A 57671-nucleotide genomic window follows, 5' to 3' on the forward strand; every position below is an offset into this window, starting at 1 on the left:
GGGTTTCTCCTCATAATCCAGATAAAATTTATGTGATGGGAGTGCCAATCTTGAAATCTGAAGACGGCGGCAAAACTTTTAAATCTATTTGGAAGGAAAATGTTCACGCAGATCACCACGCTTTGTGGGTTAGTCCTAAAAAAGATGGTCATTTAATAAATGGCAACGATGGTGGAATAAATATTACATATGATGACGGTGAGACATGGATAAACGCTAATACGCCTGCAGTAGGACAATTTTATTCTGTTACGTATGACATGGATAAGCCTTTCAATGTTTATGGGGGTTTGCAAGATAATGGTGTTTGGACAGGACCGAGTAACAATAAAGAAAATTATAATTGGATGCAAACAGGTCATTACTCTTTCAAATCAATTTTAGGCGGTGACGGAATGCAGGTACAAGTCGATACACGAGATAACAACACAGTTTACGCTGGCTTTCAGTTTGGAAATTACTTTAGAATCAACAAGCAAACAAAAGAATCAAAAAAAATAACACCCACACATAAACTTGGTGAAAACCCTTATCGTTTTAACTGGGAGGCACCTATCAAGCTTTCTTCTCACAATCAAGATATCTTATATCTCGGTTCAAATAAACTTCATCGTTCTATGGATAAAGGTGAAACATGGATAACTATTTCCGGGGATTTAACTAACGGCGGCAAAAAAGGCGACGTACCTTACGGCACTTTAACTACAATTGACGAGTCGCCAATTAAATTTGGATTAATTTATACCGGCAGCGATGACGGTTTAATTTATGTTACCAAAGATGCCGGCACATCATGGGAGAAAATTTCTGATTCTCTGCCTCAAAATTATTGGGTAAGCAGAGTCTCTGCTTCAAATTTCGATGAAGGAACTGTGTATGTCTCACTAAATGGTTATAGATGGGATAACTTTGAAGCTCTCGTTTATAAATCCACTGACTATGGCAAGCACTGGGAACGCATTGGAACAGACTTACCATTAGAACCTGTAAATGTAGTTAAAGAAGATCCTGTAAATAAAAATATAATTTATGCTGGGACTGATAATGGGCTTTATGTTTCTATTAACGGTGGAAAAAACTTTATGGCATTATTTAAAGGGATGCCGGCTGTAGCAGTACACGATCTTGCTATTCATCCGCGAGATAAAAAACTTGTAGTTGCAACTCACGGCAGGTCACTCTATACTGCAGATGTGAATTATATAGAGAAATTAACAGACTCTGTTCTGCAGAAAAATTTGGTCTTCTTTCCTATTGAAGAAAGCTTAATATACAGTCAACGCTGGGGTAAGAAAAATTTTGTATGGAGTAAACCCGACACCCCTCAAATACAATTTGTCTACTATTTAAGCAACGATGGACATGTAAACATTAATATTAAAACTGAAAAAGGTGCGGTTATTAAGCACTTTACAGATGCAGCCGAAAGAGGATTAAATTTTGTAAAGTATAACTTATCTATCGACACCACTCAAAAGACAGTTTATGAAAATGAACTTACTAAACTAGAAAACAAAAAAGTTTCACTTGAAAAGTCTGACGATGGTAATATCTATTTGCGACCAGGTAAATATAAAGTCGAAATTGAAATAGACAACATAAAACAATCACAGAACTTAGAAATAAAAGAGCCAAAAGAGAACTTACGCGAACAGCATACTGAAAGTGAAGAAGAAAATGAATCAATATAATTTTTACAATAATAAATTCTTTTAATAATCAAGTAATTTGTTCTTATGTCTATAAAAGAAAAACAAGAAGCATTAGTTAAAGAGTTCGAACAATTGATGGATTGGGAAGATAAGTACCAATACATAATTAAATTAGGTAGAGAACTTCCGCCTTTACCCGAAGAATTTCGTTCGGATAAGTATAAAATTGAAGGCTGCCAATCTCAACTTTGGATAATTGCTAAATTGGAAAATGGAAAGTTAGTTTTTTATGCTGACAGTGATGCAATGATAGTAAAAGGATTAATTGCTATACTAATTAAAATTTACTCTGGCGAAACCCCCGAAGAAATTTTAAGTAATCCTCCAGATTTTTTAAAAAAGATGGGAATTGAAAATCACTTATCGCCGACCAGAAAAAATGGACTCAGTTCTATGATTAAGCAAATTCAAATGTATGCGGTAGCATTTAATGCGCTTAAAAAGAAATAGTTTGCAGTTAAAGCTTTCATCCCAAATTTTCCATTATGTAAATTTAGGTTTAACAAATTTCTAGTTAAAAACATCCTACTACTTTTCTTTATGTTTGTAGTGAACCTCAGGAAGCTGGCGTAAGATATCCGCACAGAACTCTGGTGTTAAATCTCTTTGAGGCTCTGCAAGCATTTCGTAACCAACCATAAATTTTTTAATTGTTGCTGAACGTAGCAGTGGGGGATAAAAGTGCATGTGAAAATGCCATTCTTGATGTTTTTTACCATCTGTCGGCGCTTGATGTAATCCAGCCGAATATGGAAATGATGTTTGAAAAAGATTGTCATATTTAGTTGTTATAGTTTTTAAAGCTACAGCAAACATTTTCTTCTCATGATCAGAAAAAGAAAGGATATTTGGAATTTTTCTTTTAGAAATAACAATTGTTTCATATGGCCATACTGCCCAGAAAGGAATTAGAATTATAAAATGCTCATTTTCATAAACAATTCTCTCGTTCATTTTTTGTTCTATTTTTATGTAGTCACTTAAAAGACTGCGTTTATTCTTTTGGAAATATTTTTTAAAATTTTTTAATTCAAGTGCTGGTTCCATAGGAATACTTTCTTGTGCCCAAATTTGACAGTGGGGATGCGGGTTACTGTTACCCATCATAGAACCTTTGTTCTCAAAAATTGTTACGTAATTTATCTTAGGACAAGAGCTAAGAGAATAAAATTCATCTTGCCATGTTTCAATAACTTTCTCAATCTCATTTACGCTCATTTCGGCAAGCGTTAAATCGTGACGTGGAGAGAAGTTTACAACCCTACAAATTCCCTTTTCACTTTTAGCTACCAAAAGATCTTTTATGTTCATTTTTATATTTGGAACATCTTGAATCAAAGCCGGGAAATCATTTGTAAATACAAAAGTATCTTTATAATATGGATTTATATCCCCATTTGCACGTTTGTTATTTGGGCACAAGTAACAATTTGGGTCATACTGAGGTCGTTCTTCCAAATCTGTACCGGAAATTTCTCCCTGCCAAGGCCTTTTAGTCCGCTGTGGAGAAACCAAAACCCATTGACCAGTCAATATATTTTTTCTTCTATGTGTATAGAGACTATAATTTAATTGTTGCATAATTTTTTTCGCTTACTATTCTTGTACCACCACTTATTTTAGTTATGTATGCTTTCATTTTTAAGTTAAACTCTTTTTGGTAAGCATCTGCTACAAGTCTAATAATTTCATCTACTTTTTCTTTTTTTATTAGATTAATAGTACATCCGCCGAATCCACCTCCCATCATTCTTGAGCCGTAAATAAAAGGATTGTCTTTAGCCAAATCAACCAGGAAATCGAGTTCCTTACAACTAACTTCATACTCTTTGCTTAGACCTTCGTGTGTTTGGAACATTAAATAACCAAGCTGTTTCAAATTCCCATTTTCCAAAGCCGAACAAGCATCTATTACCCTTTGATTTTCTTCAATAACATACTTACATCTTTTAAATACTATCTCGTTCATTTTCATTTTTACTTCACTTAGCATTTCAATTGAAACATCTCTAAGACTTTGAACTTGCGGAAAATTTTCTTTAATGATAGCAACTCCTTGGTCACACTCTACTCTTCTTTGATTATATTCAGACGAAGCCAAAGAATGAGACACTTGAGTATCGAATAGAACAATCAGCACATCACCGAAATTAAATGGGAAATATTCATAATCAAGCGAACGGCAATCGATTTTAAGAGCTTTATTTTCCTTGCCAAAAATATTTATGTATTGATCCATAATACCGCATTTTACGCCGACAAATTCATTTTCGGCTTTTTGAGCTAATTTCACCAACGAAAGCTTATCTAAGTTTAAGTCAAAAATGTAATTAAGTGCAAAAGCAAGGCCCGCTTCAATAGCAGCTGAAGAAGAAAGTCCTGCACCAATAGGAATATTACCACCGAAAACACAATCAAACCCTTTAATAGCTTTATTAATTTTTAATAATTGGTCAACCACACCTAACAAATAATTAGCCCATCTTTTTTCTGAAGGATTAACATCACCCAAAGTGAATGTATAAGAGTCATTCATATCGAGTGCGAACAAATTACAGCTATCATCCCCGCGTGGTGAAATTGCGAAGTAAATTACTTTATCAATTGCTGCTGGAAGTACAAATCCCAAATTATAATCTGTATGTTCACCGATTAAATTTACGCGGCCGGGTGAACAAACAAGCACAGGTTTCTTTCCAAAAAGTTCTATAAATTTTTTTTCTACTGATTGAATATAATCCATATTTGTATCACTTAGATTGTTTTGTTTCGTGTTTTTAAGTACATGAGTCCTCCAAATAAAATCATAATTGTTCCCCACCATATATCAGGATGAATTTCATAGAGGACTGTTTTATGAACTGGGGGATAAATTAACTGATAGATACCGGTAATAGTTATAATTAGTCCCATTACCAATAAAATTAATCCAACAAAAAACCATATAGGTTTCATACCACTGCTCCTTATCACTTAAATTAATTTAGTTATTGAGCAAGAAAAAGAATTGAACATAATCTTACCAAAACAAGATGTTAAGAATTACAAGTACAATCAGTGAAATTATCGCAACAAACTCAGGACGTTTAACAAAAGGCAAATGTGAATCCAGTTTTTCCTTGGTAAGGCCTTTAACCAAGCCAACTAATTCTTCTTTTGGTTTTTTCTTGGTAAAGGTGCTAACTAAAATTGTTACCAGAAAACAAATAAGCCAGGCCCACCATGCCCGCCAGAAATTAGCTGCCATATCACTTTGAACGCTTGACATAGTTATAATACTTTCACTAAACCAGTGAAATTTAACACCCATCCACATAAGAAATGAAGAAAGCATTCCGGTAACAAGTCCCCAAAAAGCACCGTCCGGAGTTATCCACCATACAAACATTCCAAGCAGCATTGTTGCAAACAAAGGTGCATTAACCCACGAAAAGATTGCCTGCATGTAATCCATTATGCTAGGAAAACTTTTTGCCCAGTAAGCAGTACCTAAAGAAATTATCACACCAACAATTGTTGAAGCTCTGCCCATCCAGAGTAAATGATTATCGGAAGCATTCTTGTTTAATACTGATTTATAAATATCGTATGTCCATACAGTATTAAAAGCACTAATATTACCAGCTTGACCAGCCATAAAGCCTGCCAAAAGAGCAGTTACTCCTAAACCTACTAAACCCGAAGGATAATACCGTGCAATTAATAAAGGAAGCGCTGAATCATAGTTAACTTGCCCGCCATCTTGTAAAAGTTTAAACCCACTATTAGGGTCACCAGAAAGTGCAATAGCAATTAGGCCTGCAAGTATAACAATAAAAGGAAGAGCCATTTTAAAAAAAGATGCAAGTATAGGAGTCATTCTAGCAGAACGAAGGTCTTTTGCAGAAAAAGCACGTTGCACTACAAGAAAATCTGTTGTCCAATAACCGAAGGACAAAACAAAACCAAGACCTAAAACAATACCAGCCCAATGAATCATCATTCCATTTTTAGTGGGGTCAGCAGAAGTAGACCATAAAGTGTTCATAGTTTCAGGTAATCGATTTAAAATTTGGTCAAGACTTCCTATTTCAATAATTCCCAGAATTGAAACAAGGAACAGCCCAAACCAAATTAGAAAGAACTGAATAATTTCTGTAAAAATCGCCGACATTAATCCACTCAAACCAACGTATGCGGCAACAGTAATAGCCGAAACCCACATGCTAATATCCCAATGCCAGCCCAAGAAAGTGTGAAGTACCAAAGCCATTGCATAAAGATTAATTCCAGATACAAGCAGAGTCATAATAGCAAAAGCTATTCCGTTTAGCACACGAGTTTTTTCATCATATCTTAATTTAAGATAACCTGGAATTGATTTTATTTTACTGCTATAATAAAAAGGCATCATATAAATACCAAGGAAAAGCATGGCTGGTATTGCACCAATCCAATAAAAATGTGCTACATACATACCATACTTAAAAGTGTTGCCTGTCATTCCAAGTAATTCAAGTGCACCGAGATTAGCTGAAAGGAATGCAAGTCCAGCTACCCAAGATGAGTTTTTTCGACCGGCAAGAAAGAAATCTTCTTCGTTTGTTGTATACTTACGAAGGTAGAAACCAATTCCAAGAACAAAAGCGAAATAGATTGCAATTATAAGCCAGTCTATAAATGAAAGCCCAATGGCAATGTTGCTTTCCATAATACTATCCTTAACTATTGAAAAATAATTTGTAGTTCTGCATTGTCTAATAATTTGATTGACAAAACTAAAACTTTAACCTAAAAAAATCATAAAAATTACGATATTAATGCTGAACGGCATAAGCCAATTTGTTTATCAGAATAAGCATAAGCACAAACATCAACATTATTTGTTTGCCCAATCAGGCTTGTTAGGTCTTTTGTATGTTAATAGAAAACACTTGAACATGATATTCAAAGTTTCATCACTTTATTTATTAGAAAAAAGACTTATAGCTTAACTTTTTTAATTGGTTGACTAACAATTTCTCCTGTCTTAGGGTCTCTAATCAGAATATCTGGCTGAGGATAGACCTTACCATTTAATTCTACATTAATCATAGGCCAGTCTTTAGCTTTAGTTAAAACTTCCACACTGTCTTTGTGCACCAGAATAGTTTCTTCAACTTTAGCGCCTGTTATTGTTGGGTTCCAAGCAAAAGCTTGATTTTCGTGAACTACTTCTTTTATATCAGGATAAATAATATACTCTCTATCATTATAACCAATTGCTCCGCCTTGATGATGTTTTTTCCATTCATCTTTAAAACCGACTTCTTCGTACCACTTTTTCATTTCTTCAAAAATAGAAGCGCATGAAACACCTGGCTTCGTAGCTTCTTCGTAATGAGCATGAACAATTGCAGTTTTTTCGATTTTATTTTGAAGATCAGCAGGCAATGGACCAAAATGAACAAATCTTGTTACAGCAACCGGCATTCCCCATTTTTCGGCAACAACATTAATCATTGCATATTTTTTTAACTTAGCTCCATAAGGCAATGCATGTCGATAGCCATAAATTCGCTGGTCCACTCCAATAAGAAGTACGGTTGGCATAATTCCTCTAGATCGAATTTCTGCTGCTGTCATTGCTTCAATTTCATATTCATCCATACCAGGCATTAGACTTTTACAAACTTCAGCTACTGCTTCAGTAGTTTGCTCTGAAAGCCATCTATACCTTTTTATTTCTGTTGGGGTTAGTTCATATCTCAGCGGCTGAAATTTTTCATCCATTAAAATTGTATTAGGATAAGGTATGTCACTTCCAATTTTACGATTTCCAGCTATTTCAGCAATTAATTTTCCTCTTACATCTTTAATTGGATTTGTTTCGTACCACGGATAAAATTTTAATTCATATCCAAGTCCTTTAAGTCCTTCATTCAATAATCTTGGTGCTTCGCTTCCATTAGCAATTAAATATTTGTTGCCGTTTTCCATAATTAACAAAGAGGCTGCACCCACATCTTTATTAAGTACAATTTGAGTATTAGCTTTTCCAGCAGTAATCCAATTCACATTTCTTACTTGAGTGAAAAGCATACCGGCCAAGTTATTTTCTTTCAGCCATTTTTTCAGTTTTACAATTTTAGCATTAATTTCATCATTAATTTCTTTATCTGTTAAAAGTTGTGAAGGCAGTCCTTTCCAGATTGCCTTACTAATTTTTTCGTTATTTTTCTGGTTATTGCAAGCCATTAATAAGAAGACGAACAAACTAATCAACAATAAATTTAAATTTTTCACTTTTACCTCCTTAGCTGTAAATAATTAATAAAATATTTAACATAAATTTTTCACCAGCATTGTAACTAAAGTGGATTAAACAAGTCACATGATGAGAATTCACCACTTCGTGGATTATAATATTAACCATGACGACATACCACAACGTGGTGAATTCTCATGAATTTTTTGGGTTTAATATTAATAGTTTAGAAACTGTTTTACAGCTCTTTCTAATAACTCCTAATTTTTAATTCCTAATTCCCAATTCCTAATTCCTAATTTATATTTACATCCGCATGAATTTCGTATTACTAATTCAGTTTTAACCACTATATTTTCCACTTTTTCTTTTTTATTATGGATATGAGCTATCAATTTTTGCGCAGCAAGTTTACCTACTTCATAAGCATTTTGTTTAACGGTAGTTAAGGGGCTCCACATCAGTTCGGCTCTAATATCATCAGAGAAGCCAACTATGGCAATATCTTGAGGGATATTCAATCCTTTTTCTTTAACAGCTTTCATTGCGCCAAAAGCTGCTGGGTCGTTTACAGCTACAACGGCTCGCGGCCAATTTTTTCTAGGTAATTCAAAAAGTTTATTCATGGCTTTATAGCCGCCGTCTTCATGGAATCCCGATTCAACAATCCAACTTTCGTTGTATTTTATTTTATATTTCTGCAAAGCTCTTTTAAATCCTTCCAGTCTTTCTCGTGCAATTGAAATTGATAATGGTCCGCGAAGGTGAGCAATTTTTTTATACTTATGTTTAATTAAATGTTCAGTTATTTTAAAGGCGCTTTCTTCATCGTTTACACTAACACAACTTGCACCAATATTATAAACGCAGCGGTCAAAGAAAACCACATGAAGTCCCATATCAATTATTTGTTTATATATTTGATATTCAGTATCAGATTCTGCAACTGAGGCAAGAATTCCATCAACTCTTCGAGATGCAAGTGTTTCAATAGCTGAGATTTCCCGCTTTGTGTCTTCAGCTGAATGAGTAAGTATAATATTATAACCCGCTTTGTAAACTACCTCTTCAATTCCTTTAATTGCATCGGGGAAAAATGAGTGGGTTATCTCAGGCACTACCACACCAATCGTTTGTGTTTTTGCAATTACGAGACTTTTTGCTATTTGATTTGGGAAATACCCCAATTGACGAGCTGTTTTAATTACTCTTTCTTTTGTTTCTTCGTCAACATTAGGCTGATTGTTTAATGCTCTTGAGACAGTCATCATTGAAATGTTCAATGTGTCTGCTATATTCTTTAGTGTTACTCTCTTTGCCATTTTTATTTCTTAATTGTCAGAACAATTTTCTTTCTAATGAATTCATTCACATTCCCGTTCTTAAAACTAACTCTAATAAAATCATTTTGTAATTCGCCGCCTATTACACTGTTCACAAGATTAGCGTTTTTCAAACCCAATAAATAATCGTTACCAGATTTGCCTTCTACATAAGTAATTATGCTGTCAGCTTTCAATTCTTGATAAAGAATATTAAGTGAATTATTAGTCCCACCATAGTCAGTTTTCAAAGGAAGTAAATAAATTTCTGGGGAAGGATTTATAGTAATATCCAAGACAGAGGATTTTTCCAGTTCGAAAGCAGTTTTAACTAAAAATGCTTGCTCTGAAATAGGGAACTTATAATCAATAGATTTACCATTTAGAGTAACAGATTTAACAATAGTCCCAAGTCCTAATGCTGGAGTGAAAACAAAGTTAATTTTATTATTGCCTTTATTTTCTAGAAATAATTTTACGCTGTTCTTATTCTTCAGTAATTTAAGATTAATGACGTCGTTTCCAATTTTAACATTGTTTATCAAAAGGCTATCCCAGTCAGCAGGCAAATTAGGTGAGAAATAAATTGTTTTCTTTGGTGCGTTTACATCTAAACCAATAAGTCCTCTAACAAAAGGCTCTGTAAATCCTGCTGCCGAAAAGCCTTGATCGTGATAACCTTCTGCCAGTTTAGAATTAAAATTGCCGGAAAAGACTTCAGCAACCACACCCAATCCATTATCAAAAAAATGGTTTGCAATTGCCTGAATTAATTTATAAGCAGAAAGACTAAAATTATAATTGTATAAAGCACGAGTCATTAATGTAGATATGAATGGCCAAACAGCTCCGTAATTGTAATTAGCAGGGTCATAAAGTTCGGACTTATTAGAGAGACTTCTAACGCCCCAATCTGTAATTAATTCAGAAGTAGTCATTTTTTTAAGAGCTTCAATTGAGTGTTTATCATCCAGCACTTTAAATTTCATTCCAGTTGATGTCCATGGAGTATTCTCATCGACTTGCTCACCCTTTTCAGTTGCACCATAGCTATAGATTCCTTTTTTTGGCATCCAAAATTTTTCTTCCATTGCTTTTAGTGCTTTTTTCAATTCCAATTCTGCATCTGCCTTTAATTTTAAATCTCCAACTGCATCAGACATTTCAATTACTGCTTCAATCCCTTTTGTCCAAATTGCAGAAGTGTAAAAGTCGGCATAAATATTTACATATTTTCCAAATTCAAGCACACCCAAGCCGGCGCCTTTCAAATCCATTAACCCATCGCCGTCGCTATCTTTTGATAAGCACCATTTATATGCCTGTTTTATTGAGTTCCAACTTTGTCTAATAAAATCGAGGTCACCACTTTGATGGTAATAATCGCCTATAGCTACTAAGTACCATGGAGTTGTATCAGCGTGATTATAACCAAAATGGTAATCGTTCCACCAATCAATTAATCCTTCACTTTGAGAAAGCTCATGTGCCATTTTACCAATATCTTTGTTTACTTCATTCGGCTTATTTTTTCTAATAGGAAAATTATCTTGCCGCTGCCATTTTTGTGTGAATTTTAACGCATCTCTAACTGTATTAAAATCTTGTATGCTGTTAAAAGATAAAGAATTAATAAAACAGTCACCGCCAAAGAACCATGCAAAACCAGGGCGGCCACCTCCTCCGGACAATCCATAACCTGCAACCATGCCATATCCAAGATTAGGATTATTTACCATTAAATTGTGAAGCGCAACTTTACTCCATTCGTATGCTAAATTTAATTTCTTTTTCGGCGTTATAATATTTACCGTGTTATCTCTTAGATTCTTATAATAATCGAAGTTAATTTGATAATACTTTTCTGCATTTTGCCAAAGATTATCATATAGAGATTTAACTTCAGAATATTTGGCATTTATACCTCCGGCAATTATAATCGGAACAAAAAAATTCTTCACTTCATTTGGTTTAATCTCAATTTTAAATTGAAGTGGATTATCAGCAAACATATGTGCTGGTGGTGCAGTCATCTGTTTGCCAAGCGGTGAACCGCAAATGAACAAAGCTCTTTGCCGACCTTCCGAGATAATATAACCCTTTACATTATCATCCCAATAACTGTACTGACCACCGATACCTGCGGGCCACTGAGGTTGCATTACCGGCAAAAAGCCGGGAACAATAGTTAAAGGTACAGTTGTGTTAACATCGAGAAGAATAATTGCTCCTTTTTCATTAACAGGAACCATTATTATTTCTTTAATAGTAAACGACTCGTATGAAAATGTTAGAGTTGCTACTTCTGGAGTTACTGAAATTGTCTTCAAAATATCTTTCGGTTGAATTGGTGTAGTTGAAGATTCCACAAAAAACTGAAGCTGAAAATTTCTGAGCGGTTTCCATGGCCATACCCACATTTCAAAAGTGCCGTCTTCATAACCCATTAAAGCGGCTTTCCTTCCAATTCTATCGAAATACTGAGTTGGCTGAGCAATTCTGCTTAACTCAATCTCATTTTTCTTTAATTCAAATTTTGGGACAAAGTCTTTTTGGTTTTCTTGAGCAGACAAGTTCAAAATGAAAATAAATAAAAGAAAGATTGATAGTCTTGTTTTCATAATTTTATAATTGTTAGTTGTTGAAAAAATTATTTTAATGTGGTTATCTCAACTTAATGTTCTTCACTTAGCTTCTTTATTATATTTATCAATTAAAACTCTCGCTATAATTGAATCCCATATATAATTTGACGGACTGTTTAACACATCATTATCTGCACTGTAAGATTCCCAAAAGTTGTGATTTTTTTTCAATTGGGTTATCACTGCCAATAACATTTTTTCTGATATTTCATCTGCAATTTTTTTGTAGCCGTATTTTTTTAATCCATCAATTACCATGTAGTCCCAGAGCAGCCAAACAGGTCCATTCCATTTACAGCAATAATCAACATAAGGACTGTAGAATGGGTCATCTGCAGATAAAGTAGGAATGCCATACTTTCGCCAGAATTCATTTGGATTGGTTAAGTGCTGAACAAGTTTTTCTGCTCTACCTTTTGTCGCTGTACCAGACCAAAGTGCAAGGAAACCTATTATTTCCTTATGTTTTAAGTCACGTGTTAAATATTTAAAATAATGATTTTTCTTATCGACATGATAATAAAAACCGGTAGAGTCATCCCACATAAACTTATTAATCAAATTAGAAATATGATTAGCTTTTTCCATCCACTTTTCTTTTTCTTTTTGATAACCTAAAGCCTCAGCCATTTTTGCAAGCGATTTCATTTCATTTACTACCATTAAAGAAAGGTCAAGGTCTTCCAGTTCATCGGAAATGTCTTCCTTATCAACATCAAGGTGCCTTTCTTTAGAGACTTGAAATACCACATTATACCAGTCGCGCACATTTTCAATTATTCCATAGGGACCCCATTCAAATAAACCGTCGTGATCAGTATCTCTATTTTCTTCTAACCAATTGACATACTTTGAACCGGATTTATAAGCATCTTCCAAAAATTTTTTATCTTTGCTTACTTTGTAAACTTCCCAGTTGATCCACGAAAAAAACGGAGCTGAGGTAGTAGACATTTCTTTTCCAAGTTCCTTACTATAATGTGGGTAATCTTGCAGACCTCGCGGTCCATGTCGATAAGCAATTAATCCATCCTTTCTTTGCTGGTCTATATAAATTCTTTGAGAGCCCTCTGCAGAAAGCGGGTCCATATACGCATAAGCTAACATACTTAATGATTCATGAAGAACTTGATGACCATGTCCCCATCCCCATAACGGCTGTCGCGAAAAAACATAAAAATTATGCTTAGCTGAATCTGTTGGAGGAAGCATACAGCCTCGTACAAGATTAAAAGCACCAATGTAGACAAGCTTTTCATCCTCAGTTTTAAAATTTATTCTCGGAACCTTAGAAAAGAGTTCTACATTCTCATCAACATATTTTTGAAGAGGTTCAGTTTTTAATTTGTTTATTTGGCCAATAAGAGAATCGAGATTTTCCTTTTGATCTTGCCACCCTCTAAAGTATCTTATATTTTTTTGTTCACCAGACTTTAACGTAAACTTATTGTGCAGTGCGATAAAATTTACATATCCGTCGTTTTTAAGATTTAACGTATCACTTCTATTATTAGAATAGTAGTCCGTTTTTATTTTTATGTAAAATTCGTTTATACTTTCCGAATAACCCCCATAAGAATAAGGTTTAAAATTGCCACAGAAAAAATCTCTCGTTTGTGTTGGGTAAGGTGCATTTTTATATAAACTGCTAATTAACCTATATTTTGATTCGTAATGATTTGTCACATACCCAAAATTCTTATTATCGAAATACTTGATTAGCAAAGAATCGTTGCCAAGTTCAAGTATTGGATAAATTTCAATCTCATGGGGTACATTATCATAATTTTTAATTTGCATGCTTACCATTGCAATAGATGAGCTGTAAACAAAAAAAGTTTCCTGCACATGAATTCCCTTAAAAGGCTCGTATTCAAGAATTGCCATATCTGGGAAAGAAGCTGTAACGACAGGTTTTTTGTGGTAATCTTCAATATTCATTACTACTACTTGGTTTACTTTCCAAATACAATAAAACTTGCCTGCTTGGTCACCAGAATAATTAATTGGATAGCAGTCTGAATAATAATCCATTTTATAACCTTTATCGCCGTACAAACGCGAACGTTGCATTGCTGCCGTGTAAGTTGTAAAAAGGGGATCATCTGCTGCAGCATTTATCATTAAAAACTTATCGTTTACATGCAGAGTTTGTGAAGAAAGGTTCACTGTAAGTATAAGAATTATTATTGTTGTTAACTTCATATCAAAATTCCTTTTTTCTATTAAGCAAAAATCATTTAGTGATATTTTGTAAGTCAATCATAAATCTAGAAATGATGCCTGCCCAGATATAAGTTTTGTTCCAACCTGCTTGGTGCTCGTCTGGACTATAGAATTCCCAGAACCAGTGATCAGTCTTCAATTGATGAATCATATTGGTCATTATTTTTTCAGCTAATTCTTTTGCTTCTTTTTTATATCCATAGTTAAGCAGCCCTCTAAAAATTAGGTAATCCCATTGAACCCACACTGGTCCATTCCAATAGCCAATTGGGTTGTAATATTTATCATCTGCCGATAAAGTAGGTACTCCGTATTTTCTCCAAAATTCCTTTGGATTTAGTAAGTGTTTCATTAACGCATTAGCTTGGTTTTTATTTGCAATCTCTGCCCAAAGTGCGAGAAATGCAATTATCTCTTTTCTTTTAAGATCATTTTTTGTTTTGAAGGTAAAGCTATGGTCTTTTTTATTGACATTATAATAAAATCCAGTTTCTGTGTCCCACATATATTTATTTATTAACTCTGTTCTGCGCTCTGCGTCTTTCGCCCAATTATCTGCTTCTTCTTTTAACCCAAGTTCATTTGCCATTGATGCAAGTGATTTGGCTTCTTTAACAAGCATAATATTGCAATCGACTGCCTCAAAATTTGAAGGGTCTCCTACTTCATCCCAAACTGCAACTCTTGCATCGCGGACAGACTCTAAAACTGCATTTGCACCCCACTCACACAAACCATCATTATCGGAATCGCGATTGTTGATATAATAATTATAGAATTTTTTCCCGGACTCGTACGCCTGCTTCAAAAAATTTTTATCTTTTGTAACCTTATAAATTTCCCAATTTTCCCAATTAAACCAAGGTGCGGAAGTTGTAAGCTGTCCATTTTCTGGAATTGTCTCGTTCAAGTATGGACCCGTTCGATAATTTATATAACCATCAGGGTGTTGTCTTTCCATAAAAACTCTTTGAGAATTCATCGCACTCTCAGGGTCCATAAAAACATAAGCAAGCATTGTAAGACTTTCATGGAAAACTTGTCCGCCATAACCCCATCCCCATTTAGGTTCACGCGAGAAAACATAATAATTATAATGGCACTCTCCTTCAGGGGGAAGCATACACTGCCTAATTAAAGAAAACGCATTCCAATAAAGTAATTCTTTATCTTTGTCGTTAAATTTCAGAAGAGGTATTTTTTTATAAATTTTTTCATTTTCAAGAACATATTTGTTCAAATCTTCTTTCATTAAAGATTTACCTTGTGTAATCAATTCATTAACATTTTTTTCTGGTTCAATTACACCACGAACAAGCTTAAGCTCTACTGTTTGCCCTGCAGAGATGTTTAATCTTTTTTTCAAAGAAATAATTTTAGCCTTGTCAATAGGTATATTTTTATTAAGATAGTTTAGATTAACAGAATTCATAAAAATGGTCTTGCTAGTATCTCCTTTCTTTTCATATAGGAGATAAGACCCCATATCATCAGGCTTTAGATTAAGAAGTAAGATATTTTTCAAGTTTTTTTGGAATGGTATGTTGTGCTCTTTCATCCAGCCATCAGGGTATTCCTCATGATTAAATTCAATACCGGTACTGTCATTAATTAAATTTACGTTAGAATAAAATCTATTAATGTTTTGAATGAATGGATAAATATCTATTACTTTATCAAATGAACTTTCGTTTGTAATTTTTATTTGTCTAACAGCAATTCTAGAACTATAGACTAAAAAACATTCCTCAACTTTTACATCTTTAAAGGGATAGTAATTAAACTTCACCAAATCGCTATACGATGTAGTAATAACTGGCTTTTGATAGTATTGTTGAAGCTGTTCTTTTACAATTCCATCTTTCTTAAAAACTAATCCAATATTTCCAGCTTGATTTGTTTCGAAGTTCATACCTTTTTGAGGGTCGTACCAAACAAATTGATAGCCTTCATTCACGATGTATTCTGATCTACTTAAAGCGGAATTGTAAGTAGTGTAAATTGGATCGTTTTCAGTAGCTGAAAGATTACTTAAAAAACTTTGTGCAAATAAACTTGTCTCAAATAAAATTCCTTCTATAAAACAGAGAAGAAAAATTATTTTCAATTTACTGAACTGAACAAGAATCATATAGCTCCATTAATTTTTAAAGACTTCATAAATATTCGTATTATTATTACCGTATAAATCTACCTGTCGGCAGACAGGCGAGAATCTGTTAATTTTTTTTTAGATTCCCACTTTCGTGGGAATGACTATAAATGTATAAATAATTTTTCAGTAATCACTTTTAGTGAATAGTCACTGACTTTAATTTTATTTTTACTTCTTTATCGACATATCTGCTTTGTTTTTCGTCGAACACAACTTTTACGTTATAAATATTTTTTTTGACTGAAACTAAATTTCCGTTTATGATTGAACTAATATTATTAGCGGGACAAAATATTTCTAATGTCCCTTCACTTTTTGGTTTGCCTTCAACTTTTATTGAGTAATAGTTGCCAGAATAATTAGTTGAAATAATTCTAAAGCCTTCTGAGTAGTCGCCAACTTTCGGATTAGTTATTATCGGCAGAGCGGAGATTCCCTCCGAATAAAAAATTTCCACATACAAATTTTTATTGACATTCAAAAAAAGTTTTACAAAATCTTCTTGTCGTCCAAAGTATTTTTTAACTGAAATTTCCTTACCGCCAATTAAAATTTTTTCGATTTGAGTTCCTTTTGGCAAATATGGAATAAATTCTATCTCAAGGTTATTATTTCCAAAATGCTCGAAGGAATAAATAATTTTATCTGAGGTTTTCTCCATTTTAAAGTTAAGTGAATGATTACCTAACTTAATATTTTTTACATTTATGAAATCCCAGTTGGCTGGGAGTTTTGGTGACAAAATTAATTTATTGTTCAGAGCATTAGCATTTAGACCGAGCATTCCTTCAAGAATTGGTTGGAGCACCATTGTTTCGGACCAGCATTGATGAGAACAAACTCCAGAAGGAAGATACTGTTCACCATTTAGGACTTCTTCAACAAAACCGAGGTTCCAATTTTTATAAACATTTAGATTATTCATTATATGATTAAATCCTTGAAGAAAATTCCCATACTTATATTCTGCTAGAGAAGTCCATCCTGTAAACAATGGCCAAATGCTGCCATAATGATAACCACGCGGGTTGAATAATGGATTATCTTGGCCAATTATGCGCACTCCCCAGTCGGCAGTAAAATTATTTCCAGCATAGGTATCAATAACTTTATAGGCTTTTGAGCTATCGATACCTTCAAAATAAATTGGCACGGAAGGCATGGCAGTTTCTTGCGTGTTGTAAGTATTGTTTTGCAATAAGCCGTAATTGAAGAAATTTGTTTCTGTATTCCAAAAGCTATTATTAATAATCTGTTGAACTATTTGATGCTCTTGTTCATACTTTTCAGCTTCTTCTGAGTATCCAAGAGTTGCGGCTATATATCGAGCAGCATCAAGAGCTGCTGACCAGCACCCGGCCAAATAGAAAGTGGTTTTAGCGCCGTAAAGTTCCCCGCCTTCAACCCATCCATGACCAACATTTGTATTTTCAATTAAATGATCTCCATCGGTATCCGTAGAAAACATGAAGTCCATTGCGCTTTTTATATGAGTCCAACTAGATTTAATAAAATTCACATCGCCAGAGAATTTCAAATATTTTCCTGCAAGTATTACGTAAAGTGGAGTTGCATCGGCAGCGTCATAGTGAACAACACCGCTTGTTGTTAGTTCATGAAAAATTTTCCCATTTACATCTTGGTACTCTTGATAAGTATTCAACACATCTTTAACCTTTTGAAAATCACCATAATCTAAAATTGCCATACTGCTCCATTGCCCGTCGCGGCCAAAATACCAAGCGTATCCTGGTCGCCCGCTTACTTGTTGATTCCCGTTCCATCCGTGTGCTGTAGTTGAATAGCCAGCTACTAAAGATTTTCCAATTCCCGGTGTATTAACAAAAAATCTTTCAGTACCAATTAATGCCCACTTGTAACCAGTGTTAAAATTGTCATCTGGAGTTGTAATCATAAGTGATTTGCTTAGAAAATCTTTATAGTATTTTGCTGCCTTTTCATAAATTAATTTTGCTGAAAAAGCATCTTTGTAATACCCTACAGCTTTTTCTAATCCTTCATTCGTGCCCGAAACAAAAACATTTAAATTGTCATTCATCTTTAAGCTGAACTCCAATAAACATGCAGCTTGCAGCTTGTCTGTTAATTCTCCCTTAAATTCTTTTCCATCCTTATTGAATTTATCGAATCTGCCATATAATTTTCTGTGAGGGACTCCACTACCACCCACAATAGAATAAAATTCATTCGTCTCATTTTTTACTACGAAAGCATTTAGACCTTCATCCCATGTATAATATATTGAACCTAATGCTTTATGAGAGTAAGGCCACATAAATCTCAAATTGCTTTTAAAAATGACAATCAACTTAGCCGGATAAACACCACGATATTCATAATGAACAATTCCTATAGGATTATCAACATCGGATGTAATAATTTCTGTAATGTAAGCTCTTGGAAATTTATATATTCTAGTAAATGATTCTGGTCTAACTTCAATTTGAGGCACTTGATCATTAAACCAATAAATTGAATCGCTGTAAGAAAATTGAACACCAACCGTATAATCTCTTAAAGCCATAAAAGGATGAGTCCAAACTTCTTCTATACCACCCTTTTCTTTACCCATAATTAAAATCCGCTTTCCTCCTATATCCCACTGATTATCTGAAGCGAAACGTGCAGTGAACATTAGTGAGATCTCGTTACGGCTCCAGTTTTCTGCGGGATTAATTTTAATTTTTGAAGATGTATGAGAGAATTGTTCAACGGTCAATGGTTTATAACTCCAATAGCGGACTCTCTCATTGTCTTTCATTCCTGATAAATAATTCAGGCAATTTTTTGTAAATAATTCGAGTTGTTTTCTGTTTTGGTTTTTGGGTTGGTAATAAGTGTACGCTCCGACAGCTAAAATTTTTCCTTTGCCAAGATTATATTCTAACATTAACTTAGATTCTTCTTTTAATGTTATATAAGCCCAATCCACTGCAACAACATTACCTTGTGGAATAATATTGTTAAAATAGCCCAGTTGTCTTACTATCATATCTTTTAGTGGTGCCCAGATATAAGCACCGCCATTTAATCCTTCAAAAACAGGATGGGAACGGAAGGAATGTAGTCCTAATTTTCTGCCGTAACCTTCATCAACAGCGTTTGCATATTTCACTTGAGGTTCTTGTTTTTCTAAGCCCAAAGGAATTAATAATTTTATTGCATCGAGAGTTAAAAATAAGCCGCCACCTTGACGAATATAATTTGTTAAATTAGTTATAAAGATTGAATCGGTTTCAATATTAGAGAGTGCTGAGGAATCAGGTCGATGATACCACAGCACATTAAATGTCTTTAAGATTTGCGGATTATCTTTTATTTGATTGAACGTAATCTTAACAGCGCGGAAATTCTTCACATTTAAGAGGAAATTATAAGTCGCTTGTATTTCTTTGGAATCAATAGAATCACAAAGAAACCCAACTCTTAAACTAACATTTAACGAGTCAATTCTTTTCTCTTGGATATGAAAAGATTGCTTTGCTAAAATTTGATTTTCGACAAAAAATCGAGCAAGAAAGAATAAAATAATTAAGCCATTTAAACGAAGTATTAATTTCATTTATTTACAGTTCTTATTTGCCTCATAAAATTATTTCAATAAAATTAACTTTTTAGTTTCGATGAAGCTTTTTGTAATTATACGATAGAGATAAACACCGCTTGCAACTTTGTGATTGTGAAAATTTGTTCCGTCCCAAGTTAAGTTATAAGTGCCTGGCATTTTTTCTTCATCTAACAAAACTTTTACAATTCTTCCTAATGTATCGTAAATAACAATTTTAACTTTTGTTTGGACAGGTATGGTGAAACGAATAGTAGTAGTTGGGTTAAAAGGATTTGGATAATTTTGATACAACTCATAATTCATGGGAATCTCGCCAATATCATTTTTTCCAACATCAACAACTGGAGTATTTTGAGCAAGGTCAACTGCAGCATAATAATCAATTGCATAATACCACCAATCATTAAGAATACCATTTGTAACTCCAGCATATCTTGGCAGGTGACTGAACCACCATCTCATATAACCTAGTTGTGAACAACCCCATTCACTGCAATCTACTTGTCGGGATTGGTTAAGTAAATATGGGTATCTTTTCCAATTATCAGCATATGTTATTACGACTTTATGATTTCCATAATCGTAATCCGACTGTCCATTTGGTGGAAAGTGTATATTACCAACATTAGCTTTGCCTGGAACATCCTTGTCAATTCTAGTAAATAACTCCCACATATTAGGGTTAGCAGCCTTATTATCCCAGCGGCCAAATGCATGCCACATTGCACTTTCGACACGGTGGCCAACACTATGCATAGCTTCTGCTACACCTCGTTCATAGTTCCAGCCCATAATAGATAATGTTTTTTGCAATCCAGGATGAGATAACGGAGGTGCGTTCCACCAAAAGGCGCCAGGTCCTGCCAATATTGATTCATACATCCCAGCAAAAGGAAAAGCATAAACCCAAACTTCATCAATCTCACCATTATTTCTTTTTGTATCTAGATTATAAAAGTCAATCATCCCATTATAATCGTAATGTATTCTTCCTTGTGTCTCGGCAATGTTTTTCAACTCTGTATATAAGTGATAGTTATCCTGGAAATAATAAGCTAAATCATTAATTGTCATGTAAGAGCTGTCAATTTTAGTAAATATATTTTGATCTTCATGCCTTTCTACAATTTGGAAAATAACCGTACTATCACTAGCTTTTTTAAACTCATCTAGAATCTGTTCAACCATAACATTTGGGTCTGTCCAATTCCACTTTTCGTGAAGTCTTTTATTCCCAAACTGAGGAATAATGGGATCTTGAATTATTAAGGCAACTTTTACAATCTTAGTTTTAGCTCGTTGTGAAGTAAAATCTGATAAGACTTGAACATTAGCTTTACCGCTAAGAGTCCCGTCCTCTGTAGCTACTGTAACTACACAACTACCTAAAGATACACCTGTAATGTTACCACTAGCGTCTACAGTTGCTATTGATTCATCGCTAGAATGATACACAACAGGATAATTCAAATTATAATCTGAAAAATTTCCCTCTTCATCTTTAACTTTTAGAGAAGTCTTTAATGTAGTTCCGGGAATTACCTTTGGTGGGGAGGGAGTAATTATCAAACTTGTTAATTTCAATTCTTTTTCTAATACTAATTCTCCTAAATGTATAGCAGTATCTGCTGGATTTTTAATGGAGAGTCGTAAATACTTAACTGTTACAGGACTAAATTCTAATGAGTCCCACATAAAAGTATAAAAATGCTTTCCTGAAGTTAATGAAATATATGAACCAGTTTTGTTATTTAAGTCCACTAAACTGTTTGCTGATTCAAGCGACCATAAGCCGTCATTAAAAAAGAATACCTTGGCTTTTGAAAAAGTAATGGTATTCAAAAAATTTAATGTGATTGTTAATGTATCACTATTGGTAACTCCAGCCTCCGTAAAAGGATTGTCATCAAAAATTTTGTCGATTGAATTCCAATTAATTTCAGGATATGAATTCCATTCAATTGTGCTATCCTTAATACCACTCGCTATATCTATCTTTTGGTGAATTACAATTTGCGCTTTAGCAACAATGCTAAACAAAAAGAAATAAATAAAAACTTTTGTAATCCATTTTAAATATCGATTCATCTGAGAATCTCCTCTAATATTTAAGCTGTACGTGCTTATTTACATTTATTAAGATCTATTTTTGATACTTGTAATTACTGTTACACATTATTCTTTTTTAAAAGGGCTAAAAACTAGAGTATTATCTAAATCTAAAATTCTAGCGTAAAAGCCATATCCACCCAAGTTATTTTCTATTTTTAATAATAGTTTATTCCATCCTTTTTTTAAGTGCAATGGGATTTTAAATTGGTCTGGTTGTGCAATGTTTATTTTAAGAAATCTAAAAATCATTTCATCGTTCAGAAAAACTTTACTACCATCATCACTACTAAATAATAAAGGTAGGGTTTGTTCATAAGGAGAATAAACATAAGTCAAGGCATAAGTAACCACTAACTCATTTGGATTAACTAAGCCATATAATGAAAAGTACCCATTTGGAAGAGTTTTAATAAGCCTCCAGCTTATCTGTTGATTGTTTTGCCCAAAGTAGGTTTTAGTAGTGTCAAATTCTTTTTCGGGCAAGAATATTTCATCAAGTCCTAATCTATTTCCTTTTGAATCTTGTTTATTTGGATAGGGTCCTATAATATACCATTCAGGAATATAAGTTCTATTTGGTTCCAGTTTAAACGCATCCAAACCAACAAAAGAGCCTTTTGAGTTGGTATCTCGACCAGTATTAACAAGTTCAAGAATAATTTTGTTATTTACAGACCTAATTCCTTTTATAGTAATCTTACCTGCTGGGTATACTTCTGAATCATAACCAAAGATTTCACCAACCTTTTCTCTTCTATACAAGACGTCAACGTTGCAATAATCTGGAGCCTTTGTGTAGTAAATATCTATATTATACTTATCGTCAAGCGGAGTAGGAATTGTAATTGAACATCCATTTAATTTTTCTTTTAGGTTGATTTTTAGCTGTTTAAAATTACTCCAATCTGGTCCATAATTATCCATTTTCTCAACAATAGTTTCAATATCATTCCCAACAACACTTAATGTTTCAGCTTCTATTACGTCATTGGGCACAGCTATTCTAAGAGGAATTCTCAACGAAGGTTTTAGCATGGGTGAAAATTTTTCGTGCGGTTCTTTTTGATACCAATACGCGGTGCTGCTATAATCAGCTATTTCAGAATTTTCTGTACCGTGCTCAATAGTAAATTTGATGGATTTGGTAAAGGGGATTTGGTCTCCAACCATAAACCTATAAGCTGCTATTCTTGCAGCAGAATCATCTTTAATAATAAGTCCATGATAAGGTGCCGAAAATTCGCCATGATTAAAATACCAACCACTAGTAAAAAAATCCTCAGTACCTGTACCATTAAGAGAAGGTTTTTTTTCACCGTCAACATAAACCATTTCATCGCCTTCCAAATACCAAAGCTGACCATTATAACTCTGCATACTCATGTTTAAACCAACGAATTGACCCTTTCCCTTAGCACTAAGAATTAAGTAATTATCTTTACTCTTAGTCTTTAACTCTCTATTCCACCATGCATGGAAATATGCAACGTTTTGCGGAAGCGGATATTTAAGTTTTTGATATTCTATCTGATAATAAAAGGCATAAACTTCCATCCCAGTTTGATTTACCACTTCTATTTTAGCGGATTTTTGAAATGGCATTGGAAAGTAGCAATAATATCCTCCGCTAGTCATTCCTGTAAACTCAGAGACATACTGCTTGTATTTAAATCCAGTACCAAAGAAATCCCCAATGGGCACTTCAACTGATGGATTTTTTTCACCGTCCCAATACATTTTTATTAATAATCTTCTTAAAAAGTATGGGTCACGTGAATCAATTGTTACCCATATTCTGGTAATTAGACCTGGTCCTTTAATATTCGCAATAGTAGCTGTCTCCCCCTCTTTTATAGAAATTCTATCATTATTACCTCCGGTTGTATCGAAACTTGAAATCTCTACCAACTTACTATCTTTTAAGAATGGTAAACTTGATGGTGATAAAAGTTTTTCTATTTGAGACTGTGCTTTATAAGGCAGATTTAATAAAAGCATGACAGTAATTAAGGCAAAAAAATTCCAACCTGGTTTTTTATTAAAAATCATATATTACCAAAAAATATTTCTTTATAGATTTTATTCAAGATTTATCCCAATCCCAATTCTGTGTGCAACACCAAGTAGTCCAAAGCTGCTATAAGAATAATCAAATCGCGTATTAATATTAGATATGCTAAACTTTACACCCCCTCCAAAAGTAAAAGTTGCCACATCATAGTTAATTTTATACCCACCTCTTGCAAAAAATTGATTATGAAAATTCCATTCAATTCCTACTTGAGAGAGGGGTTTTCCATCGTTCGGTTTCAAGGCAGAAAAGCTAAGTATAACCTTCTGATTTTCGTTTTCAATAGCATTAATTGACGCACCAAAAGTAAAAGCCGTTGGAAGTGGGTAGGATTCGTTTACAAATTTCACATTCGAACCAAAATTAGTGATTGCCATAGCGAATTTAAACCCACGAAAGTCTGATGTATACATAGTTGCAATATCAACTGAAACAGCATCAGCTTTAAAATCTTTATATAAAGAGAGATTTATATAACTAATTGTTGCACCAATGGTAACACGGTCAGTAAAAAATCTTGCATAACTTAATCCAAATCTATAATTCCCAGCATAAAAAGTTTCTCCAGTTCCATCAGGTTGAAGCGGGGTTCTTACTTTCATTTCATCTGTATACAAAGCAGTTACAGACAACCCAAAAGTTCCAAGTTCTTCAAATGAATGTGTAGCAGCAACAAAATCGTGATTAATACCAGCAAACCAAAAATTATGATTAAAGACAATATCAGTGCCCTTTATCCAAGGCAATTCTGCTGCATTATAATAAGTTGCTTCAGCTCCTTCCACTACAGAAATATAAGCATCTCCCATAGCTGTACCACGAGGACTTACGCCAATCTTTAAAAATTGGGCATCAGTGCTGCCTGGACGCTGATATTGTGCATAAGTAAGTAGAGGAATCATTATAAATATTATTATACCTCTGTGAATCATATGTAAAACCCACCTTATTTTATTACAAACACTTATTTTATTATTACAAATTTTCCTACCTGCACTTGTTTAGTACTAAGGTCCTCAACAGTAAATAAATATATACCGCTAGAAACAGCTTGTCCAACATAGGAAGTTAAGTTCCAATCTTCGTAGCCTTTATTGGGATTATTATGATTAATAGTAAAGATATAGTCGCCAGCTAAAGAATAAATTTTAATTACGCAATTAGCCGGCAGATTGATGAATTGAATTCTTCTATCCTGTTCCATCCATGTTGATCTTGTAATTTGAGGCTTTTCCCAAGGGGGATTGTATGAATAATAAGCAATATCACCCCGATAAGGATTAGGAACAACAGCTACCTCTCCAACTGTTTGTGGTGGTTCTGTGCCAGGCACTACAGTTTTAGCATTTGCAAAAATGCTCGATTCTTGTGAAGGAAAATTTATAGATTTATCTTCTTTTGAAAAGGCTGTTACAGAATAATAGTATTCAAAATTGTTTAACAATCCTTTATCTACGTATTCATGTTGGAGTCCAGTTTCATTGCCGTAGCCATCGTTAGCAATATCATACTCCCCTAATAAGGTCCAAGGACCTGAGATACTTTGTGTGCTTTTGTACAACCTATAACCTTCAAATGGTTGACTTACGCTATCACCTCTATTTGGGTCAAAATATGTTTCCGGATTAACATCGCCATCTTGAGGCTTCCAGCTTAAAATTACTTGGTGATTCATTGTTTGAACTCTAAGCGGGGGAACAGGCGGAGGTGAGGGAACTTTAAAGTTTTTTTGAACAAGCCAATCCAATATCTTTAAATTTGCTAAAACACCATTTACACCATGCCCAAGTATTTCTCCCACTTGAAAATGTAAAGTATCTCCTACATTTATATTAAAAGGCCCGAACGCAATAATAAACTGAGAACCTATAGGATCTTGCTGGTCTTCCATTATTACACCAGCAGCCATTTGCTTATAGCGCAATACATCATCCGACGGTGGCGCACCCATACCTTGTCCAGGATACCAGTTAAATGTCCATCTTATTGAATCAGCTAAAATGTTTTTAGGAGGGAATATTTTCATAGCTATAGGACTAACTGCATTACCATCCGCACCTCCTGGATTGTCAATGCCCATACCCATGTGTTTATCTTTGTAATAAACAGAGTAATCATCTAAAGCAAAATCCCAACTAGTTCCTCGATAACCAACGTTAGCATCTAACCAGTAAGCGATATATGCTTTTCTAAGGTTTACTTTTTTAGGTATGATATAGAAATTGTAAACTATCATTTGGTCTAAAGGAGGAGAAGCCCATGCATAGCTTGTTTGTATTACTTCTACATGTAAAGGCTTATGAGATGGTATGTTTGACAGGTTATCATCACTATATCTGCAAACAAAATCTTGATCTGAAATTCCCACATACTTATGCCAATATGGTATATCAACTGTATCGTTCTTGTGAACGACCCATATAGAATCCCAAGGTTCTGCAGTAGGATAAAACTCAAAATTAGAATTCCAGCTTGTGGTAACAGAAACGGTAGTGTCACCTGTACTTTCATTAATAGCCCCAATCCAAATACCACCCTCACCTATATGCTCTTCAAAGCTTCCTCTAGGAAATTCTGAGTATATAAGTCCTGGATAATCTGTCCCTGCACGCCATAGTGTTCCCATGTTTGTTACTAATTGTCTTACCTGGCCTACATCATGAACCTTGTAATCTAGATGTGTTTTTTGTGCATATATATTCATAGTAAATATCACAGTAAACATTATTAGTATTCTTTTTTTCATAAGCATATTTCTACTTTATGATAACAAATTTTCCGACCTGTACATTTCCAGTTGTTTTATCTTCTACAGTAAATAAATAAAGTCCACTAGAAATTGCCTGTCCAACACTCGAAGTTAAATTCCAGTCCTCATATCCTTTCTGAATGTCATTATGTTGCAAAGTAGTTATTAAATCACCTGCCAGTGTATATATCTTAATCTCACAATTAACTGGCAGATTAATAAATTGTATTCTTCTATCTTGTTCCATCCACTGGTGACGAGAGCCTGTTGGCTTTTCCCAGGGTGGGTTGTAGGAATAGTAAGGCAAATCACCTCTATAAGGATTAGGAACAACTGCTACAGCTCCAACATCATTCGGAGGCGAGGTGCCAGGAACTGCCGTTTTAGCATTTGCTGAAAGACTTGATTCTTGTTCTGGAAAATTAATAGTAGCATCTGGTTTCGATAATGAAGTAACTGTATAATAATACTCGACATTGTTAAGCAAGCCAACATCTGTATATTGATATGCTAAACCTGTATTGGGTCCAACATTATCATCGGCAATATCGTATTCACCCAGTAGCGTCCATGGACCTGAAGAGCTAATAGTGCTCTTATATACCCTATAACCCTCAAAAGGTTTTGTTATGCCATCAGTTCTATTAACATCAATAAACTCTTCAGGATTAATATCACCTGGTCGAGGTTTCCAGTCTAAAATAACTTTTTTGTCGTCGGTTTTAATACGTAAGGGTGGAGGCGGTGGAGGCGATGGAATCTTAAAATTTCTTTCTACGAGCCATTGTACAAATTTTGCATTAGCCTGAAGACCTTCTATGCCTTTTCCACAAATAAATGCAATTGTAAAATGAAGTGTGTCACCAACGTTCATTTTATAAGGACCGACAGAAACAAAGCCCTTAGTACCATCTCCTGTGCTTATTTGATCTTCCATAATTTTACCAGAGGAAATTTGGCTGTATCTTTGATTATCCAAACTAGGCAACCCTTGTTGCCTACCATTATACCACGTAAATGTTGTTGATAAGTCACCTTCTAAATTATTATTTGGCGGGAATATTTTATTTCCGATAGGACTAATAGCCTGTCCATCAACACCACCAGGTAAATCCAAACATATTTGCATCATTTCATTTTTTTGAAAATAGGTTATATCATCTAAAGCATAGTCCGTATACGTATTGTTGCCAACATTACCATTCATCCAGCTAGTTAAAAAAACATGTTTCAAGTTGTATTTTCTTGATATAATAAAATATTCAACCACAATAAAATCGCTCAAAGGTTCAGATGCCCATGCGTGACTAATTTGAATTACCTCTAAGCCAAGTGGATGATGATTAGGTACTCTAAGACTAACAGGTCCATAGTCAGTATATCTACAAACAAAGTCTTGATCGGATTTACCCACATACTTATTCCAATATGGAATATCCACAGTGTCATTTTTCGATACAACCCAAATAGTATCCCACATTGCATCCGAAGGGTAAAATTCTTTAGGTGAACCTTCACCCTCTGCTACTGATACATAGTTTACAGAATCTAAAGTTGCTCCGACCCACAACCCAGCATCAGCAATGTGTTCTTCTGAGCTGTTAGGGGGATATTCACAATTTATTAAGCCGGGGTAATTAAATAGACCATCACCAACTGCATTAAACTCGCCAGTGTTGGTTACTACAAGACGTATTTTACCAATGTTGTGCAGTTTCCAATCAAGCGTTACATTTTGTGAATATATATATTTAGAAAACAAGGTCGCGATCATAAACGAGAGAAAAAAAATTCTTTTTATCATAAATGTGGCGTAATGTTAATAATAATGATGCCTAAATGAATTACCAATCAACTCTTATCCCAAGTTGCGCATATCTTCCAGTAGAAAACTGCCTTGGGTCCATTAGCCTGTACATCGTATACCAGTCATAATATACATTTGTACCTGGTTGAACATCACCATACTTATATGGTTTACCTGTCCAATTATTAAATCCGTAAGCAATTTGAACATTTTTTTGATCAAAAATATTGAATACATCTAGTTCTAAACTAAGTGAAATCCCACCTATTATATCGAAACTCTTTGTAAATCTAACGTCTGTTTGTGTTGTTATTGGTCCAGTTGCAGAATTTGCTAATTTTTGTGCATCGGCTTGACTAAAAGTACCTGGTGTATAAGGCTGTCCAGATGAAAAATTAGAAAGCACCGTCAAGGACCAATTATCAGGTAGTTGAACACCAAATAAATTTATTTGCTTTCCTTTGGGGGAGCTAATCGTACCTTGGAAAACAATCTGATGTCTAATGTCCCAATCAAGTCTAGTTTCACGAATTGGATTTGGAAAATCTGTTAAAGAACGAATGTAATCTGCAAAGGCAGATGAAGAATAACCATTAGCCCATTGCACTGTATAGGTTAGTTTTCCCGAAATAAAATTTGAGTAAAGTTTGTTAAGGGTAAATTCAAGACCCCTTGCCCTTGAGTAGCCAATATTATCATACAAATCAACTGGTATTCCTAATGCAGCTTTTAAGTGTGTAGTACCAACTTGTTTTGATATATCCTTTGCATAGCTTTTAATATCTAGACCCCAATCCTGACCAATCTGATAAGTCAAGCCGAATTCATACTGAATTGTTCGCTCGAAGTCCAGTTTTGGATTACCCGTAAAGGAACCACTATAAGGGTCACGATAATAGAACTGTAACTCAGGTAATTGGATAAAATGCCCATAGGAAAAATAAGTGACCATTTTTTCTGATATTGGGAACGAAATTCCGAATCTAGGGCTAAATTGATATTTGAAGAGACTCCAATCGGCTTTAAAACCCGTTGCATCTTCCCATTGTTGCTTCCAACCTGGGTCGTCAACTGTCTTCCCTAAATAAAACCAATCCCAACGAATTCCAGCATTTATTATTAAGAATTCTTTTTCAAATTTATCTTGGATGTAAGCGCTGCCAATCCAAGGGTAAGTGTGAAACACCCATCTATATTGTCCAAACTCAGGAAATGGTCCTGGAGGAGGCGGTACTTTTGGTCCATTATTATACAGATATTCACCATAATTTGATAATTTAGTACCTCCATCTTCTATATCGACATAACTCAAGTCATTGTATTTTATTGTAGCACCAATTTTAATAAGATGATCGGGGAGTATTTGCGAGGTTAAATCGGTAATAAAAGAAAAGGTAGAGGTGTTATCATCTCTCCAAATTGCCTGAAAGCTATCGCCAGCATAAAATCCTGTTAATGGGTCATAATAAGGAGCTTTAATTATAGACGAGTCAATCCAGCCATTTGGAGTTTGTCTTATTACCCAGTAGTCTGCCGGGGTACGCTTGTCTAGGTCCTCATGGTACTTAACTCCCAAATAACCAAATCTAACATTCATAAATGTAGATTGAGAAAAAATGTGTTTGTACTGGATGTTTAATTCATTGTTAAACCTAAGATAGCCAGGGGTATTGTCAGGGTAATATTTCCATAGCCAATCAAATTGACTCCAGTAATTCCATGAGCCGTTATAATTTATTATCAATTGGGAATTTTTTGATATATCCCAATTAATTTTGGCAGTAAGTGTAGCTGTATTGCTCTGTTTTTCGGTGAATTCGATACCAAATAAGTTTATTTTATTTCGTATGCGGTTATTATTATATGGTGTATTAGTCATATTAATTGTTGCATTTAGAAAGTAATAAAGTTGACCAGGCACATTAATTCCTAGCGCTGGTAATAAATTTCGTGTAATTGGTTCTGGTCCTCCAAAGAAAATTGTAGCATATTGTGTTTTATAATTCTCTCCCAAGAATTTGAAGCTATCATTTCTATATTCAACACCTCCGGTAAATTTTTCACTACCCGTTCTTGTAGTTATATTTACCACTCCAGACTGAGCTTCCCCATATTCGGCATTAAATGCACCTGTTAACAGTTGTACTTGTTGAACAGAGTTAACATCAAGATCAAGCACACTTCTGCCCCCATAAAGCGGGTGTGTAACTGGCATTCCATCTACAAGGAATAAAATCTCTCCACCGCGCCCTCCTCTAATATGGATATCTTTTACACTTTGGTCTCTAACCTGCAATTGTGTATCACCAAGAGGCACAAGCTGTGGTGCAGTGCCTATTACGGTTCCGCCTTGTAGCTTAAAAATATCGGAAGTAGTCTGTAAGCCTGGTACATTTTTTATATCTTCTCTCGTAACAGTTCTTTCGGTATTAGTAACATCTTTTTGAATTATTTTTTGTTGTGCTGTTACCACAACAGTCGGGGTCTGAATTGTAGTAGGCTCTAACTGCACATCAATTTGAGAAGTAAGGTCAGCTCTCACTAAAACATTTTCGACCGTAATTGTATGATAACCTATCATAGAAATTTTTAGAGTGTAAGTATCAGGCGGAACCCCAATTATATAGTATTGTCCATCTTCGCCGCTTGCAGCCCCCATTGTAGTGCCAACCAAAACAACATTAGCACCCAAAAGTGGTTCTCCCGTTTCTTTGTCTGTGATTTTACCTGCTATTTTGCCAGAACCAGAAGCAAATACTTTAACAGCAAGTAAACTAATTAGCATCAAAATTTTAATTTTGTTGCTTTTCAAAACTAATTCTCCTTTTTACTGTATATGTAAATTCTGAAGAATATCTTTTACCATTTGTTTAGCGTCGTCTTTTTTAATAAAGTAAATAGGGAATCCAAGTATAACTGCATCGAAAACGGTACCATAATATCGTAGGCCAACTGCACGACCTCTATATTGAAAGTACGGACTATCATTAGCATTATCATAAGAATATATTATATCTGTAAACCCAGCACGCTGTGTAACAAGATTAATTTGGCCTAATTTACCATAGTAAGGGAATGCTTCTGCAAGCTTTGCTGAGTCAACACGAATATCAGAGTAACCTTTTGCAGCTATCGCGCCTGTAAAATCTGCATCCAATACGGTTTCATCAACTGAAATAATATGTAAATAATCATGCACAAATGATCCTTTAGGGAATGAAACAGGAAAATTTTGATTCCATGCAAAAGACTTTAAGATTCTCCAACCACTCATAATAAACTTACCGCCGACATTTAAATAATCAGAAATAGCCTGCTGATTGGAAATTAAGGCCAAAGAGTGTGGTTGCGCACTTGGTCTATCATCTGCCACCCAAACAATTAATTTATATTGACCTAAAGTATCTTTAGGGGGCATACCTTTAGACAAATAGTTCCACCAGTCGCTACCCGGAAACAAATCAGAGTAAAAATCTTTAACATCTTGATTACTACTTTGTACTCCAGGTGGAAAGTTATTTACATTCGTTTCATTAATTACTAAAATCTTTTTGGTAAAAGTTGCAACGAGCAGTCTTATTGTTACGGAATCTCCAACAGGGTCAATAAGATTTGTATTATTTTTTGAAGTTACTCTTAAAACATGATTCCCAGCTAAAGGGGGTTTTAACAAATTTGGAGTAATATAAACTGATGTGTCTTGTGTCCAATTCCAATTACCATCATCAACGGACCAAGCATAAGAAACAACTTGTCCCCCATCCTCTGCATCCTTAGCTGTGTATGTTAACTGGATTCCCTGCCACCAATCTGTTGTTTGGCTTATAGCAAAAAAAGCCTGCTTGTTAGTTGGCGATAAAATTTTAGTTGTAGGTGGACTTGCTTTTGGAGTATAGAAAATTTTTGTTGCTGGCGTTGGATCAGGTGTACCATTATTATCAACTGCCCTAACTTCAAAGAGTTGTTTGTTTAATATATCATCAGAAACGAAAGCGATAGTTAGACTCGTTTCTTTGGTGTCTTTCCATGGCTGTACTACTGAATCTTTCATTGTGAGATGATAAGTAGTATATCTATATTGATAATATGAAACATAGCCATCGTTATCATTACCATCCCAATGTAAAGTTACAAGTGCAAATAATGTATCGCCCTCTTTAGGAATATTTGCAATAACAGTATTAGGCGGTTCATTTGGATTAGGTGGCGCTGTTGGCCTCTCACACGAACTGTCAATCAGAATAGAAATTATAAATAAAAGTAGTAAACTAATTTTAAGCAAAATTTTCATTTTAAAACTCTCCAGCAAGTCTTCTAAAAATATTTTACCTCTACAACTTCTAATTGACGATTGAAGTAATACGAATCTCTAAAACGCTGAACAGATTTAAAAGGATTTAGTTGAACTTTAATTTCTGTAGTCTTGTTTTCTGCCACTTCAAAATTAACAGGTAAAGCAACTAATTTAGATTCATTTGGAGGCAATTCAACCGGGATATCAAAAATTCCTATATGTAACAAGTCAGCTGTTAATCCAAAAACAATTGAAGTATAATTTCCTGGTGGCACGTACGATTCAAAAATAATATGCGGCTTATATGTATTATTTTCTCTTTCAATTACATTTATAACTTTATCTTCCTGTCTATAGCTATTAATTGAAGGATATAGTATAGCGAAAACTGAATCGGAGTAGGCCTTTCCTTGAAAGACAGTTGTTCTAAAGTTGTCACCATCGGAGACAGTTAGAGTATCGTTAATAATAATAATTGAAGTATCCGTAGGATTTGATTGCAAAACTATTCTTAATATTCCAGGTTTCGGCGAACTTTGCACGCCTGTATCACAACTTACTATAAAAGCAACTAATGACAAGGCCAAAACTATAATGTAAAATATGTGTTGATAATTTTTATTTGTCATTTTAGTGTAATTTTTAACCGTGTTTAATACATGGGGAATTGCTTACAACAACAATTCCCCAAGTTTTTTTAACGTAATAACATCATCTTCTTTGCTTGAATAAACTCATTAGTTATTAATCTATATATGTATACTCCGCTCGCTACCTCAGCACCTTCATTATTAGTTCCATCCCAGACCACAGTATATTTCCCAGGCTGTCGAAAATCATTTACTAATGTTTTAATTTTTCTACCTAGTATATCATAAACAGACAATGTTACTTTCTGTGCACTTGGGATTACAAACCTAATTAGTGTTGTAGGGTTAAATGGATTTGGGTAATTTTGAGATAATTCATAATAGTGAGGAATAGATGCATCTTTTTGATTAACACCCGTTACAGTATTTTTTGCTTGTCCATTATTATAAATTTGGACATCATCAATTAGGCCTCTAAATCCCCTTATACCGTTTAAATTTCCACCATTTCCTATTCTTAAAGGCGCATTAGCTATAGTAGGAGGATTTACAGCAACCGAAGAATCGTAACCTACACTTAGCAATGTATTTGTCGAATCAAACAACATAAACACCGCGGCAGTATCTGTTCTTCTATAAACAACACGATACCACTTATGCAGTTTTATAGAGTCAGGTAATGTTATTTCACTATAATCTTCGGTTCTATTTTGTGCATTCGGATCAACATAGTACCGAGCTCTTATTCTAGCATTAGGCTCAAATCTTATTTCGTAATTATTTTGGTACCAATTCCCTCTTACTATTGGTCTATTTAACAACCTGGTATACTCCAAAGTAGAATCTGCATTAAACCAGAAGGAAACATAAAAATCTTTCATAGTAAGAAATGGAGAAGGAACTTCCAAAAAGGCAGAATCTGCATCATCAGGCATCAAAAAGGAATACTTACCCTCAGCAGCGTTAGTGGAATATGAAGGAGTTCTATTACCAAAAGTCAACACTTGATTTGAAAGTGGGGATAAATCAACAGGCGTTCCTGAACCATTTTCGAAATTAAGATGAAGAACTAAAATATTGGGCTTGTAAACAACAAATGAATAGTATGGATAATCTTGACCACCAATGCCAGCAATTGGCTGTTGAGCTGTCAATCCTTGATTATCGGTAGCAGTGACGTAATAGCGAACCTCAGTACCAAAATTTTGCTTTGGAATTAACCCTGTGTAATGGTCCGTAGAGTCCATAACCATTGGTGCTGTAAACCATGTATTTCCTCCATCAACAGAAAAATGTATTTCAGCACTTTGAATTGAGCCTGTAGATGCAAAAGCCATTATATTTGCCCCTACTTCATAGCCATCTACACTGTCGGCTTGATTAGGAATTTGTGTTAAGTTTGTTATTATCGGTGGGACAGCAAAATTTCTTACAACATTGCTTATACGTATTTCATCTACAAACCCATCTAACCATCCATCTGTACTTCCTTGTCCCGCAAAGCCAATTGTTACAGGCTGCTTTGTTTGTATTGGCGGGACGTCTAAAACAGGATCATAGCTAGCAGTGTTAAATGAAATTAATTGCCTTTTGTCATCATGTATCATTTGAATGAGAATATGGCGAGATGTATCACGAATAAAGGTTAAATGAAACCACTTACCGGGCACTAAAGTATTATTTGGAGAGTTAACTTGAGGCCATCTGTCTTGACCTTCTACATTGTACCCTGTTGAAAAAAATCTATTATCTCCCCAATTTTCTACAAAATAGTTGGGTCGCCAAAAAACTTCGTCACCTGCTTTAATTATTAGGCGTGGTACCCATCTCCAATCAGATGAACTAGTCCCATATGTAAAAACATTCATCCAGCCCTCAATTGTCCAGTCACCTTTTAAGTTCAACGCAGGTGTATCTGGTACACTCACATAAGAGGAGTCAGTAACTGCATCGTTATTTATCCTTAAGCATTGACCTAATCCAAGTGCTGCATTTGACAAAAAGGTCAGCTTACCGTGCCCAATTCCATCAGCAGAAAATTGTGACTCATTCTTTAAATTGCCATCAAAATGTAACAGCAGTACTGTGTTACTATCTGGTGTATAAGGACCTCCTATTTGTTCTTGGGCATAAAATATACTAACTGCGCCCAGCAAAAATGTAAAAATAAAATACCTAAAAAATGTTACAGGTAGTGTTTTTATCATTGGCAACCTCCATTGTTATTTATAAGATAATTTAACTATGACAATAAGTAACAAAAAATCACTTTTTGAATAGAATATTTTTAAAAATGCTTTTAAAAAACTTTACAACATTAGGTAAATTTGATTAAAAATGTTAGCGCTAACATTTCTTATGCAACATAGCATATACAATTCTGAAAGTCAAGGATTTTTTTAAAGTGATTTTTTTTTACAGTAAGAAGCTAATCCCAGCTATTAAAAAGAACCATTACTGTTAATCAATGGGCATAGTTTTCATTGGGATTAGGCAGTTAAGTAATTTTAAAAGCTGTATAGGACATTCGTACTCTCAAGTATGTAATTATAGATGTTATAAACATGTTATCTTCAACAGGTTTTAGAAAATAATTTCCCTCTAATAGGATTATTTTACTTTATTAATGTCACCAACCAGACCCACCCTACTTTTAATTAATTCTTAAGGTTGACTTTACTTTTATTTTAGAATCCATTTTTATCTTTTGACAAAAAATTTAAGGAGAAAAGTAATGTTTGACACAGCACATCTTCACCCGATGATTGTACATTTTCCTATCGCTTTGTTAATTATTGGATTTCTTTTTGATGTATTAAGTCTTTTTGTAAAAAAAGATTTTTTTAGCAACGCAGGCTTCTATTTATTAATATTAGGTACTGTGGGAGTAATTGCTGCTTATTTTTCTGGGGATTATGCCGGAGATGGGATAACAGAAACCGGAACACTAAAACAAGCTTTAGAAATTCATGAGGAAGCTGCAAAATTGACTCTTTGGATAGTAATAACTGCAGCTGTATTTAGAATATTTCTTGTCTCATTAAAAAAATATCACAAGATTTACAAAGGCATATTTTTAATATTATTTTTATTTGGAGTTCTTTCTATTTTCAGAACCGGGTTTTATGGCGGTCAACTTGTTTATAAACATGCTGCTGGTGTCCAGTTAAATTTAGGGTTTGATGCTCAATCGAACGGAAATACAGAATATGAGAACAATGCTATTGAGAAAGATGATGATTAATTGGGAATTAATATAAACAATGAGAATTCTAATTTTAGAAGACGAGCCTGGAATAGCTAACTTTATTCGTGATGGCCTTACAGAGGAAGGTTTTGCCGTAGATGTTGCCGATAACGGGAAAAGCGGACTTGAGACTTTTTTAGCTAATGAATACGACTTGGTCTTAATAGATTGGATGATCCCAGGCCTAAGTGGCATTGAAGTTTGTAGAACAATTCGTAATCACAATTACTCCACACCGATAATTTTTATTACTGCAAAAAATACTGTAGATGATACAATATTTGGTTTAGAAGCGGGCGCAAACGATTACATTAAAAAACCTTTTGCATTTGAAGAGTTATTGGCAAGAATTAGAGTTCAATTAAGAAACAATCCAAATGAATTAAAAACTTTATCATTTCAGGACCTTCTGTTAAACTTAGATACTCATAGTGTCTTTATAGGAAATAAGGAAATTCATCTTACTCAAAAAGAATTTACATTACTCGAGTACCTTATGCGAAATAAAGGCAAAGTTTGTACTCGCACACGAATCATTGAACATGTCTGGGATATACACTTTAAATATGACACTTCAGTAATTGATGTCTATATTAATTCTTTAAGAAAAAAATTAGCAGGCGATACAGGCAAAAATTATATTCATACTATAAGAGGAGTTGGATACATTTTACGTGAAGAATGAAACAGTTTAGTTTTAGAAACAGAATAGCAGTATATTTTATTTTAGTAACCGCAATATTAATAGCAATACTCTTTTCACTTATATATCTCATTGTTTTAGACACTGTTTATACGCACTTAAACAATGATTTAGATGCAGAAGCAAAAGAAGTATATTCTAGTTTCGTTATTATAAATGATAATTTAATTTTTGCTAATCCTTACGAGTGGGTCGAAAAGGAACACAACCAAATTGAAGTTAATCCAACTTTCATTGAAATAATTGACAACAACGGGAAAATAATTAGGAAAACATCTAATCTAAAGGACGATAAACTTTGGTATGACTTAACAATAAAGGAAGAACGATACTTTAATACAACTCTTTCAGGCTCGCCGGTAAGACAATTACAAAAAGCTGTAACAAATCCCAAAGGAAAAGTACTTGCTTACATTTTAATTGCTATACCTCTTGAGGAATCAGAGTTAGTATTGGAAAATTTAAAGTCTACATTACTGGTTGGCTATCCAATAGTCCTCATTATTCTTTTCTTTATCTCTCGTCTTATCGCTGGAAAGTTCATTGAGCCTATCGACAAAGTAATTAAAACTGCACAAAGAATAACACGTGAAAACTTGAGCGAGAGAATTGAACTTCCATCCCATCAAGATGAAATTTATACTTTGACGTTAACAATAAATAACCTTTTAGAAAGGATTGAAGATACTGTTCAAAGAGAAAAGCAGTTTACAGCAGATGCATCTCATGAATTGAGGACACCGCTTTCAATTATTAAAGGGACTTTAGAGGTATTAACAAGAAAACCAAGAGAGGTCAATCAATACATTGAAAAAATAAATTTAGTAGTAAAAGAGATTGACAGAATGTCCTTGCTAATAGACCAATTATTGGAACTAGCAAAGTTTGAAAGCGGAAATATACATCCTAAATTAGAAAAAGTTGACTTAATAGAAATCATTAATAATGTTTACTTAAGATTAAAACCCTTCTTCGAAGAAAAAAACAGTAAAATTTATTTTAACATAAGTAGCAGCGGAATTGTGTCGGCAGATAGTTCAATGTTGAACATAATTTTTGAGAATATCATTTCGAATTCATTAAAATATTCTCCACCAAACAAACCAATAATAGTTGAAGTATCCCAAAAGGATAACACACAAATTTGTTCAGTAATAGACCAAGGAGTTGGAATACCAAAAGAAGAAATCTCCAAAATATTCGATCGTTTTTATCGTGTTGATAAATCAAGAACTTCACGTTCATCAGGTTTAGGTTTAGCAATTGTAAAAAGGCTTGCTGATATTCAAAACCTCAAATTATCACTTCAAAGCAACACAAACGAAGGAACAATTTTCACAATCACTTTTCCTAATTAATTTCTTCCGATAAAAATTTAAGGATTTTTTAAGAATTCATTAATTCTTCCCTTAGAATAAAGACCTAATTTTCTATAACATTTATACAAAAATTATTTAACAGGAGGTATAAAAATGAAAGTCAAATCAATCTTTTTAATTGTTTCCTTTTTAATAGCTATAAGCAATAATTCTTTTTCAAAAAGCATTGACAACACAGTCAAAAATATAAAAAATGCTATTATTGGTGAGACAACAGCCAGCGCAAAATATGCGGCGTACGCAAAGAAAGCAAAAGAAGAAGGTTTTCCTAAGATTGCTCTCTTATTTGAAGCTGCCTCTAAAGCTGAATCTATACATGCAAATAATCATAGAGCTGTGTTAGAGGAGCTAGGAATTAAAATGGATAGTTTCAAACCTGAATTTACAGTTAAAACTACAAAAGAAAACTTAGAAGATGCAATCAAAGGCGAGACGTACGAAGTAACTACTATGTACCCGAATTTTATAAAAGAAGCACAAAACGATAGTGTTAGTCTTGCATTAATTTCTTTTAATTATGCATATCAAACCGAGAAAAAACATCAAGCCTTATATAAAAAGGCACTCGAGCAATTAATTGCAGGCAAAGAAAATACACTGCCGACAAAATACATGGTATGCACTACATGCGGGAATACTTATGACGGTGAAGCGCCGGCACGCTGTGGAATCTCAATGACACCAAGAGAAAGATTCATTACAATACAATAAATAAACGACAAAAATAGAGGCTATCTCAAAAGTAATGATTCAAATGATAATTAGTAAAAAGCTGCTCTCCATATAAATACTTTGGCTAACTGGTCTGTTAAATCCATTTGCCATTAGTACTGCATTTCAGCAGGCAAATAAAAATTTTTACTTTTGAGACAGCCTCAAGTTTCAAAACAATTTACTTAGCCCCTGCTTGTAAATTCTTTTCAAGATAATTCGTTAAAAGAGTATATAAATGAAGTCTTGTACCTGGACCCTCGTAAATTCCATGAGTTCTATTTGGATAAACCATTAATGAAAACTGCTTGTTATATTTGACAAGTTCATTTACTAATCGTTCTGTATTTTGATAGTGCACGTTATCATCCCCGCTGCCGTGAACTATTAGCAAATTACCTTTTAAGTTCTTTGCAAAATGAATAGCCGAACCTTGTTCATAAGCATCATTTTCGCCTTCGGGCAGACCCATATATCTTTCTTCATAAATTGTATCATATAGTTTTTCGTCTGTGACTGGTGCAACAGACATTCCAGTTTTATAAATCTCAGGATATCTAAACATTAACTGAAGAGTAGCAGAGCCACCGCCGCTCCATCCCCAAACACCAATTCTTTCTGAATCAATAAAACTCCATTTTTTAATCAATGCTTTTGCAGCTTCTGCTTGGTCATGTGAATTAAGCACACCAATTTTTTTATAAATTGACTTTCTCCATTCTCTTCCTCTCGGTGCAGGTGTACCTCTATTATCAACACTTATAACAATGTATCCTTTTTGTGCAAGCATTTGAAACCATAAATATTGAGTTCCCGACCATCTATCTAAAACCGTTTGTGCAGCCGGTTCAGTATAAACATAAAACAATACAGGATATTTTTTTGAAGAATCAAAATCCGGAGGTTTTATTATCCATCCATCTAAAATTACATTATCGCCAATATCTACTTTAAAAAATTCCATCGGCGAAATATTTAATACGCCAACTTTTTCTTTTAGCTTTTCATTATTTACTAATGTTCTAATTACTTTGTGACTAGGAAGTTCAATTAAATCTGTAATTGGAGGCGTATTAGCGGTTGAATAATTGTGGATAGCAAATCTAGCACCATCAGCTATTTGATAACTATGGGTGCCTTTTTCATTCGAAGGAGTAAGCATTTCAATTTTTCCGCTGCCATCAAGTGAAACTCTATACAAATAACGTTGTGTGGCATTATCGGGCGAGGCAATGTAATATATCCATCCATTACTAAAATCAACAGAGACAATTTCAATCACATCAAAATTACCCGGAGTTAATAATTTTACATTTGCACCATCACGCGAAACAGAGTAAATATGTCTCCAGCCGTCTCTTTCACTTACCCATGTAAATTCTTTACCTTTATTAAACCAATGCATATCATCATTAACATCTACCCAAGCTTTATCAGTTTCTGTAAGAATTGTTCTAACATCACCAGTATGAATATTACATAACATCACTTCAAGTTTGTTTTGAAGCCTGTTTAATTGTTGAACATAAATTTCGTCTGAAGATTCAGTCCAATCCATTCGAGCAATATAATTATTACGCGGGTCGCCTGGCACTTTCATCCAAACTGTTTCTCCACCTTCTGCGCTAACAACACCTACTTTACATGCAGAATTTGTCGTTCCAACCTTTGGATATTGGACAGACTTCACAAAAGAGTAAAGTGAATCTGTATCGTTAATCAAAAGAAAATCTTTTACTCCGGAAGCATCTAACTGCCAATAAGCAATAGATTTACTATCGGGACTCCACCGGAAACCGTCACGGTCATCTAGTTCCTCTTCATAAACCCAATCGAACGTTCCATTAATTATTGTTTTAGAGCCATCAAAAGTTAATTGAGTTATTTTTCCATCAGACAAATCTTGAACAAAAATATTATGCTCGCTTACATAAGCAACTTTTTTATTATCGGGTGAAAATTTTGCAAACATCAACGAAGATTCTGGAGCATTACCGCCAAGCTTCATTAGCTTATTTGTTTTTAGATTCAACACCCAATAATCACCTCGTGTATTATAGCGCCACACACGAGCCGTATTAGTAAAAATGAGTAGCATTTCATGATTTGGGGACCACTCATAGTTAGAAATTGAAAGTGCTGTTGTGTCGCCTTCCGGAATTAATAATTTAGCCGACACTAAAACTTCTCTTTTACCAGTCTTAGTATCATACTTAACAATATCTTGTGAATTTTTAACTTCTTCGGAAGGTTCTAAAGTTGTATAACTACTCCCGTTATCTATAAATCGAGCTGGACCAAATCTTTCGCCAAAAAACTCGGGACTTTTAAACAGTCTATCTAATGAAAGTTTAGTTGAATCTTGTGTTTGGGCAAGAGATTGAATATAAAGTAAAGTAATTAACAGTAATAAAAAATTTCTAAAGATTTTCATTTTTATTCTCCTTATAGAAATTGTATCTACTGGACCCTAAAAATTGAGCTTATGAAAAGAAATGTCAAGTGAAAATAATATTGTTATACAGAAAAATATCTTTTAACCACTGCTGTCCAAAATAATTTTGAAATCAAATTCCGAAGGGATGAATTACCAAATAAATTTAGAAAACTTTATGATTTTGGACTATTCTACTTGTCTTGTAAATCAATCCCTATCTCGTCCCTATGGGACTTTTAACTTCAGTTTGATATTTATTTATTGTTCTATAACTATATAATCCCTAAAGGGATTACATTGGTTTAAGGATAATCAAAGCTTTATTGTCTCCTCAGAACAAAATATTTATAGGATAAAGAACAAAGAAATAGATTAAGTCCCTTTTGGAATAAAATAAAAAATATATTGGACAGATATGCTTTTAACAGTAGAGTACAAAATTATACTTGCCTTCTGCAAGCAAGCTTGCCTACAGTAAGCAGGTTTGAGACAATAGTTTTGGCTTTGATTATATTTAATTATATTCTATGTAAAAATTTATTAACAAAAACACGGAGGGAAAAATGAAACTAATAAAGTCAATTTTAGTTGTTACTATAGTATCTTTTACGATTCCAATATTTGCTCAGGAAAATCAACAAGAATATAATGAACAAATGAAGTTGTGGACGGAATATATGTCGCCTGGCAACATGCACAAGCAAATGGCGAAATTAGCAGGCAACTGGAAAACCACAAATAAAATGTGGATGAATCCTAATTCTGAACCGTCTATAACAGAAGGTAATGCTGTTATAGAAACGCTATTAGGAGGTAGATATTTTAAGACAACGCATACTGGTAATTTTATGGGAATGCCATTTGAAGGCTTCAGTATTGAAGCTTACGATAATGCTCTGCAAGAATTTTCTTCAATTTGGATAGATAATTTTGGCACTGGGATGATGTATTTAAGAGGCAAATATGACGAACCAACAAAAACAATAACATATGTTGGCGCTTCTGTGGACCCAATTCAAAAAAAGGAAATGAAAGTAAAAGAAGTATTCAAATTCGTTGATGACAATAATTTTTCTATGGAAATGTATATGCTTAATGGAGACAAAGAAGTCAAAACAATGGAAATTAATTATACAAGAAGTATGTGAACAAAAAATTACTTTGTGGCTGTTTAAAAAGTAGCTCTTCAATTATAAAATTTGTTTGCAACAGCAAGTCTGTGAAAATCTGTCAAAATCCGTGCTGTCAGCGTTCTATTTAAAATTTACTTTTTAGACAGCCCCTTTGAATTAAGCATTCCCTTGCGCTAATGAATAATTCTAAAAAAATTTTTTCTGAGAGAATTAACTTATAGTTTCAGACGAAAAAGTTAATATCTATCCTCTTCGTCATCTAAAAGGTCGTCATCGTCGTTAAAAATATCATCGTCGAATTTAATATCGTCATCAAACTCATCAGGTTCTTCCAATTCAAACTCATCTTCTTCTTCATCATGTTTTTCTTCTGCAAAAGGCTGTTCATCTTCATCGAAATAGTTACTGCGTGAATAATTACTATCAAGCCTATCCATTACTTTATCAACCAACTCCTTTACTAAATCTTCTTTAATTTCTTTAGTACTCAACAAAGAAGATTCTTTACCACTGTCTAATGCCACATCAGAATCTTCCCACATGGCAATTAATGTTTTCTTATCAAACTTACTCAAGTATTTATCAGCTTCCTGTTCAATTGCTTTTATTAATTTTTGGTCCCATTCTCCTTCATCAGCAAGTTGGCTTTGGAGTGTTTCCCAAATTGATTTTTTCTTTTGACCAGGTGCGGTTTGCTTTTTAAGTATTGTCACAAGATCATTAATCGATTTTCTCAATGATTGAGCCATTGGTTAATCCTTTTCATTATTCCATATATCAAAATTAATAAATTGTTAAAAAAAATTATGCTTTATTTTGTTTCATGAATTTTTTTTAATGGATGTGCTTCGGTATTAAAAATTACTTTATCAAAATTTGTTTCATCTTCATCGGTAAAAAGAAGATAAAGATATTTTAGTGTCTCAGCTAAAAAGAAACTTGGCATTATATCTTGCTTTTCTTTTGTGGTAACATTTTTAAGTGCCGCAAAAGCATCTTTTGTTTTACAGTATTTGACAATGCTTTCAAAGTAATATTTGCCTATGTTAATATATTTTTCATTTTTTGTGAAATGATACAAGTAATAAGCAGATTCAACATTTTCTGGTCTTAACAGGTATTGTGGATTAATTATGTTCATATTTTCATAATCAAATTTTTCTGGTTCAATTCCAAAATCTTTCCACATTTTAAAACACGATTCCATCAAGCTTTCTGCTCTTTTAACATCGCCACTTAAACAAAATACAGCGGGCAAAAATGCATCCAATGCCCCAAATGTTGTTAATATTTTTTCACCTGTTTTCATATCCACCGTTGCATACCAAAGATTTGCATTTGCACTATCTGCTAAATATTTATTAACCGCATTCATACTTGAATCAAACATTACCTTAAAATCTTTATCGCCAAACAAAAGGTAGCTTTTCAAAAGGTACTCGTAGTAAGAATCAATCATGCCGCTGATATGACTTTTTGTATTTACCCATTCACCTGTATTCACATTAATTTCTGACCCGATAAGGCCGATTTTTGATCTTCTTTTAAATAATTCTACAACAGCCCGTTTAGCTTTATGATAATAAATTGGGTTCCTTGTTAAAGCACTTAGTGTTCCAAATTCAAGCATCAGTGTCCCGATTTCAGCTGGATTGTTAATTTCATTTTTTGTCTCACCAGTTTTTAAATTTACATAAACATAGGGCATACCAGTCTTAGAATTAAAAACCGGCAGCAGTCTTTTGCCTAAATCTTCAGCTAGGGTCAAAAATCTTCTATCCCCATCTAATTCAAAAGCAGAAAGAAGTCCCCCCAACAAACGAATTGTAATCTCAAAATTTTGCACAAAAATATTTTTATCAAATGAAAGGTTTTGTAAAATTAATTCCTTTGCATCTGCAGCCTCTTTTTTTAATCCCATTAGAATCATTGTATCAAAAGCATCTACTGGTGTTATAAATAGGGATTGACCATACCAGTCATTATAAGATTTGCTAAGTGGTTTTAACTCGTCATGAGCCCAGGCAAATTTTCTATAACCCTGCCAAGCATGCAAAAATTCTTTTTTGATTAGCTCAGCATAATGTACTTTGTCCACTTTATTATTTGTTTTAAAGCTGTCGGCCAAATTAACAGTCACCAAATCCTTTTCTGTAAAACTTCTATTATTAGTACAGAAAGTTTGTATTGAAATACCAAATTGTAAAAAAATATAAAACAACAGTAACAACTTTGCTTTCATTTTGATTCCCTAATTATGACTGTAAAAAACTTTTAATATTAACTTGAGCAACAAATTTTTAAATCATACTCTTTATTGAAAAAACTGCACCTTCAAAAGTTTTTATTTATTTAGGACTTCTAAAAATTTTGCAACAATTTGATGTTATATAAGAAAACTGATTCCAATTAATACGCAATTTATGAAAATCTTTAGAGAGTTAGTGAGGCTTTGCTGCATACCTCACTTTTTTTACTTCAGTAAGAATTTTTTTGAGTGGAAAGCTTTACTTAATTTAGAAAATCTTCATAAGCAAGTTAACCTCTATTAATACCAAAAATGAAATTGTAGCAAGAAAGAATTATTATCAATAGATGGATGTTCAGTATAAATCCGATACTGAGGAATTAGCTCAATAAAACTATATGGGTAAAAATCAAACCCAAGTATAATATGCGAAAACTCATCATTTGAAAAATTTATGTTGGGGTCAAACTTATCATAACGAACTACTGCTTCTAATCCAACCATAATTTTATATGATGCTTCAATCATAATTGCGCTTGTAGTTACGTCAGAAGCCTGATAATCTTCAGCCAAATCAAATTCGCCTAAAATAGAAAATCTTTCATACCCAGCACCTGCAAAACCGCCATACATTAAACTGCGTAGCTTTGTACCTGTTGGTTTAGAGGTAAAAGAAGTTAGCGATCCGCCAAACATAATACCCAATTTGCTATCAAAATTTGGGGTAATCTGAAGTTTAGTGGTTATTACAGGGTCGTTCAAGAACATAGGATATTGTTTATTTCGACCCACACTTGCAGTTAAAGAAACAGCGTTGGAAAAATTTGCACCAATTTCAATACCTGTTTCTGTGTAATAAGGTGAATATATAAGTCCATTAGGGGCCCTGCCTGGAGTAATTAAAGCAAAGTCACCTCCGCGTGTGTAAGCAGTATGATCATCTAATCTAATTCCATAATCAGGCGTAAAAGTGCCGGCTTTAATGTAACTTTTATTTGGAAGCACAAATGCTGTTACATATGCTTCCCAAATTGCCTGTACAAAATCGTAACGAGTGGTAACGTTAATCTTATCCGATAATCCTACGTTTACATAAAAATTACCACTCATATCTTGGAAATCAGCTTTCTTAAGCGAGTATGTATACAGCAATTGAGTTCTATAATCCAAACCTATTTGAATATTTTCTGTTAATTTAGGGTTTAGCGTAAAATCTTTATCACGCGGGGAAATCATACTAATTACATTTTTGCCAAAAAAGAAACCATCTTCATTTCTAATTAAGCCGCCTGTGGGATTATAGTGACAGCTAACACAATTATCTTTTTGTCTAAGCGCAAATCTTGGCAATGCATTTATTTCATTTGTTACAAATAAAACTATCAAAAAGTAAACTGCGGTCAAATACTTCATAAAACACCTCAAAGTTATTACAGAAGTTTTTACTTTTATACTTATTGAATAAAATAAAAAAAATTATCTCCCTATAAAAACTATTTTATTTATTAATCTTGTTAAAACACCTCTGTCATTCGCAAGATGCTATAATTAGCATGTATTTAGGTTTGTCGTCATTTCAGCAGCAACATTTTTTTGCTGTCTATATAATTATTAGCTTTAATTCTATAAATGTAAATTCCGTTAGCAAGTCCATTTGCATCGAATTTCACTGTATAGCTGCCAGCTGCTTTTTCTTCATTTACTAAAGTAGTGACATATCTGCCAAGAATGTCAAATACATCCAGTTTAACATGAGAACTTACTGGCAAGTTAAAATTAATAGTAGTGGTGGGATTAAAAGGATTAGGGTAATTTTGAGAAAGTAAGAATTTAGATGGAATGATATTATTATTAGCCACATCGGAAATATTAGGTTTGCTAAAAGGGTCGCCGGGGTTTGTAACTTTAGATGGGTCACCAGGATTAGGCTGACCAGGTCGCCACAGTCCATTAGGATCTTGCAATTCCTGTCCATTACTAAAGCCATCGCCATCAGAATCCATTGCTGCTAATGACGAATCCCAAAAATCTTCAAAGCCGCCTGGAGTTACTCTTGTTTCTACTGCTTGTCCAAAAGGATTTCTAGGACCGCCGCCGGAAGGGTTAAAATGACAATTAGAGCATGAATTAATACTTCCATTGGGAATTTTATTTACTCTAAATTCGCGACCCACTAAAAATGTTATCGCAGCAATAAATAACGTTAAAAAAAGTATTAATCTATTTTTATTCATATTTTATCCTATATTTAATTATGATTGTTATAAATTTTAGGGAAAATATAGTCAACAAAAGACTTATTGTCTATGAATAAATCTTATCATAGTTATTAGGGGCTGACTAAAAAGTAAGATTTTTTAGAAAATAGAACACGGACAACACAGATTTTAACGGATTTTCACAGATTATATAATTGAAAAATTACTTTTTAGTCAGCCCAGAAAGGAATCCACATGGAATTTTATATCACAATAAAAACTATACACATAATTTTTGCAGGCATTTGGCTGGTAAATTTTATAATGGATAGCTATTTCCAAAATTTAATTGCAGCCAATAAAGGTAAAAAGGGAGAAAAAAAATTGATTATTCTTTACATAAGCATCATAAATATGATAGGAATAGTTGGTGCCACAGGAATATTAATTACCGGCATTTTTATGGTAATGGCTAATCCAGCCTATTCTTTTTTCCAGTTGACTGCAAATCATTGGCTTACAACAAAACAAATAGTTATGGTAGTTATTTTATTGATGATTTTCCTTAAAATTATTCCGCAGGCAAAAAAATTAAGAACTGCTATTGGGGATGATTTGGAGTCTTCTGAAACAATTTCCGAAGGAGGATATAAAAATCTTAACAGTATCTACAAAATTAACTTAATGATAAATATATTAATAATTATAAACTTTATTTTAGCAATAACCCATTACTACCTAAGCTAATATTTTATTTATTGGTTATATGAAAAAAATTTTAATACTTGGTTCTACGGGTTCAATTGGAACAAGCGCACTTGAAGTAATTAGTGAATTCAGAGATGAATTCAAGGTAGTGGGTCTAACTGTAAATAAAAATATCGATTTAATAGAAAAGCAAATTAATGAATTTGGACCCGAGGCTGTTTGTGTAAAAGATGAATTAAAAGCTAAGGACCTAAAAAAGAGAATTGGTAGTAAGTGCAAAATTTTTGAGGGTGCTAACGGCTTAATAGAATTAAGCTCGACTATAGACTACGATATTTTGCTTTCGTCCCTTGTAGGATTTGCTGGCTTAGCTCCAACCTTAGAGGCAATAAAAAGAGGGAAGAGAATTGCACTTGCAAACAAAGAAACATTAGTTGCAGCTGGAGAATTAGTAATTGAAATGTGCAAAAAATACGGTTCCCAAATAATACCAGTAGATTCAGAACATAGTGCGGTATTTCAATGTTTATCTGGTGAAAACAAACAGCATGTTAAAAAATTAATTCTAACTGCATCGGGTGGTCCATTCTTAAATAAAAATATAAATGAATTATCTTCGGTTACAATTGATGCAGCTCTTAATCACCCCAACTGGAAAATGGGAAATAAAATCACAATTGACTCAGCAACCATGATGAATAAAGGACTTGAAGTTATAGAAGCTCATTGGCTTTTTAATTTAGAAAAGGGAAAAATAGAAGTACTTATTCATCCTCAATCAATAATACATTCTATGGTAGAATTTGTTGATGGATCAATTAAAGCTCAATTAAGCAAACCTGATATGAGAATTCCTATTCTATATGCTTTAACTTATCCGGAAAGATATACTTTTAATCAAATAAATACGGATTTAAAAAAAATTCATGAACTTACATTTTTCGAGCCAGATTTTAATAAATTTGAATGCCTGAAATTAGCTTACGATGTAATGGACGAAGGTGGAACTAAGCCTTGCATTATGAATGCCGCTAACGAGGTGGCTGTCCATAATTTCCTTTCAGGTAAAATGAATTTTTTGCAAATTCCAGTGTTAATTAAAGATGCCTTAAACAAAATTGAAGCTAAAAAAATAACTGACCTTGAAACAATATTTGAATGTGATATTAAAACAAGAGAATATTTACAAAAAAAGTATAACTAACAGGAAACAATAAATGGAATACATAATTTATTTTGTAATCACAATTGGGATATTAGTTTTTGTGCATGAGTTCGGGCATTTTGCAGCTGCAAAAATTACAAAAATGAGAGTTGATGTTTTCGCTATAGGATTCGGCAAAAGATTATTTGGATGGAACAAATTAACTGGCTTTACATTTGGCGATTTGCCTAAAGATTTCGATGGACAAGGAAATACAGATTACAGACTTAGTTTGCTTCCTTTAGGCGGCTATGTAAAAATTGCCGGCATGGTCGATGAAAGCTTTGACACACAATTTGCCGATAAAGAACCTCAACCCTATGAATTCAGATCAAAACCTACGATTCAAAAATTATTTGTAATTACTGCCGGCGTAATGATGAACTTGACACTTACGCTCGGCGTTTTCTGGGGAATTAATTTCTTTCAAGGCAAACAAATTTTTAAGTCTACTACAATAAGTAGAATTGAAAAGGACAGCTTCGCTGAAAAAGCCGGTTTTAATTCTTATGACAAGATTTTATCTGTTAATGATAAACCTGTCAAAAATTGGGAGGATATTTTCAACTACCTGCTTGTAAGTGATATATCGGCAAATGCTACCGTCTTGGTTGAACGCAATGGCAAAAAGGTTGAGTTGAACATCCCGCGATCATTAATTACTAAATATTCCCATGAGGGATTTTTACTTTTCCCTTACCCGACTCAACCAATTATTCAAGAGGTAATGAACAACTCCCCTGCAGATTCTGCAGGCATCAAAATTGGTGACATATTCCTATCATTAAATGGAATTGCTGTTACTGATAAACAACAAGTTGTAGATATTATTTCTTCCAATAAAGGCAAAAAAATTTCATTAACTTATTTACGCGGTCAAGATACTCTGCATACCTTAGTAAGACCAAGCTCAGAAGGTAAAATTGGAATTGCAGTAACTAACACTTATACAGGAGATTACGAGTATACTACCTATGGAGTTATTGGTTCTTTAACTCAAGCAGTTAAAAATATTGGGCAATACACCTATTTAACACTTAGTATGCTAAAAAATGTTATAGTTGGCAAAGTTGCATTCAATCAAGCTTTTGGAGGACCAGTTAAAATTGCTCAATATGCAGCACGCTCAGCTGATACAGGCGCAATTTCTTTTCTTTATTTTCTTGCTATGCTAAGTCTAAGTTTAGCAATTATAAACATTTTGCCTTTCCCTGTTTTAGACGGCGGGCACTTCGTAATTATTTTACTTGAAGGAATTTTTAGAAAAGAACTGCCGCTTAAAGTAAAAGTTGCTATTCAAAACACGGGTTTTATTATCTTGCTTTTGTTGATGGCATTTATAATTTACAGCGATATTATTAGTCTATAACCCAATCATTTTAGGGTAAGTAGGCCGCTTGCTTACCCTTTTATATTTATTAATAAAAATTAAGAGGTCATACATGTATAGATTAATATATATTCTTCTGATTCTTTGTTTCTCCGTTAATTTGATCAATGCTCAAGAAAAAGAATACACACTTAATGAAATTGTAGTTACAGCGGAACGAATACCCGTAACATTTGAAAATCTTGCAAGAACTGTAACAATTCTTTCAGCTGAAGAAATAAAAAGTCTCCCTGTTGATAACGTAACTGATTTGCTAAAGTATATTAATGGTGTTGATTTAAAGACAAGAGGTTTTGAAGGTGTGCAATCAGATGCTGGCATACGCGGAGGCACTTTTGAACAAACACTAATTTTAATTGACGGCGTTAAAATTATAGATCCTCAAACAGGCCATCATAACCTTAATATTCCGCTTTCCTTAAATGATATCGAGAGAATTGAAGTATTGAAGGGACAAGGCTCTAAAGTCTTTGGGGCCAATGCTTTCGGCGGCGTAATAAATATTATTACAAAAAATTATGATACTAATACTTTTGCCATTTCTACTCTCGGGGGTGAGCACAATTTGTATAACATTGATTTGTCTTCATCTTTTCCATTATCTTTTGTAAATAGTAATTTTTCATTCGAGAAAAAGAAATCAAGCGGTTACACTTATAATACAGATTTTGAAATTACCAACTTCTCACTAAACCAGAATTATTCTATTCTCAGTAGCAAAACAAAATTGTTTGCTGGTTATATCGATAAAAAATTTGGTGCGAATAATTTCTATTCAGACCTTTTTCCAAATCAATGGGAACACACTAAAACAGCCATCATTAATTTATCTTCAGAAATAAACTCAAAAGGTTTTTCTATAACTCCAAAATTCTACTGGAGAAGAAACGATGACGATTTTATATTGGATAAATTACGTCCCGAATATTACAGAAACAGACATAAGACATTTTCTTATGGCGGTGAAGTTCAGGCCTCCGTTAAAAATGAATTAGGAGTTACCACGTTCGGTGGTGAATTGAACGAGCAGAAAATATCGAGTACGAATTTGGGTAGCCACAGTAGATTTAATTCGGGAGTTTTTATTGAACAGTACTTTGATAGCATTGAACGTTTAACTTTTTCAGTAGGACTTTGGGGTTATAATTATTCACAGATTGGATGGAAATTTTGGCCTGGTTTTGACGTAGCATATCGAATCTCATCAAATTCAAAAATTTACGTCTCATTTGGGGAAGCCTTTAGAATCCCTACTTTTACTGAATTGTATTATGTTAGTCCAGCTAATATTGGCAATCCGAACTTAACTTACGAAAAAGTAACTAACTATGAATTGGGATTTACCTTCAATCAAAATTATTACACTACTTCGCTGAGTATATTTTACAAAGACGGCAACAACATAATTGATTGGGCAAGAGCTTCTAAAAATTCACCATGGCGAGTTGAAAATATATCAAACGTTAAAACGAGCGGATTAGAATTATCCTTAATTATTTTCCCTTTTCAATTATTCTCTTCGTTCCCTATAACAAAGCTTAATATTAACTATACATATTTATCTACTAATCGGTCAACAGGAGTTTATGAATCTAAATACCTCATCGATTATTTAAGACATCAGCTCATAGTAAATATAGATAACAATTTATTTTGGGGATTAACTCAAAATTGGGTTCTTACTTTTAGAGATAGAATAAATTTTAATTCTCAATTTATTGTAGATACACAAATCAGCAAGAGCTTTAGAAATTTTAATTCTTCCATAAGAATAACAAATCTTTTTAACAAAAAGTATTCTGATTATTCTGGAGTTATTTTACCAGGTAGATGGATAACTGCGGGGTTAAGTTTTTCACTTAAATATTGAAGATACACTACCGTATCACTTTTTTTGCTAATAACGTCAGCGAAACTTTTATCGCTAATAAAAATACGCTGATGAATTATAATGTGATATTGTAATCTCCTCACTTTATTTTAAACAATATTGGTACTGCAACTTGAGTTTTAACAGGTTTGCCATCTTTAACACCTGGAGTAAATTTTGTATTATTTACTGCATTAATTGCCGCCTCATCACATCCGTAGCCGATGCCTTTAATAATTTCTGCTTTAACAACATTTCCTTTTTCATCTACATAAGCCTTTACAAACACCTTCCCTTCTATGCCAGCCTGTTTTGCGGCTTCTGGATAAACGATTTTTTTTGCTATCTCTGCAATACCTCCAATTGGTGAAGGCATTTGTTCAGCTGCAAAAAGATAATCTTTCTCATTATATTGAGCAGCTAAGTCAGGAAAGTATTCTTTTACACTTCCATCAGTAAATAGCTTAACAACAAATACAAGGTCTTTAGAAAATTTAACATTAACTCCGCTCTTAACTGCCGGTTTAAATCGATAATTTTCTAAAACAGACAATATTTTTTGACGAACATCGTTATCGCTTTTAAAGATAACAGAATTGGAAGTGTCAATCGTAAAATCGAATTTGGATGGATTATCAAATCTCACCTTATCGATTTTCCCATCTTCATTTAAATAAAGTTTTATTGCAAATTTGTAAACAGCAGCTTTAGTAATTTTAGCACCCACTCTTTCTTTAAGTGAAGCACCTATTTTTTTAATCATTTCATTAACTTCATTATCTTTTATTTCTTTAGCTGGAATATCTACTCTCTCTGCATCAAAGTAAATTTCATCATAGTTGGGTACTATTTCAATACTTGATTTCTCTGATTTACAATGTGCAAGAAGAAATGATACTGCTATTATTGGCATTATAATTTTTGTTTTCATAATTACCTCACATTTTAGCTTTTACTATAACTGGATTTTGAATTTTATAGTCTACTTCCACAGCCGGTAGACTGTTGATTAATAATTGTATAGTTTTATTTTGAGCATTTACTTGCTGCAAAGTTGATTGATATAAATCTCTATAATTTTGTGTTTGGTTGTAAAATATTAAGCAAAGGAATAGGAGAATAACTGCAAATGAATAAGCCAATAAAGATAAAATGTTCCTTTTCGTTGAAGTATTGATTTCCTTGAGAGTATAATTTTCGAGTGAATGGAAGATTCTTTCCTCAAGATGCGGGGAAAATTCTTCGGCTGTATCTTCTATAATATTTTTAATATTGTTTAATTGCTTAAAATATTCTCTTGATTCCTCGTCGCTGGCAAGCAGGTTAAAAAGTAGAGGTTCCTTTGCTTTATCTAATTCTTTGTCAAAGAATTCATTTACCATTTTTTTTATTTCTTCGGTTTTCATTTTTTACCTTTGTTCATTTAATATTTTTGTAAGTCGTTTAATTAACTTCTGTCTTGTTTTAAACAATCTGCTTTTAACAAGGTCTTCTGTAATATCCATTACCGCTGCAATTTCTTTATAACTTAATTCACCATATTCTTTTAAATAAAAAACCTCGCTTTGTTCAAAAGGTATTTTTTGCAGTTCGCTCAGAATTAATTGCTTGAGTTCTTTACTTTCATACTCATCGTGTAATTTTTCTTCAGATGGCGCTTCAAGTTCGTCTGTATCCTCAACATTAAATTGATCTACTCTTATCTTTTTGGTTCTGAAATAATTATAAATTTCATTTCGCACTGTTTTAAAGAGCCAAAATTGAATACTGTTTTTATTCCTTATGTTATCCATATTTTCAAACAGTCTCATAAAAACATCTTGAACTATATCTTCGCATACCATTCTGTTATTGAGCATCCTCAGAGAAAAATTGAAGATATTTTTTTTGTACTTGTTATAAATAAGAGTAAACTCAATAATATTTTTGGTGGTGTTACTCAAGAAATTAATTTTCTTTATTTAGAAAGATGTTTTAGTCGTAAAAATGTTGCCTAAAAAATAAATTAAAACTGCTCAAACAACTACAAGGATTCCATCTATTTTTAATTGATAGGAACTGTTTTCATAAGTAAAACTTTTTTAAATAACAGCTCACAGAACATTTTAGAATTTCTTAAGAATACATAACAATTAGAAATTTTTAATAAGCTAATAAGGTTAACCTACTTAGGCAATACTCTGTTTCTAAGGTCAGTCCACTATTAACTTAACCTTTTACTAAGGTTATTCGGTGTTTTTTACTTGCTTAATCATCTTTTTAAATTGTCTCTTTGTCAAAAACCTTATCCCTTCTTTCCTGAACCTTAGTAACATGTCGTATTCTACATAGATACATAACCTTATTAGCTTATCCCTCACATTTCTTTCTTTAAACTAATAAGGTTAATTTCTTCGTTATATCGTTTTGTTACTAAGGTTACTCTGCTATTAGCATATTTCTCTGTCTAAGGTTATACAATATTTTTTCACCTTATCCATCTTGTAAAACTGTCGGTTCAGCGAACCGACTTACTATAGCGTAATCCCTCTTGTTAATCCTTGTGGTCGGTTCAGCGAACCGACTTACAGTATTTTTCCTTTAATCTTAGCAACATATTCCCCTCTCAAAAAACTCAACTATTGACTTGTTAAACTCTAGTTTGAGAGTTCACCACATTGTGGAGTGGTGGATTCCATTTGTGGACTACCCTATTTTTTTAATTTTTTTTATAAGCTAATAAGGTTACTGATTTTAATGTTTTGTTTTGTTACTAAGGTTTTCTACCCTGCTAAGGGTACTTCCTTTCTAATCATTCCTTAGTAATGATTATAAGATAAGTACTTATCACGAAGTGATGGATTCCCATTATTTTTATCCGATAATTACTGCAAAAAACTTAATTTAATTCCTTGTTTATCTTACTTTAATCTTAGTAATACCAATTACAATATAGAACACTTAACCTTTGATAATTCACCGCGTTGTGGACTATCTAATTTCTTTAGATAACCTTTTAGAACGCAAAGAACAAATTAGCTAATTCAAAATCTATCGTATATAATTCCTACGAAATAACCCTTTGACAATTCACCTTCTTAAGTCTTAGGAAGCCCTCCTAAGAACTCAGAAATCAGAATGTGATAACATCAAATCTGTAAGACCGTCTAAAAGTATTAAAACTGACTTTGCAATGAAGTTAACTTTTCGAATCTAGCCCTTACAATAGAAATTAGTGATAATTCGTGAAATTCGTGTCTGCTACGAAGTTTTATACATTGTGATAACAATTTATTAAAGAGACTTAAGAAAAATTATTTACACATTTATAGTTTTTCCCACGAAAGTAGGAATCTAAAGCAAAATGTCAATGTGAATATTTAAGAGGTCCCTATAAGAAATAATGAACTTTTATTTTGAAGAAAGTGAAGCTAATTGGTATATTCTAATTTAAAATTCAAAATCAAAATAAATACGTAATTATGGAAAATAAAAATAATGCAAATCATTTAATTAGGGGATTAGGATTAACTGCTTGCACAATGATTGTAGCCGGCTCAATGATTGGTTCAGGAATTTTTCGTAAGCCATCATCAATGGCAGCGCAGTTAATGTCGCCCGAATTGTTAATTATAGTCTGGGTGGTTGCGGGTTTTATTACTTTAATTGGAGCAGCAGTAAATTCAGAAATAGCGGGAATGATTTCTGAAACTGGTGGACAGTTTATTTACTTCAAAGAAATGTACGGTGATTTTACAGCTTACCTTTATGGTTGGTCAGTTTTATCAGTAATACAAACTGGAAGTCAGGCTGCTATTGCTTATGCTTTCGCAGAATATGTTGGCTACTTTTTTAAATTTCCAGACTTACCAAAAGCATTTCAAAATTTTTCATTATATATGCCTCTTGTTGGTAACATACACCCTTTTGTTGATTTCGGTACAAAATCAATCGCAATTTTATGTATTATTTTTTTAACAGGAATAAACTATGTGGGCGTAGTTTTTGGAGGCGCCGTTCAAACTGTTGTTACATACATAAAAATTGGAACTATGATTATACTTTCTGCAGTGCTATTAATATTTGGTAGAGGGAATGTATCTAATATCTATACTGGTTTTAGTATGCCTCAAGAATCATTTCCCACAATTTTTGCTGCAGTGGGACTTGCACTTTCAGGTGCGTTCTGGGCTTACGATGGCTGGAACAATTTAACTTTCGTATCTGGTGAAGTAAAAAACCCTCAAAGAAATGTTTCACTTGGTTTATTGTTTGGAACTTTAATTGTTATTGCCGTTTATGTATTAATTAATCTTGCTTATCTATATGTGCTCCCGATAGATGAAATGGCAAAATCGCCGCTTGTAGCTGCAAGTGCAACGGAGAAAATTTTTGGAAATTTAGGCGGCTCAATAATTTCTATTGCTGTTATAATTTCAACATTTGGTGCTCTTAATGGAAGCATACTTTCAACTGCTCGAGTACAATTTGCAATGGCAGAAAAGAATTTATTTTTTACTACCCTAGGAAAGGTTCATCCAAAATTTAAAACACCGCATGTTTCACTTGTAGTACAAGGTATTTGGTCAGCTGTATTAGTCTTATCAGGTTCATTTGATACAATTACTGATTACGTAATGTTTGCAGCATGGATGTTTTACATGTTGGGAGCCGCTGGAGTATTTATTTTGCGAAAAAGAATGCCGGAAAAACACAGACCATTCAAAGTTTGGGGTTATCCATATCTACCAATTCTTTTTGTAATATTTGCTTTTGTGTTCTTAGTTAATACTGTTATCTCTGATACATCCAATGCAATGATGGGATTAATACTTGTCCTTTCAGGCTCGCCGTTTTACTTTTATTGGAAATATAAAAAGTAAGGCTTAACCTTAATTTTATTTTTGAGTAAATATTAATTTTAGTTATTTTACAGTTAAAACTTGGAGTAATGATAATTGCGGTT

At 33.5% G+C, this 57671-nt stretch carries 39 protein-coding genes (1 of these 39 only partly in view); 12 read left to right on the forward strand and 27 right to left on the reverse strand.

From position 1 onward, the window contains the following. Nucleotides 1-1691 carry the 3' portion of a glycosyl hydrolase gene (locus ABRY23_09525; protein ID MFA3783288.1) on the forward strand. It extends 1252 nt beyond the left edge of the window, so 1691 of the gene's 2943 nt are visible here — the last part of the coding sequence; its start codon lies off the left edge, out of view; it ends in the stop codon at nt 1689-1691. 45 nt (nt 1692-1736) lie between these two features. Next, complete coding sequence (locus ABRY23_09530) at nt 1737-2162, forward strand: SufE family protein (protein MFA3783289.1); 426 nt, start codon at nt 1737-1739, stop codon at nt 2160-2162. Nucleotides 2163-2240: 78 nt separating this feature from the next. Here the strand turns inward: ABRY23_09530 and ABRY23_09535 are convergent, their stop codons facing one another. The 19 genes from ABRY23_09535 to ABRY23_09625 form a co-directional block, all read right to left on the reverse strand. Beyond that, entirely contained in the window at nt 2241-3293 is a 1053-nt protein-coding gene (locus tag ABRY23_09535; GenBank protein MFA3783290.1) for a UDP-glucose--hexose-1-phosphate uridylyltransferase, read from the reverse strand. Next, a complete protein-coding gene (locus ABRY23_09540) occupies nt 3274-4455 on the reverse strand; it encodes a galactokinase (GenBank protein ID MFA3783291.1) in 1182 nt (393 codons plus the stop codon). The genes ABRY23_09535 and ABRY23_09540 overlap by 20 nt, the downstream gene beginning before the upstream one ends. 11 nt (nt 4456-4466) lie before the next feature. Next, nucleotides 4467-4667 (reverse strand): hypothetical protein, encoded by a 201-nt coding sequence (locus ABRY23_09545; protein ID MFA3783292.1) that lies wholly within the window; start codon nt 4665-4667, stop codon nt 4467-4469. Between the two features lie 64 nt (nt 4668-4731). Then, nucleotides 4732-6402, reverse strand: coding sequence for a sodium:solute symporter family protein (locus ABRY23_09550; GenBank protein ID MFA3783293.1), 1671 nt, complete (start codon nt 6400-6402; stop codon nt 4732-4734). Between the two features lie 272 nt (nt 6403-6674). After that, a complete protein-coding gene (locus ABRY23_09555; protein ID MFA3783294.1) occupies nt 6675-7976 on the reverse strand; it encodes a M24 family metallopeptidase in 1302 nt (433 codons plus the stop codon). 222 nt (nt 7977-8198) lie between these two features. Then, on the reverse strand, nt 8199-9260 hold the full coding sequence (locus ABRY23_09560) for a LacI family DNA-binding transcriptional regulator (protein ID MFA3783295.1): 1062 nt from the start codon (nt 9258-9260) through the stop codon (nt 8199-8201). 2 nt (nt 9261-9262) lie between these two features. Then, complete coding sequence (locus ABRY23_09565) at nt 9263-11881, reverse strand: amylo-alpha-1,6-glucosidase (protein MFA3783296.1); 2619 nt, start codon at nt 11879-11881, stop codon at nt 9263-9265. 63 nt (nt 11882-11944) lie between these two features. Next, nucleotides 11945-14110, reverse strand: a complete 2166-nt coding sequence (locus ABRY23_09570) for an amylo-alpha-1,6-glucosidase (protein MFA3783297.1) — start codon at nt 14108-14110, stop codon at nt 11945-11947. Between the two features lie 31 nt (nt 14111-14141). Continuing rightward, a complete protein-coding gene (locus tag ABRY23_09575) occupies nt 14142-16262 on the reverse strand; it encodes an amylo-alpha-1,6-glucosidase (GenBank protein ID MFA3783298.1) in 2121 nt (706 codons plus the stop codon). A 160-nt stretch (nt 16263-16422) separates the two neighbouring features. Continuing rightward, the gene (locus ABRY23_09580) at nt 16423-19869 is read right to left on the reverse strand and encodes an amylo-alpha-1,6-glucosidase (protein MFA3783299.1); all 3447 of its coding nucleotides are present in this window, start codon (nt 19867-19869) and stop codon (nt 16423-16425) included. A gap of 30 nt (nt 19870-19899) precedes the next feature. After that, on the reverse strand, nt 19900-21963 hold the full coding sequence (locus ABRY23_09585; GenBank protein MFA3783300.1) for a T9SS type A sorting domain-containing protein: 2064 nt from the start codon (nt 21961-21963) through the stop codon (nt 19900-19902). Nucleotides 21964-22050: 87 nt separating this feature from the next. Further along, nucleotides 22051-24036 (reverse strand): glycoside hydrolase family 172 protein, encoded by a 1986-nt coding sequence (locus ABRY23_09590; protein ID MFA3783301.1) that lies wholly within the window; start codon nt 24034-24036, stop codon nt 22051-22053. Nucleotides 24037-24066: 30 nt separating this feature from the next. After that, complete coding sequence (locus ABRY23_09595; protein ID MFA3783302.1) at nt 24067-24990, reverse strand: PorV/PorQ family protein; 924 nt, start codon at nt 24988-24990, stop codon at nt 24067-24069. 32 nt (nt 24991-25022) lie between these two features. Then, nucleotides 25023-26804 carry a hypothetical protein gene (locus ABRY23_09600; GenBank protein MFA3783303.1) on the reverse strand — a complete coding sequence of 594 codons (1782 nt, stop codon included), beginning with the start codon at nt 26802-26804 and terminating at the stop codon, nt 25023-25025. Between the two features lie 10 nt (nt 26805-26814). Further along, entirely contained in the window at nt 26815-28569 is a 1755-nt protein-coding gene (locus tag ABRY23_09605) for a hypothetical protein (protein MFA3783304.1), read from the reverse strand. Between the two features lie 82 nt (nt 28570-28651). Then, nucleotides 28652-31426 (reverse strand): TonB-dependent receptor domain-containing protein, encoded by a 2775-nt coding sequence (locus ABRY23_09610; GenBank protein MFA3783305.1) that lies wholly within the window; start codon nt 31424-31426, stop codon nt 28652-28654. 15 nt (nt 31427-31441) lie between these two features. Further along, the gene (locus tag ABRY23_09615; GenBank protein ID MFA3783306.1) at nt 31442-32905 is read right to left on the reverse strand and encodes a hypothetical protein; all 1464 of its coding nucleotides are present in this window, start codon (nt 32903-32905) and stop codon (nt 31442-31444) included. Nucleotides 32906-32928: 23 nt separating this feature from the next. Then, nucleotides 32929-33537: a hypothetical protein gene (locus ABRY23_09620; protein MFA3783307.1), complete on the reverse strand. Its 609-nt coding sequence runs from the start codon at nt 33535-33537 to the stop codon at nt 32929-32931. Nucleotides 33538-33605: 68 nt separating this feature from the next. After that, nucleotides 33606-35705 (reverse strand): LamG-like jellyroll fold domain-containing protein, encoded by a 2100-nt coding sequence (locus tag ABRY23_09625; GenBank protein MFA3783308.1) that lies wholly within the window; start codon nt 35703-35705, stop codon nt 33606-33608. Nucleotides 35706-36232: 527 nt separating this feature from the next. Here ABRY23_09625 and ABRY23_09630 point away from each other — a divergent pair. The 4 genes from ABRY23_09630 to ABRY23_09645 all read left to right on the forward strand — a co-directional run bounded on the left by ABRY23_09630 (nt 36233) and on the right by ABRY23_09645 (nt 39538). Beyond that, on the forward strand, nt 36233-36742 hold the full coding sequence (locus ABRY23_09630; protein ID MFA3783309.1) for a DUF2231 domain-containing protein: 510 nt from the start codon (nt 36233-36235) through the stop codon (nt 36740-36742). A gap of 19 nt (nt 36743-36761) precedes the next feature. Beyond that, nucleotides 36762-37430: a response regulator transcription factor gene (locus tag ABRY23_09635; GenBank protein ID MFA3783310.1), complete on the forward strand. Its 669-nt coding sequence runs from the start codon at nt 36762-36764 to the stop codon at nt 37428-37430. After that, nucleotides 37427-38806, forward strand: coding sequence for a sensor histidine kinase (locus tag ABRY23_09640; GenBank protein ID MFA3783311.1), 1380 nt, complete (start codon nt 37427-37429; stop codon nt 38804-38806). The genes ABRY23_09635 and ABRY23_09640 overlap by 4 nt, the downstream gene beginning before the upstream one ends. Before the next feature lie 114 nt (nt 38807-38920). Beyond that, nucleotides 38921-39538, forward strand: a complete 618-nt coding sequence (locus tag ABRY23_09645) for a rubrerythrin family protein (protein ID MFA3783312.1) — start codon at nt 38921-38923, stop codon at nt 39536-39538. Nucleotides 39539-39719: 181 nt separating this feature from the next. On the opposite strand, the gene ABRY23_09650 is transcribed toward ABRY23_09645, so the two are convergent. Continuing rightward, nucleotides 39720-41972 (reverse strand): S9 family peptidase, encoded by a 2253-nt coding sequence (locus ABRY23_09650; GenBank protein ID MFA3783313.1) that lies wholly within the window; start codon nt 41970-41972, stop codon nt 39720-39722. A 566-nt stretch (nt 41973-42538) separates the two neighbouring features. Here ABRY23_09650 and ABRY23_09655 point away from each other — a divergent pair. Then, complete coding sequence (locus ABRY23_09655) at nt 42539-43123, forward strand: DUF1579 domain-containing protein (GenBank protein ID MFA3783314.1); 585 nt, start codon at nt 42539-42541, stop codon at nt 43121-43123. A gap of 221 nt (nt 43124-43344) precedes the next feature. On the opposite strand, the gene ABRY23_09660 is transcribed toward ABRY23_09655, so the two are convergent. The 4 genes from ABRY23_09660 to ABRY23_09675 all read right to left on the reverse strand — a co-directional run bounded on the left by ABRY23_09660 (nt 43345) and on the right by ABRY23_09675 (nt 47590). Then, nucleotides 43345-43857 carry a hypothetical protein gene (locus ABRY23_09660; protein ID MFA3783315.1) on the reverse strand — a complete coding sequence of 171 codons (513 nt, stop codon included), beginning with the start codon at nt 43855-43857 and terminating at the stop codon, nt 43345-43347. Between the two features lie 62 nt (nt 43858-43919). Next, complete coding sequence (locus ABRY23_09665; GenBank protein MFA3783316.1) at nt 43920-45350, reverse strand: glycoside hydrolase family 47 protein; 1431 nt, start codon at nt 45348-45350, stop codon at nt 43920-43922. 306 nt (nt 45351-45656) lie between these two features. After that, nucleotides 45657-46769: a hypothetical protein gene (locus ABRY23_09670; GenBank protein MFA3783317.1), complete on the reverse strand. Its 1113-nt coding sequence runs from the start codon at nt 46767-46769 to the stop codon at nt 45657-45659. 158 nt (nt 46770-46927) lie between these two features. Continuing rightward, nucleotides 46928-47590: a T9SS type A sorting domain-containing protein gene (locus ABRY23_09675; GenBank protein ID MFA3783318.1), complete on the reverse strand. Its 663-nt coding sequence runs from the start codon at nt 47588-47590 to the stop codon at nt 46928-46930. 219 nt (nt 47591-47809) lie between these two features. On the opposite strand from ABRY23_09675, the gene ABRY23_09680 reads away from it, so the two are divergent. From ABRY23_09680 to ABRY23_09695, 4 genes are all read left to right on the forward strand, one after another. Beyond that, a complete protein-coding gene (locus ABRY23_09680; protein MFA3783319.1) occupies nt 47810-48301 on the forward strand; it encodes a hypothetical protein in 492 nt (163 codons plus the stop codon). 19 nt (nt 48302-48320) lie between these two features. After that, nucleotides 48321-49466, forward strand: a complete 1146-nt coding sequence (locus tag ABRY23_09685; protein ID MFA3783320.1) for a 1-deoxy-D-xylulose-5-phosphate reductoisomerase — start codon at nt 48321-48323, stop codon at nt 49464-49466. A gap of 13 nt (nt 49467-49479) precedes the next feature. Beyond that, the gene (rseP, locus tag ABRY23_09690; protein MFA3783321.1) at nt 49480-50835 is read left to right on the forward strand and encodes an RIP metalloprotease RseP; all 1356 of its coding nucleotides are present in this window, start codon (nt 49480-49482) and stop codon (nt 50833-50835) included. A gap of 73 nt (nt 50836-50908) precedes the next feature. After that, a complete protein-coding gene (locus tag ABRY23_09695; GenBank protein ID MFA3783322.1) occupies nt 50909-52726 on the forward strand; it encodes a TonB-dependent receptor plug domain-containing protein in 1818 nt (605 codons plus the stop codon). 100 nt (nt 52727-52826) lie between these two features. Here the strand turns inward: ABRY23_09695 and ABRY23_09700 are convergent, their stop codons facing one another. Genes ABRY23_09700 through ABRY23_09710 form a run of 3 tightly spaced genes read right to left on the reverse strand, consistent with a single transcriptional unit; the run spans nt 52827 to nt 54669 of the window. Continuing rightward, entirely contained in the window at nt 52827-53657 is an 831-nt protein-coding gene (locus ABRY23_09700) for an energy transducer TonB (protein ID MFA3783323.1), read from the reverse strand. Between the two features lie 7 nt (nt 53658-53664). After that, the gene (locus ABRY23_09705; protein ID MFA3783324.1) at nt 53665-54132 is read right to left on the reverse strand and encodes a hypothetical protein; all 468 of its coding nucleotides are present in this window, start codon (nt 54130-54132) and stop codon (nt 53665-53667) included. A 3-nt stretch (nt 54133-54135) separates the two neighbouring features. Then, the gene (locus ABRY23_09710) at nt 54136-54669 is read right to left on the reverse strand and encodes an RNA polymerase sigma factor (protein MFA3783325.1); all 534 of its coding nucleotides are present in this window, start codon (nt 54667-54669) and stop codon (nt 54136-54138) included. 1518 nt (nt 54670-56187) lie between these two features. Here ABRY23_09710 and ABRY23_09715 point away from each other — a divergent pair. Further along, nucleotides 56188-57588 (forward strand): APC family permease, encoded by a 1401-nt coding sequence (locus ABRY23_09715; protein ID MFA3783326.1) that lies wholly within the window; start codon nt 56188-56190, stop codon nt 57586-57588. Nucleotides 57589-57671: the final 83 nt, after the last annotated feature.

The organism is Melioribacteraceae bacterium 4301-Me, from assembly GCA_041538185.1.
Classification (GTDB): domain Bacteria; phylum Bacteroidota; class Ignavibacteria; order Ignavibacteriales; family Melioribacteraceae; genus Pyranulibacter; species Pyranulibacter aquaticus.

Excerpts from the sequence above, each read along its gene's own strand:
- rseP (MFA3783321.1), top strand. The coding sequence starts at position 49,480 with ATGGAATACATAATTTATTTTGTAATCACAATTGGGATATTAGTTTTT.
- ABRY23_09570 (MFA3783297.1), bottom strand. The coding sequence starts at position 14,110 with ATGAAGTTAACAACAATAATAATTCTTATACTTACAGTGAACCTTTCT.
- ABRY23_09615 (MFA3783306.1), bottom strand. The coding sequence starts at position 32,905 with ATGAAAATTTTGCTTAAAATTAGTTTACTACTTTTATTTATAATTTCT.
- ABRY23_09685 (MFA3783320.1), top strand. The coding sequence starts at position 48,321 with ATGAAAAAAATTTTAATACTTGGTTCTACGGGTTCAATTGGAACAAGC.
- ABRY23_09630 (MFA3783309.1), top strand. The coding sequence starts at position 36,233 with ATGTTTGACACAGCACATCTTCACCCGATGATTGTACATTTTCCTATC.
- ABRY23_09635 (MFA3783310.1), top strand. The coding sequence starts at position 36,762 with ATGAGAATTCTAATTTTAGAAGACGAGCCTGGAATAGCTAACTTTATT.
- ABRY23_09560 (MFA3783295.1), bottom strand. The coding sequence starts at position 9,260 with ATGGCAAAGAGAGTAACACTAAAGAATATAGCAGACACATTGAACATT.
- ABRY23_09640 (MFA3783311.1), top strand. The coding sequence starts at position 37,427 with ATGAAACAGTTTAGTTTTAGAAACAGAATAGCAGTATATTTTATTTTA.
- ABRY23_09575 (MFA3783298.1), bottom strand. The coding sequence starts at position 16,262 with ATGATTCTTGTTCAGTTCAGTAAATTGAAAATAATTTTTCTTCTCTGT.
- ABRY23_09680 (MFA3783319.1), top strand. The coding sequence starts at position 47,810 with ATGGAATTTTATATCACAATAAAAACTATACACATAATTTTTGCAGGC.
- ABRY23_09620 (MFA3783307.1), bottom strand. The coding sequence starts at position 33,537 with ATGACAAATAAAAATTATCAACACATATTTTACATTATAGTTTTGGCC.
- ABRY23_09645 (MFA3783312.1), top strand. The coding sequence starts at position 38,921 with ATGAAAGTCAAATCAATCTTTTTAATTGTTTCCTTTTTAATAGCTATA.
- ABRY23_09540 (MFA3783291.1), bottom strand. The coding sequence starts at position 4,455 with ATGGATTATATTCAATCAGTAGAAAAAAAATTTATAGAACTTTTTGGA.
- ABRY23_09650 (MFA3783313.1), bottom strand. The coding sequence starts at position 41,972 with ATGAAAATCTTTAGAAATTTTTTATTACTGTTAATTACTTTACTTTAT.
- ABRY23_09670 (MFA3783317.1), bottom strand. The coding sequence starts at position 46,769 with ATGAAGTATTTGACCGCAGTTTACTTTTTGATAGTTTTATTTGTAACA.
- ABRY23_09530 (MFA3783289.1), top strand. The coding sequence starts at position 1,737 with ATGTCTATAAAAGAAAAACAAGAAGCATTAGTTAAAGAGTTCGAACAA.
- ABRY23_09675 (MFA3783318.1), bottom strand. The coding sequence starts at position 47,590 with ATGAATAAAAATAGATTAATACTTTTTTTAACGTTATTTATTGCTGCG.
- ABRY23_09585 (MFA3783300.1), bottom strand. The coding sequence starts at position 21,963 with ATGAATCGATATTTAAAATGGATTACAAAAGTTTTTATTTATTTCTTT.
- ABRY23_09595 (MFA3783302.1), bottom strand. The coding sequence starts at position 24,990 with ATGATTCACAGAGGTATAATAATATTTATAATGATTCCTCTACTTACT.
- ABRY23_09545 (MFA3783292.1), bottom strand. The coding sequence starts at position 4,667 with ATGAAACCTATATGGTTTTTTGTTGGATTAATTTTATTGGTAATGGGA.
- ABRY23_09590 (MFA3783301.1), bottom strand. The coding sequence starts at position 24,036 with ATGATTTTTAATAAAAAACCAGGTTGGAATTTTTTTGCCTTAATTACT.
- ABRY23_09665 (MFA3783316.1), bottom strand. The coding sequence starts at position 45,350 with ATGAAAGCAAAGTTGTTACTGTTGTTTTATATTTTTTTACAATTTGGT.
- ABRY23_09700 (MFA3783323.1), bottom strand. The coding sequence starts at position 53,657 with ATGAAAACAAAAATTATAATGCCAATAATAGCAGTATCATTTCTTCTT.
- ABRY23_09550 (MFA3783293.1), bottom strand. The coding sequence starts at position 6,402 with ATGGAAAGCAACATTGCCATTGGGCTTTCATTTATAGACTGGCTTATA.
- ABRY23_09655 (MFA3783314.1), top strand. The coding sequence starts at position 42,539 with ATGAAACTAATAAAGTCAATTTTAGTTGTTACTATAGTATCTTTTACG.
- ABRY23_09625 (MFA3783308.1), bottom strand. The coding sequence starts at position 35,705 with ATGATAAAAACACTACCTGTAACATTTTTTAGGTATTTTATTTTTACA.
- ABRY23_09695 (MFA3783322.1), top strand. The coding sequence starts at position 50,909 with ATGTATAGATTAATATATATTCTTCTGATTCTTTGTTTCTCCGTTAAT.
- ABRY23_09660 (MFA3783315.1), bottom strand. The coding sequence starts at position 43,857 with ATGGCTCAATCATTGAGAAAATCGATTAATGATCTTGTGACAATACTT.
- ABRY23_09535 (MFA3783290.1), bottom strand. The coding sequence starts at position 3,293 with ATGCAACAATTAAATTATAGTCTCTATACACATAGAAGAAAAAATATA.
- ABRY23_09580 (MFA3783299.1), bottom strand. The coding sequence starts at position 19,869 with ATGAAATTAATACTTCGTTTAAATGGCTTAATTATTTTATTCTTTCTT.
- ABRY23_09565 (MFA3783296.1), bottom strand. The coding sequence starts at position 11,881 with ATGAAAACAAGACTATCAATCTTTCTTTTATTTATTTTCATTTTGAAC.
- ABRY23_09600 (MFA3783303.1), bottom strand. The coding sequence starts at position 26,804 with ATGAAAAAAAGAATACTAATAATGTTTACTGTGATATTTACTATGAAT.
- ABRY23_09705 (MFA3783324.1), bottom strand. The coding sequence starts at position 54,132 with ATGAAAACCGAAGAAATAAAAAAAATGGTAAATGAATTCTTTGACAAA.
- ABRY23_09715 (MFA3783326.1), top strand. The coding sequence starts at position 56,188 with ATGGAAAATAAAAATAATGCAAATCATTTAATTAGGGGATTAGGATTA.